The following is a 57,671-nucleotide window of genomic DNA, read 5'->3' on the forward strand; positions in this document are numbered from 1 at the left end:
TCATGGCGATTGGACCGATGGGACCATCACCCACCTTGGCCATGAATATGCGATAGTCGTCTGTCATCCTGACTACGTGAAAACGCATGGGGCTGCGTTCAATATTCAAACTGTCGCCCAAAAACAGGTCGTCGCGATCACAGGATCCGAAACTGATTGGGCCCGTCTTTCTGACCTTTATGACTTAGATCTAACGACCCCGTCTGAGGTCTATCGCGTGGATTCATCGTTGATCGCCCTAAATGCCGTAATCACTGGGAAAGGTGCGGTCATTGTGCTGGAAAGCTTCGCGCGTCTTTATTTAAACCAAGGATTGCTGGTATCACCATTTGCCTATCAATTGCCCATTCAATCTTCACATTTTTTAATACAGCGCGAAGGCACCGAACGGCGGGAAGAGGTGCAATTGTTTTCCCAATGGGTGCGCAAATTATACTTTGGATGACATCCAGCTTTGAACATGTGCAATAGCCAATCCGCAGGCCTGCTTTAGCTTTGCCCCTCGCGCCAAATGACAGGCGATCGCGGTCGCAACAGAACACCCCGTGCCCCGTTTGGTTTGCGGTAAACGAGGATTAGAAAAAGTATGACTGCGGCCATTTGAAAACAGGTAATCCGTGCAATTCACCCCGCCCCCATGACCACCTTTGATCAGGACGCTTTTGGCGCCTTGGCCTAATATGACCTTGGCTCGGGTCGCGATATCAACAGGGGCGTCGGAGAAAGGCCGGTTTGATAATTGCGCTGCCTCATCCAGATTTGGGGTGAGAACAGAGGTGATACTAATGAGCGGACTTAAATTTTCGCCGGACAATAACACCCCCCCCGAAGTCGATTTCAGAACGGGGTCAAAAACAATCGGTGGGGTTTTTGACCCAAGCACCCCACAGATCGCGTCAATCGTTGCTTGATCCCCCAACATTCCAATTTTGATGCAATCAAGTTCATCGGTTTCAAACGCAGCTTTGATTTGTGCTATGATGATATCCGGGGGAACCGGGTGAATGGTCCGCAGCTCCTGGTTAGTCTGGACTGTCACAGCTGTCACCACAGGGGCCACAGTGCAGCCAAGTTCCGTTGCCACCGCAATATCGCGACTAAGGCCAGCGCCACCGCTGCTGTCTGTCCCAGCTATGACCAAAATACGGCCCATTACGCCCCACCGGCAGCGCAGGCGGCCACGCAATGATGCCCGTTAGACATCAATTCTGAAGCGGCCCGCCATGCGCGCAAACCTGAACGACAACATAAAACCAACCGCCGGTCCGATGGGGTTAACTCCAATACATCCACTGCTGACCGTCGCTCAGCCGCAACATGGGCGGGTGTTAGGGCCTCTGTCAGATCCCGCAATTCTATGACGTGATCATTGGCACGGATATCGCTCAGCGCGACAAAAGGCACATGCGCCGCAGGTTCTTCCGCATGGCCAAAATCAAACCCACCAAAGCGCAAATTTTGCAAATCGACCGATACCAATTGACCAAGCGGTGATGGCGATTGCCCGATGATCACCTGCAAAGCCATTTGCGCCTGCATTGCACCGATCATCCCAACCACCGGCCCCATAACACCCGCAGTCGCGCAAGTAGCACCGTTGTTTGGGGGATCCGGAAACACTGCGCGCAGCGATGGCACTCCGGCACAAAAACCGCCAATGTAGCCGGATTGCCCCAACACGCTCGCGGAAATGAAAGGTGTTTGCGACACGAGGCAAAGATCCGATAAGGTATAAGACACCGCAAAACTATCGGCTGCGTCTATCACCAGATCAACCTGCGACACTGCATCAGGTGCATTTGCCGGGGTTAGTGTTTCAATATGCGTATGAAGGCGCAAATCTGGGTTCACCGCCAAAAGGTGATCGCGCACGGCTTCGGCCTTTGGGCGCGCAATATCCGCCGCTGTGAAAAGAGGCTGCCGATGTAGATTGCTCATGTCTACAACATCAGGGTCAAACAGCGTTATTTCACCAACACCTGCCCCAACAAGATATTGCAACACCGGGCACCCCAGCCCCCCTGCCCCGACAACCAAAATGCGGGCCTTTTGGATCAACACCTGCCCAGACCTGCCAATTTCGGGCAGCATCATTTGCCGGGCATAGCGGTTTAAATCGCACATGTTTCGATCCAGATATTGGTCTGGGCTTCGGGATCGCCGGCAAATTGGATATCACTTACCACCGCTGCGCTATCGGCACCTGCCGCAAATACGCCGGGAAGACGTTCAGGGGTCAAACCACCAATTGCGACCAAAGGCGTTTGCCCAACCAAACCTTTCCAACGGCGCACGCGATCCAAACCTTGCGGGGCCCATTTCATCTTTTTCAACGTTGTCTGGTACACAGGGCCAAGCGCAATATAGGCAGGGTCATGCCCCAATGCGCGTTCGAGTTCATCTTCGTCATGGGTCGAAAGACCATAGCGCACACCCGCACGACGAAGGGCGTCAAAATCGGCGGTATCCATATCCTCTTGGCCCAGATGAACAAAGTTACACTTCAGATCAAGCGCATCCTGCCAATAATCATTCACCACCAATTGCGCCCCATGCACCGCGCAAATATCACGCGCGCGGGCAATTTGGCGGCGGACCTCTTTGATCGGTTGATCTTTGACGCGCAATTGCACCAGTTTCACACCTTGGGGGACCAAAAGCTCAATCCGGCTGACATGATCCACAATCAGGTAAAATCGTTCCATTACATTAACTCCGCTAATCCAAGAATTGGGGTTGAAGGCACCGCCATATCGCGCCGTTCCATTGGGTCTGCGGCATAGGCCAATTGGCCAGCCTCAACCGCACCCGCCATCGCACGGGCCATCAAAACAGGATCACCTGCCTTGGCCACAGCAGTGTTCAGCAAAATTGCATCCATTCCCATTTCAAACACCTGCATTGCATCAGATGGGCGACCAATTCCGGCATCCACGATCAACGCAATATCTGGGAAATACGCCCGCATGGAACGCAGCGCATCAGGGTTTCGCAAACCCTGCCCTGACCCAATCGGCGCCCCCCAAGGCATCAGCACCTCACACCCTGCTTCAAGCAGTTTTTCACCAACGATCAGATCATCGGTGGTGTAGGGAAACACCTTAAACCCCTCTTCGCTTAGAACCCGCGCGGCCTCGATCAATCCGAAAACATCCGGTTGTAGCGTGTCAGAATGGCCAATAACTTCGAGCTTGATCCAGTTCGTGCCAAAGATTTCCCGCGCCATATGGGCGGTTGTGATGGCGTCTTTTGCACAATGGCACCCCGCAGTATTGGGCAAAATATGACATCCGCTTTGTTGCAGAATGTCCCAAAATTTTTCACCAGACCCATCCGCCGTTTCACGGCGCAAGGACACGGTTACAACCTCAGTTTTGCTGGCTTTTATCGCCTCGGCCAAAATGGCGGGGCTGGGGTATTGTGCCGTCCCCAACAACAGCGGAGTCGTTATTACGGTATCATATAATTTCATCGTCATCCCCCCTGCATAGGCGATAAGATTTCCAATTTATCCCCCTGGCTCAGCACCTGCGCAGCGCGGTTTGAGGCAGGTACAAAAACGCCATTCACAGCTGTTGCAATGGCCGGGTGGTCAAAACCCAGTTCAACCAATGCCGCCGCAAGCGTTGGCGTATTAATCTCACGCGGAATGTCGTTGACGAGAATATTCATGGGATGTCTCCGATGTCAGTTGATCGGCGGCTTTGGCCGCAAATGCAGGCACCAGCAAAAAGCCATGCCGATAAAATCCATTTAGGTAGAGCGTGTTATTGTGCTGGGTCAGGCGCGGTAAATTGTCAGGAAAGGCTGGGCGCAATCCAGCCCCAGTTTCCAAAACAGCCGCATCACCGAACCCCGGATGTAACGCATATGCCGCGCCCAAAAGTTCGCTCAGGGACCGCACCGAAATTTGGCGCTCTGAGCTGCTTTCGATCATGGTAGCCCCGATCATGAAAACGCCGTCACCGCGCGGAACCACATAAAGCGGGAACCGTGGGTGCAAAAGCCGCACTGTTCGGCTCAGCGAAATATCTGGGGCTGCAAGAATGGCCATTTCACCGCGCACAGGACGCAACTCCGGCAAATCGGCCGCCATTCCTGTACAGTCCAAATCCACATCACTGGGTGCTGGGGTGTCGTATAAAATTCGTACGCCGAGCGCCTCAGCCTTCTGCGCCAAATCCACAAGTGCGGCGCGAGGGTCAAGGTGTGCTTCATCCTGAAACAACAAGCCTTGGGAAAACCGATCTGCCAATGCAGGTTCCAAGGTTGCCACTTCGCTTTGCGAGACCATTTGATGACCTTCGGTGCGCCGCGCAAACCGCGAAAGCTCTGCCCGGTCCCGGTTTGGAGCAACAACCAAAGTACCCCGACGTGTGACGGGCGTGATATCCGCCCACCATTTCGCGGCGCCCAAACCAAGCGTTACGACCTCAAGCTCGGTGCTTTCGCCTTCGCAATAGGGCGCCAACATCCCGCCCGCAAACCGCGAACAGGCGTTGGCCCCTAATGAGGCCCCCTTTTCGTATACCGTGACGGCGCGACCCCGCTTTGCCACCTCAAAGGCAGTTGCGAGGCCGGCAAGACCGGCCCCCGCAATGGTGATCATTCCGCAGGCTCTGGCGCTGGAACATAAAGCTCCCCACCTTCGCGGAATTTGGCGGCCATAGCATCCATGCCTTCTTTTTGCGCTTCAGCGCGGATGTCATGGCTGATCCGCATGGAACAGAACTTTGGTCCGCACATAGAACAAAAATGCGCGACTTTGTGCGCCTCTTTTGGCAGGGTTTGGTCGTGAAAATCCCGTGCTGTATCTGGGTCCAACGACAAGTTGAACTGATCTTCCCAGCGGAATTCAAACCGCGCCCGGCTTAGCGCGTCATCGCGGCGCTGCGCCCCCGGTAAACCTTTGGCCAAATCCGCAGCGTGTGCTGCGATTTTATAGGTAATCACACCGGTTTTCACATCGTCCCGATCAGGCAGGCCAAGGTGTTCTTTCGGTGTCACATAACATAGCATCGCACAGCCGAACCAACCGATCATTGCCGCACCGATGCCGGAGGTGATGTGGTCATACCCCGGCGCAATATCCGTGGTCAGTGGCCCGAGTGTATAGAACGGGGCCTCATGGCAGCATTCTAGCTGCTTATCCATGTTTTCTTTGATCTTATGCATGGCAACGTGGCCTGGCCCTTCGATCATCACCTGACAATCTTTGGCCCACGCGATTTTAGTCAACTCACCCAAAGTTTCGAGTTCCGCAAACTGAGCTTCGTCATTCGCATCCGCAATGGACCCCGGACGCAAACCATCGCCCAGCGAAAAGCTCACGTCATATTTGCGGCAAATGTCACAGATTTCGTCGAAATGTTCATAGAGGAAGCTTTCCTTATGATGATGCAAACACCACTTGGCCATGATAGAGCCGCCGCGCGACACAATCCCCGTCACACGGTTTACTGTCATCGGCACCATGTGCAAACGAACGCCCGCGTGGATGGTGAAATAATCGACACCCTGCTCAGCCTGTTCGATCAGCGTATCGCGAAACACTTCCCAAGTCAGATCTTCGGCAATACCATTCACCTTTTCCAATGCCTGATACATCGGGACGGTCCCAATTGGCACCGGGCTGTTGCGAATGATCCATTCGCGGGTGTTATGAATGTTGCGCCCCGTCGAAAGATCCATCACGGTGTCAGCCCCCCAACGGATCGACCACACCATTTTATCGACTTCTTCTTCCATCGAAGAGGTCACCGCTGATGTTCCCATGTTTGCGTTAATCTTTACCAAGAAATTACGCCCGATAATCATCGGTTCAGATTCCGGGTGATTGATGTTGGCCGGAATGATCGCGCGGCCTGCGGCCACTTCGTCCCGCACAAATTCTGGGGTCACATAGTCGGGAATGTTCGCGCCAAAGTCATTGCCATCTCGTTCAGCAGCGGCGGTATCGCGTAACTGGTTTTCACGAATAGCGATGTATTCCATTTCTGCGGTGACAATCCCAGCACGGGCATAGGCCAACTGGGTTACCGCCTGTCCATCCTTAGCGCGAAGCGGTTTGGGTTTTACTGGAAATTCAGCCGTTAGACGTTCGCCCGACGCAAAACCGTTGTCGGCGTCTTGGATAGCGCGGCCTTCGTATTCTTCGACATCGCCACGTGCCAAAATCCAATTGCGACGCAATTGTGCGAGACCCTGTTTAATATCGGTCTGAACCGCCGGGTCGGTATAAGCGCCCGAGCTGTCATAAACCGGCAACGGGTCTTCGCCTGCGGTCGGGTGAACTGAAATCTCACGCATCGGAACGCGGATATCAGGAAACCGTTCGCCGCTTACGTAAATTTTACGCGAAGCAGGCAAGGCATCTGTAGTGATCTTAGGGGTAGGGACGTTCATTTGAGGCTCCTCAAGTGTTAACTCAAAAAGACACAGACGAAGTTTGGCTGGGAAACGGGGCATAGCCCTTTTCAGGTCAGACTCCCATTGCGGGCGGTGACCTTTGCTTCCTACGCCAGTATCAACTGGGTCAGGTTCAAAGGGTCGCGTCACCGTGCATAAATGCACTATCTGCCTCTCAGTCCCTTAGGCGGGACTCCCCTGCGTGGGCTTTGGGTAGTCCACCCTGCAAAATGGGTCAAGGGGGCATGTTATAAATTCATTGACTGAATTTCTTTCACCAAGATGTGCATTTAATGGAATTGAGCTAATCAACTTTCATTTCTAAGTTAGAAAAAATACGATGTTCCGAGAGGATTCAAATGCGCTCTAAAAGAACCAGACGCAGCGCGGCACCAGCCGTAGCACGCTTAACACCTCCGCCGATTGGTGGGCGATTTATGCCATTAACTGAAGAAAAACTGGCATATATCACCGACACTGCATTCGAGATACTCGAACGGATTGGGGTCTCTGGCGCCCCAAAAGAGATTCGCGATATCGCGTTGGCCAATGGGGCAACCGAACGTTCCGACGGGCGAATTGTTTTTTCGCGTAGCTTGTCTGAGGGCATGATTGCTAAGTCCTGTAAACGTGTAGAACTACCCGGTTTTATCCGTGATCGTGGAATCGAAGTGGGCGGTGGCAAAGTCCACATCGGTACCGGTGGTGCGGCGGTTCAGGTTTTAGAAGGTGACAGCGGCGTCTTTCGCGATAGCACCTTAAAAGACCTTTATGATCTCATGCGCATCGTTGATGCCTGCGACAATATCCATTATTCTCTGCGCCCCGTTGTGGCGCGTGATATCGAAGATCCGCTGACCCTAGATATCAACACAGCCTTCACCGCAATGAAGGCCACGTCAAAGCCCATTGGCACCAGCTTTTTCGAGCCTGAAAACGTCGCCCCAGTGGTTGAGATGCTGGATCACGCGCTTGGTGGCGAAGGTAAATTCCGCGCACAACCCTTCTGTTTCTCATCTATCTGTCACGTCGTGCCCCCGCTGACGTTGGCGGAAGAAGCCTGTGGCGTTATGCAAGAATGTGTGCGCCTGGGAATGCCGTTGCAGATTTGCTCGGCCGCGCAGGCTGGCGCGACCAGCCCGGCCGCACTTGCCGGCGCTTTGGCGCAGGGCTTGGCCGAAAGCCTCGTCGGCTTGATCCTCGTGAATATGATGCAGCCTGGCTTTCCTTGTATCCTGGCGTTTTTGCCGTTTATTTCCGATCTACGCACAGGCGCAATGACAGGCGGATCAGGCGAGGCGGCGGTTGCCAACGCCGCAGCCGCGCAATTGCTTCTGAACCTTGGTATTCCGTCCACAGTCTCTGCCGGGATGACAGACGCCAAAACCGCAGACGCACAGGCCGGGTATGAAAAAGGTTACACCATCGCGCTTGCCGCCCAAGGTGGCGCAGATATGATCAACCTTTCGGTTGGCATGCTTGGGTCAATCATGGCCGCCAGCAAAGAAACCTTAGTGATCGACAACGATATGTGCGGTGCGATTTTGCGTTCTGTGCGCGGGGTCGAAATGTTTGACGGCGCGATTGATCTCGACATGATTGAAGATGTCGTAACTGGCGAAGGACATTTCTTAGGCACACCGCAAACCCTGTCGTTGATGACCACTGAATATGTATATCCCAAACTCGGCGACCGCCAAAGTGTAAGCGATTGGCAAGAAAGCGGATCGCACACCATTTGGGACCGCGCCCAAACCCGCGTCGCTGAAATCGAAGCCATGCCCGCACCTGATCACCTCCCCGCTGATATTGAGGCGATGATCCGGGCCAAGCTCCCTATAAAACTTTAATCCGAAAGAACGTGCCATGAAAACGCAGGCCAAAGTTGTCATCATTGGGGGCGGTGCTGTAGGGGTTTCCACCCTTTACCACCTTGCCAAAGCGGGCGTAACAGACACGCTGTTGATCGAAAAAAACGAACTGACCAGCGGGTCAACGTGGCACGCAGCGGGGAACATCCCAACCTACGCCAACAGTTGGAGCGGAATGCGCGCTGGCAACTACGCATGGCGGCTCTACAAAGACCTCGCACAAGAGGTCGATTACCCGATCACCTACCGTCACACTGGCGCGTTTTGGCCAGCCCACACCATAGAGCGCATGGAATTTTTCCAACACCTGACCGGGATTTCCAAAGGTCTGGGGTATGACATGGCTATGCTATCGCCCAAAGAAATGGACGATATGCACCCCTATTTCACCTCCGGTGACAGCATCAAAGGTGGTATTTTTGACCCCTATGAAGGCGACGTCGACCCAAGCCAGCTCACCCAAGCACTTGCCAAAGGCTCGCGCGATTTGGGGGCTGAGATTACCCGCTTTACCCAAGTCACCGACATAAAACGCCGCGCCTCTGGCGAATGGCAGGTGATCACCGACAAAGGTGACGTGACCTGTGATATCGTCATCAATGCAGGCGGCTACTACGGTCGTGTTGTGGGTGAAATGGTCGGGCAGAAATTGCCGGTTGTAACGCTTGAACATCAGTATCTTGTGACCGAAGCTCTGCCGGAGCTAGAGGCAAATCCAGACAACTTCCCGCTCGTGCGTGACCCAGATATCATGTATTATCTGCGGCGTGAACGGAACGGTCTTCTGCTTGGGTCTTATGGTCATGCGGGGCGTCCGGCTTGGCTTGATGGGATGCCGGATTGCTTTGCCAATCAGCTTTACCCTGATAGCATTGACGACATCGCCGAAGTCCTTGACGCAGCACTCGCGCATGTTCCGATTTTGGGCGAAGCGGGCGTTGGCAAATTCGTCAATGGCCCTATCCCTTACAGCCCTGATGGCGCGCCCTTGTGTGGCCCGGCGTTTGATTTACCTAACTTCTATCACGCTTGTTGCTTTCCGGTGGGCATCACGCATTCTGCCGCCGCGGCCAAGACGCTCACGGAATGGATTACCGAAGGCGAAACAGAATGGGATATGTCAGCATGGGACCCACGCCGTTTCGGCGAAGAATGGGCCACGTTCGACTACACCGCGACCCGCGCCAGCGAGCTTTACGAAAACCAATATTCGATCCCCTATCCACATCGTCTATGGAAATCTGCGCGCCCGGTACAAACCACACCGCTTTATGACACGCTTAAATCCAAAGGCGCGGTCTTTGGCCAAGTTGCCGGGTGGGAGCGCGCATTTTGGTTTGAAACAGACACCATCAAAAACGATGATGAGCTGAGCTTCCACCACGAGTGCTGGCACGATGCAGTCGAGGCCGAATGCAAAGGCGTGCGCGACAATGTGGGCGTGATGGATCACGGCGGTTTCACCCGCTATGAGGTCTCAGGTCCCGGCGCGACAGATTTTCTGAACCATGTGTTCTGCGGCGCGATGCCATCCGTTGGGCGGGTGAAACTCAGCTATATGTTAACCCCAAAGGGCATGATCTGGTCAGAAGCCACAATCGCACGGTTGGACGAAGACAAATACCTGTTGTGCGGACCGACTTTGGCCGATCAGCGCGACTATGACTGGTTGATGAAATACCTCCCAGACTCTGGTGTTACGCTGACACGGGGCTCCTCTTTTGACGCGGCGCTGATGGTTATGGGCCCGAAATCCCGTGACGTTTTGCAACCGCTGACCTCCGACGATCTGTCAAAAGAAAACGCGCCTTGGATGTCTGTGCGCGAAATTACCATCGCAGGCGTTCCGGTCATCGCTTTGCGGGTGTCTTATGTGGGTGAACTCGGCTGGGAACTGCATTTAAAGTCTGCGGATCTGGTCACAGTATACAACGCGATCATCGCTGAGGGTGCCGATAAAGGCATGGTTGAATTTGGTTCCTACGCCCTGAACGCGATGCGTCTTGAAAAAGGTTATCACGGCTGGGGGTCTGATTTTGGGATCGAATACACAGCCTTTGACGCCGGGCTTGATCGCTTTGTCAGCAAAAAGAAAGAAAGCTTTGTCGGGCGGGACGCCTTTATGGCCCAAGCGGAGCAGCCCAAAGGCTACCACTTTGTCGGGTTTGAAATTGACGGCCACGGCGCTGACGCGTTGTCCTCCGACCCAATTTGCAAAGATGGCGCGCCCATTGGTTATGTCAGTTCAGGCGGAACCGGGTTTCGGATTGGTAAGCGCATTGCGCTTGGGTATCTGACCGTTGCGGCCCAGCCCGGTGATGTATTTGACATCGAAATACTTGGACAGCCGGTGAAGGCCACGGTCACCTCTACCCCGTTCTACGACCCAGACAACACCCAGTTGAGAGGATAAAGTCATGGCAAAACCTTTACCCTCAAACGTTCAGGTCGCGATTGTCGGCGGCGGGATTGTTGGCTGTTCCATCGCCTACCATCTGGCAAAATCCGGTTGGTCCGTTGCCCTACTGGAACGCAAAAAACTAACCAGCGGCACCACATGGCACGCCGCTGGTTTGGTGTCAGAAACCCAAGGTGTTCCGGTTATGTCGACCTTGGCCAAATACGGTCTCGACCTGATGGAAAGCCTTGAGGATGAAACCGGCCAAAACACCGGTTTCAAACGCAATGGCTCCCTGACGCTTGCGCTCACCGAACCCCGAATGGAAGAGCTGCGCCGCAAGCTTGATTACGCGCACGGCTGTGGCATTCGCGCCGAAGAAATTTCAACGCAAGCGGCCCAGGATCGTTGGCCATTGCTGTCAACACATGGGGCCAAGGGGGCGTTTTGGTTCCCCGGTGACGGGTCAACCAACCCGATTGATACCACGATGGCCATCGCCAAAGGCGCGCGGATGAATGGCGCGCAGATCTTTGAAGATACCAAAGTTGACCGCATCGTTATCGAAAATGGCCGCGCCGTTGGTGTTGAAACCGAACAGGGCCTAATCAGTGCGGATCATGTGGTGAATGCAACCGGTATGTGGGCACGCGAATTTGGCCTAAACCACGGCGCCAATATTCCGCTTCATTATACCAATCACTACTACGTCGTGACTGACCCGATCGACGGTGTGACAGGTGACTTGCCAATCCTTCGGGTGATGGACGAATACGCCTATTATAAAGAGGACGCTGGCAAACTGTTGATCGGCTGTTCTGAACCCAATGCAACCCCATGGCTGCCCAAAGATGGATTGCCTGAGCATTTCGAATTTGACGAACTGCCCTGCGATGAAGAACATCTTTTCCCAATTTTGGAAAGCGCGTCTGAACGGGTTCCTGCGCTGGCGTCGGCTGGTATTCGCAAGTTCTTTAACGGGCCTGAATGCTTTACTCCGGATGCCAAACATTACCTTGGTCCAATCACGGACATTCAGGGGCTTTGGGTTGCGACCGGGTTCAATTCAACGGGCATCCAAAACGGCCCCGGCGCCGGGAAAGCCCTAGCGGAATGGATCATGCAGGGCCAAATGACCATGGATCTGACAGATGTGGACAGCCGCCGGATTGTACCGGGTCTGAATGCCCGCAGCTACACCAGTGAAAAGGCCGCTGAAACACTGTCCCACGCCTATGCGATGCATTGGCCCTACCTGCGTAAAACAGAGGCCCGTGGCCTGCGACGTACCCCCTACTATGCTGCGATAAAAGACGCAGGCGCGCAGTTCGGCAGCGCCAATGGCTGGGAACGCCCGCTCTATTTTGGGCGTGAAATGACGGACGGGTTTGATCGCCAGCCGTGGTTTGACGACTGGCAGGCCGAACACAACGCATTGCGCAACAGCGTCGGTATGATCGACCTGACCTTTGGGCGGTTTATCGTCGATGGCACAAACGCCGAGTCGGAAATGCAGCGCCTTTGCGGGGGCAATATGGCGGTTCCAAGTGGCGCGCTCGTTTACACCCATATGTTCAACGAAAACGGTGGAATCGAAACAGACATCACCGCCGCGCGGCTGTCCGATACACGGTATATGGTAATGGCAAGCGCCGGCGCTGAACCTCAAACCGAAAGCTGGCTGAAAACCCAACTTGCGGGAACGGGTGTGAGCGTGGTCAATGTCACCCCGAGCGAAGCAACACTAGCGATTATGGGGCCAAACGCCCGTGATTTTCTAACCCAACTTACGGACACTGACCTGTCGAACGATGCCTTTCCCTTTGGCAGTTGGCAGCAATTGCATGTCGGCCACGCCCCAATGCGTGCCCAACGGATCACCTATGTCGGGGAGCTGGGATGGGAGCTGCATATTCCTGCGGAATTTGCCCAACAGGTTTATGAAACCATTATGGCGCATCCCGATGCACCGCGTTTGTGCGGTGGCTTGGCTGTGGACAGTTGCCGAATTGAAAAAGGCTTTCGTCACTGGGGTCATGACATCGGACCGTTTGACAGCCCTGTCGACAGTGGCCTGACGTTTGCCTGTGACTTTGACACAGAATTCACCGGGAAATCCGCCATTCTGGCACGGCGCGAAAACGGTGTTAAAAGCAGGTTGATCCAAATTCGACTTGAGGATCCTGACGCGCTGATCTTTGGCAAAGAACCGATCCTTAGAAACGGTGAAATCGTTGGACGGCTTACCTCAGCCAGTTACGGCTGGACAGCTGGCGGCGCTGTTGGGCTGGGTTATGTCACCCGCCCAGATGGTCAAACCTTGAAGGAGATGGTTGCAGAAGACTACACCGTAACCGTCGCCGGACAACAGATCAAAGCCACCGCAAGCCTACGTCCGTTTTACGACCCAACCAATGCCCGGATGCGCGGGTATCACGTAATGTGAAACCCGCAACCCGGCGTTGCGCACCATTCTGACAACAGTTCGGCGACCTCAAGAATGGGGTCGTCTTCTGCTGTGTCTTCGGTGCGCAACACGGCACACCACGGCACGGAAATACCTTCTTCGGTCACGCGTACCCCTTTGACGCGGCCCTCCGCCAATACCGACTGAAGCGCCCAGTTCGCCAAAACGCTGGTGCCCAGATCAGAAGCCACGAGTTCAACAATCGCCTCTGGCAATTCAACCGTCGCGGCCCATGTTGGATAGCTGTCGGTTGGTCGAAACAAGCGGGCAAATTCGCGGTCGGGCTCTGGAACTTTGGTGTAGGTGATGAATTGTTCGCCGACGATGTCCTGCCCTTCGACAAATTCGCGATCTGCCAACCTATGTTCAGGCGACATAATGTAAAGAAGAGGGTCTTCAAATAGCGGCATTCCAATCAGACCAGCCTGAGCCACCGTGCCAGACACAACCGCAATATCAATGTGCCGATTTAACACGCTGGTCAAAGGATCACTGCGTGCGCCCGCCATGATTTGGATATCAACGCCTGCCATCCGCGTCTTTAGAAATTTAATGAACGAGGGCAACCAACGATAGTTGCTGTAGGCCTCAACAGACAGGCGCACAACATGCTGAATCCCCGCATTCATGCGACGCACATCTTCCTCGGCGCGGCTGAGGTCTGACAGCACACGTTCGGCGACGACGGCCATATGTTCGGCAGCGGGTGTTTTGCGTAACCTCTTGTGCATACGGGTAAAAAGCGGAACATCAAGGCGCCGCTCGGCTTCGCGCAAACGGTGCGATAAGGCCGAAGGGGTCACCCCAAGTTTCTCCGCCGCATCCGTAATGCGCCCGGTTTCGATAATCGCCTGAATAAGCTGGAGATGCCGCAGGTCAAGAAGAGGTTTCATAGCGTTACCTGAATCAATTTCACGAAAGGGAAAAAACTTCGAGATTGAATTTCAGTCAAGAAGATTGTGAACTCGGGCAGAATTTTCCTTTGATTTGCCCCGGAGCACAAGAATGAACGTCGACGCGAAACGCACGATCGCCCAAGATATGGCACACCATGTTCACCCACAATCCAACTTGCGTCAGCATGCCGAAAACGGCCCGACCATGATCACCCATGGTGAAGGCGTTTATGTCTACGACGACCAAGGCAATCAGATCATGGATGGCTTTTCTGGGCTGGGCTGTATGTCACTTGGCTATCACAATGAACGTCTGGCCAACGCTGCTGTGCGCCAGATGAACACACTGCCATTTGCGCCTACATTTTATAACCGCTCCCACCCCCGCGTGGCGGAACTGTGCGAACGCCTGACCAAACTTGCTCCCGGCGATATGACCCGCGCGTTGATCCAGTGTTCTGGGTCTGAGGCCAACGATACAGCCATCAAACTGCTGTGGTACACAAACACCGCCAAAGGCACCCCAGAGCGCCGCAAGATCATCGGCCGTATTCGTGGCTATCACGGCAATACCGTTGCGACGGCGTCTCTATCGGGCCAGCCGCACATGCACGCGAAATTTGGCCTGCCGTTGCCAGAATTCAAGCACACAGACCTGCCAAACTATTACCGCTTCCACATCGATGGTGAATCTGAAGAAGAATTTTCAGCACGGATGGCGAAAAACTTTGAGGATCTGATCCTTACAGAAGGTCCAGATACAGTTGCTGCATTCTTTGCAGAACCAGCGATTTCTGGTGGCGGTGCCCTGATGCCGCCCAAAGGCTACTGGGACGAAATGCAGGCGGTGATCCGTAAATATAACCTTACGTTCCTCGTGGACGAAGTGGTGACAGGCTTTGGCCGGACTGGGAACCGCTGGGGGTCAGAAACATGGAACCTAAAACCTGACATGGTAACCTGCGCCAAGGCGCTGTCGGCTGCATTCTTCCCAGTGTCAGCACTGATGTTTGGCGAAGACTTCTACGCTGACATGATGAAGAATTCAGACGAAATGGGTACTTTCGGTCACGGCTATACATATGCTGGTCACCCTGTCGGTGCAGCAGTGTCATTGGAAGCCCTGAGCATCTATGACGAAATCGACCTTGTAGGCCACGTGCGCAAAGTTTCCAAACCATTCCTGGAAAAATGCTATGCAATGCAAGATCATCCGCTGGTCGCCGAAGTGCGCGGTGTTGGGCTGTTCTGTGGCTTTGAATTGATGAAAGACGCAAAAACACGTGAACCATTTGATCCAAGCTGGAAAGTTGGCGAACTGGTGCAAAACTTTGCCCATGACCGCGGCCTTTACTTGCGCGCTATTGGCGATCGGATGAGCTTTATGCCGCCGTTGATCATAAGCGAAGACGAGATTGAGATTGCCACCGAGCGGTTCAAAGGCGCGTTGGATGATGCTTGGGCTGTCGTTAAAGGCAGAGTGTAAGCGGGAGAGAGAACATGGCAGAATTGCTTGAACCAACACTCCCGGATGCGGGCCTCGCCGGGAGCTATATCAATGGCGCTTGGCATACACCTGAAAACGGTCAAACCTTAACCGTCGAAAACCCATCCCGCCGCTGCGCAATCTGCGAGGTCGGGCGCGGCACGGCAACGGAGGTCAACTTGGCCGTCGATGCCGCCCGTGCCGCGCTGCCAGCTTGGCGTGCGTTGCCAGCGGCCGAGCGTGGAAAGCTATTGACCGAACTCGGGCGTCGGCTTGAGGCCAATGCCGAAGAGGTGGCCCGCGTTTTGGCCGCCGAAAGCGGAAACGCCATCAAAACCCAATCGCGGGGCGAAGCGATGGGTGCGGCTGGTGTTTTGAAATACTACGGCGGTGTTGCTGTTGAACAAAAGGGCGAAACGCTGCCGCTTGGCCCTGGTATTCTCAGCTATTCAACGCGCGAGCCGCATGGTGTTGTCGGGTCTATCATTCCGTGGAATTCCCCGCTTCAGTTGGGGGCTGTCAAAATTTCAATGGCGTTGGCCACCGGCAACTGTTTGATCCTGAAACCTGCCGAAGACGCGCCATTGGCGATTCTAAAGCTGGCGGAACTCGCCGACGGTCTATTCCCGCCCGGCGTTTTCAATGTCATCACGGGTTTGGGTGAAGAAGCTGGCGCGGCAATCGCCAATCACCCCGGCATTTCAAAGGTGTCCTTCACGGGTTCCTCTGAAGTGGGCAAATTGATCGCCCATTCTGCTGCGGATCGCATTGCAAAGGTTACGTTGGAACTGGGCGGTAAATCCCCAACCATCGTTTTCCCCGATGCCATCGAAAACGGTCGGCTCGACGCCACCGCCCAGCAGGTCGCAAACGCCATGCGTTTCGCGCGCCAAGGTCAAAGTTGCACCGCCGGATCACGTCTGTTTGTGCACAAAGACATTTGGGATGTTCTCATGCCAAAGGTTGCAGAGAAATCTGCTGCGTTGAACGTCGGTGATGCGTTGGACCCTGATGTGGATATGGGGGCTGTGGTCAACGCCGAACGCTACGGTGAAATCCGTGCGTTTATCGCTGAGGCCGAGGCTGAAGGGGCGACCTTCCTGATCGGGGAAACCCCGGCAGAAGACCCGGCAGGCTTTACCCCGAACCCGACGATCATCACCGGTGTTGACAACACTTGGCGCATCGCCCGCGAAGAGGTGTTTGGCCCAGTTATGGTTGCTATCCCCTTTGAAACAGAGGCCGAAGTCACTGAAATGGCCAATGACACCCACTATGGATTGGCTGCGTTTATCTTCACCCATGACGCCAGTCGTATCATACGCATGACACGGGCGTTGGATGCTGGGTGGATTCAGGTCAACCAAGGCGGCGGGCAAATCCCCGGCATGTCATATGGCGGCACCAAACAATCCGGAATGGGCAGCGAGTACTCCATCGAAGGCGCGCTTGAGGCCTATACATATCGCAAATCCGTCACCATTAACGTGGAGCCCGACGCATGAGCCAAGACCGTTTTGGCAACATCATTGACCCAGCTGTCGGTTATGCACGAGGCGCGTTACTACAAAGCTCTGTGGATGAAGTGCGCCGTCTGCGTCAAGCAGGCAATACCGCCGCAGATTTTGTTGCCCGCGAAGGCGGCAACAAAATTGCGATCTGCACCGGAAACCTGCGCTACTATCCAGTATCGGCTGATGACCTACCCGTTCTATGCGAAGAATGGGTAGGGTCGGGCCTATTTGGCGAAGAACTACGCCAAACTGCGATTGCCCATATGGGCGGCGCTGGTCATGAACAGGCCGCTGTGATCAACCGCACAAGTGCTGGCATCGTTGCGACTGTTCTGGCCCATGCACAAGGCAATCCGGTTGTGTCGCTTGTGCCCGAAGGCGATCGGTCACACGCCTCGGTCACGCGTGGCGCTGCACTGGCCCAAGTGCCGGTCTATGACGCCTATGATCTGGATCAGCTGAAAACGCTTATTCTACAGCACAAACCGAGCCTGATGGTCGTCACCACCGTCACTTCAGAACTGGCGATGTTGCCGGATGCGCTGACCTCGGATGCGGTAAAATATGCTCAATCTGCGGGTTGCATCGTGTTGCTTGACGAAGCCTACGGCGCGCGGTTCCGCCCCGTCCTACATGGTGGTGCGCCTGCGCTGTCTTTCGGCGCGGATCTTGTGATCACCAACGCTGACAAAGCGGGACTTTCGGGCCCGCGCGCTGGGGTTCTATGTGGTGACGGTGCCGCGTTGGTTCCTGTGCAGGCCAAGGCCAGCGAATTAGGGATGGAAGCCCGCGCCCCCATCGCCGTTGGCGCGATGCGCTCTCTTCAGGGGTTCACCCCTGATCTGCTGATCGAAGAGGCCAAAGACGGTCACGACCTCGCTGATGCGCTGGAGGCCGAACTGCAAAGTACGGCTGTGCAACGCTCTGCCCTTGGCCCAAAACTGGATGAACAAGACGTGTTCGCGATGGTTCTGGACATGGCCAATGCAACAAGCAGCCCACATGTTCCTGCCGAAGTGACCGCCGCAATTGGCATGCTCATGCTGCGCACCAAAGGGATCGTAACCGTAAACACCCACGGTCAACCCGGCGGGCGGGTGTCGTTGCGCCTAAAACCAACCTCAGGTGCTGTGGCACGTGCTGGCGGCGCGCAGGCTGTGGCCCAATGCGTCAAATCTGCCATGCAGGAAACAGCGGCCCACCTTGATGATAAAACATGGTTTTCGAACCTGTTGTTTGGAGAAGATTGATGACCGATCAAGCCTTGATCACCCGATTGGACAATCGTTTAGACCAACTGGTGAATATCGACATGGGCGAACGCGGTGTTGAACATCTGTTTGATGCCGCCCGTGAATTGCAGGGTGGATCATTGGTTGGTGCGGCAGCAGATGCGCTGATGGCAGTGCCGCGTGATGGTACCGTTATCCTGACCACCGGTTCTGTTTCACGGGCCTGGATCACACCGCAGCTTGGTGAAAATGATGGTCCTTCGGGCGCAGCTGCGATTGCACGCGCTTTGGTTTTGGGGCGCAATACAACCTGTATCATGATGTGCGAAGACACATTACTGCCTGCTATTCAGGCGGTGATGGTGGCCTCTGGCCTGTTTCCTGTCACCTTGGAACAGGCGCATATCGCCCGCGCGGACAAAAGCCTCGCGACGATTGTCATGCTCCCCTACCCCACAGAAGACGCAGCCGGAGAAGCCGCCGCAACTGAAATGTTGGATGATCTGAAACCTGATTTGTTGTTTTCCACCGAACGTGTCGGACGCAACGATAAAGGCATTTATCATTCGATGCGCGGGATTGACTACGGCATGGGCCGCGCCCGCATTGACCACCTGTTCGACAAAGCGTTGGAGCGCGGCATTCCCGTCGTTGCTGTTGGCGATGGCGGCAATGAAATCGGTATGGGCAAAGTGGCTGATCACGTAAAGGCCCATGTGCCTTATGGCGATCAATGCCAATGTGGATGTGGCGGCGGTATCGGCGCTGTCACCAGCTGCGATGTGTTGGTCACTGCGGCCTGTTCCAATTGGGGTTGCACCGCCATTGCGGCTGCGATGGCTGTTCGGGCGCAAGATGCACGTCTGCTGCACACCCCCAAACGCGAAGCGCTGTTGCTTGATACAATGGTGGCAAATGGTTTGATCAATTCAACCCATGGCCTAGTTGATGACAGTGTGGATGGGTTTGAACGTGATAGCCACATCGCCATTGCGGAACTCTGCCGTACGATCGTGTCACGCGCACTTCAATGATCGTTTAAGTTTAACGCGGGATCGGGCAAAACCACATAAAATTCAACGATCGTTGACATTGGCCATTTCAAACGCCATATTCTCTGAAATATCAACGATCATTGAAGTGAAAACATGCTCGATCCCGCGCGAACCAAAATCAGAGATGCCGCATCGCTGGGCAACGCGATCCGCGAACGCCGGGTCGCACTTGGCATGTTGCAAAGTGATGTCGCGATGCAAAGCGGTGTTTCGGTGCAAACCGTCAGCGCCATTGAAAACGGCAAAGACACAGCCCGCATCGGAATTGTCCTGCAAATCTGCCGCGATCTTGGCCTGCCTCTGACCGCAGGGGGCTGACCATGACACCTTTGGTGCTTGATGTATTTCTTGAGGCAGTTCAAACGCCCGTTGGTCAGCTGATGCGCCATGATGATGGCAGTTTGGCGTTTCGGTATGTTACCGATGAATTGCCACATCCGATTTCGCTGTCCCTGCCCCTGCGCACCGCCCCTTATGGCGACGCAGAAACCCGCGGTTTTTTCAGCAACTTGTTGTTTGAAAATGCGCAGCGGGATCAGATCATGCAGCGCTACGGCATCGACTTTTCGGATATTGTTGGGCTGCTCTATCATCTTGGTGCAGATTGCCCCGGTGCGATTTCCTGCGTGCCACAGGGCGCGGGGCCGGCAAAACAACCCGGTGACCTGACCACGGATTATGACGTGCTGGATGACGCAGCATTGCACGCGCTCATGACTTCACTGCGCAATCATCAACGGGTGCCAGACGGCACGCCCGATCCGTCGCCTGTGGCCGGGGTGCAGGGAAAAGTCGCCGTGACCCAGCTCCCCGATGGGCGGCTCACGCGGCCAAAGCCAGGTTTAAACGTCCCAACAACCCACATTCTAAAAGTCCCCCGCCGCACTGAAATGCGCACCGTCGCCCATGAACACATGTTGATGACAATCATGACACAGGTGCAAAACCACCCCGTCGCCGCGACCGAAATTATAGGAACCGGAAATTTGCAGGGGTTACTGATCACCCGTTTTGATCGCACGATCACGGGCACCCAAATCACGCGCCTGCATCAAGAAGATTTTTGTCAGGCGCTTGGGCTCGGGCCCAGCCTAAAATACCAACGCGGTGGCACGCCCGACCGTGCCTTTAGCGCCAAAGCCGTCGGTGCATTGTTAGAAAACACCGAAAGTCCCGGCCGTGCACGCCAAGCGTTTTTGGAAATCACGTTGGCCAATCTGATGCTGGGGAACACCGACAACCACGCTAAAAATCACGCACTTCTCTATACGGGCGCACACCCTATTCTCGCCCCCGTTTATGATGTTGTGCCAACCGTGATCGACAGCACCGTCATTCACCAACTGTCGTTTGATATCGGCACTGCGAACATGACCGATGATATCACCGAAAACGACATCACCGCCTTTGCCCAAGCGCTTGGGTTTCCACGGATCGCCCCGGCGCTGCGCAGGCGGCTTTCTAAACTCATGCAAGATATCGTGGCGCAAATCGACCAACACCAAGGCCCCGAAAGAAAACGCATTGGCGACGCAATTGCAGAACAAAGCAAATGGATTGTTGCCGCCATGGGGGCTGATATTTCGGTCCCTGAACGCGATCTGGTCGTGATCAACCGCGCCCAGTGATCATATTTTTGCGCCTCGCAGAAATATCGGAACAGCAAAGGTCAGAAAAACCAACCGGAACACATGATGCGCCGCGACAAAGGTTGGGTCCAACCCCGCCTGCACCGCAATGGCGGCCATGGCTTCGACCCCGCCGGGCGCAAAAGCAACAAACAATAGCCCCGGCGACAGACCCAGCATAAACATCACCCCAACCACGCCCAAACCTGCGGCGGTCACCGTCACCAGCGTCACCCAAACACCGGCCCAAACCGCGCCCAGCAAAACCGGCAGTGTCACACCGCGAAAACGTGTCCCGATCAGCGCCCCCATCACAAGGTAGGCTGCAAAGGCCAGCCAATCGGGTATCCGCCCCGGCGTGGCCCCCATCAAATGCCCAACCGCCGATACAAACATCCCCGCCAATAAAAACGCCGCAGGAATTTGAAACCGCTTAAACAAAAACCCAACAGCCCCCGCGGCGATCCCTAGCCCGATGCCTGATGTCAACGACATCACAAAGGGCGGTAAAAACGTTTCACCTGTGACGCCAAAAATCCCAAATATGATTGGCGGTACGCAGATCGTCAGGAATAAAACGCGCGTGCTTTGCACAACGCTAATGCGGGTGAGTTCACGCCCATCTTCGGCAGCGATACCCAAAATGTAACTCAGATGCCCCGGGGCCGAGGCCAAAGTGGCGTTGAACCCGCTGAACCCAAAAAACCGCCGCAGCAAAAATCGGTTGGTAAACATGCTCAGCAACAACGCCAACGACAACATGACAAAGCTCAGCGGCCACGTCGCAGCAGCGCGTAAAACTTCGGGTGTGACAGAGGCACCGATCCCAACCCCAAGTGCGACAAAACACACATCCCGCACATGGGTTGGCATAATCACCGGCGCGCCGAAAATGCCGCCCAAGGTCACCGCGACAGCAGACCCTGTCAGCACCGCCGCCGGAAATCCGATCAGCGAAAACACAATGGCCCCGACCCCCGCCAAAGCGAGGGTCAAAGCCAGTTCATAAATCGTTTTCAATTGCACAATTCGAGGTCCTAAAGATCAGTCACCATCCGCAACACCTGCCGCGCGCAATCGGGCCCGGCGGGCGCGGTAGCTTGGCAAAATCACCAGAAGCGCGGCCAATACCAATAGACCCATCGCCATTGGACGTTCCCAGATAAATCCGATCCCATCATACAGCTGCATAGAGCGGGAAAAGTTATCTTCCAACATCGACCCAAGGATAAAGCCAATCAACAGAGGCGCCAGCGGATAATCCGCAAACCGCAGGATCGTTGCACAAACCCCAAAGCCCACCAGCAACAACAATTCTGTAGCGTTGTTTTGCCCGATATAGGCCCCCATCATCGTAAAGAACAAAATGAACGGGATCAGATAATTGCGCGGCACCGCCAGCACTTTGGCGATATACGGGATCAGCGGTAAATTCAGGATCAACAGGATCACATTACCGATATACATTGATATGATCACCGCCCAGAAAATTTCTGGCTGATCCACCATCAGACGCGGACCCGGTGACACATTCAGTGCAATCAACGCACCCAGCAAAATCGCCGTGGTGCCCGACCCCGGAATGCCCAGTGTCAGCAATGGCACGAATGATCCAGTACAGGCCGCGTTATTCGCGCTTTCTGGCGCGGCGAGACCCTTAACCGATCCTTTGCCGAATTGATCCTGTTCCTCTTTCGGTGCGATATTGCGTTCAACGGCGTAGCCTAGGAATGACGCAATTGTTGCCCCGGCCCCCGGCAGAACACCGATCAAAAACCCCTGAATAGACTGGCGACCAATCACCGGGGCAATTTGGCGGGCTTCGTCGCGTGTGATCCGCAGATCTTTGATTTCACTGCTCGCATCGCCCGAATTTGACCGACTGGGATCCAGCACAAGATACATCGCCTCAGGCAGGGCAAACATCGCCATTGCAAGGGTGATAAACCCGAACCCGGACTGCAAATCCAATATCCCCATGGTAAAGCGCGGCAAGTTGAACAATGCCCCTTCCCCCACGGTTGCCATGATCAGGCCAAGCACTGTCATCAGCATGGCTTTGGCCACTTGCCCGGTTCCGGCAAACGCCGCAATTGCAGACAGACCCACCACCATCAGCGCGAAATATTCGGCTGAGTGAAACAGCAACGCAACGCTGGCCAAAGCCGGCGCAAAGATCATCAACAAGATCGCGCCAATGGTACCCCCGCAAAATGATGCAATGGCGGCCACGGTCAATGCTTTGCCCGCTTTGCCTTGGCGCGCTAAGGGGTATCCGTCAAAACTGGTTGCAACAGTGGATGCCACCCCCGGCGCATTGATCAGGATCGAAGACGTCGAGCCGCCAAAAATTGCGCCGTAATACACCCCTGCCAGCAAGATCAGCGCCGTGGACGGATCGCCAATTGAAATCGCCACCGGGATCATAATCGCGATGATCGACATCGGACCAAGCCCCGGCAGCATTCCGATGAATGTCCCGATTAAGCATCCGCCAATCACCATCAACAGATTGGTGACCGAAAACGCCGTGCTGAGACCAATTAAAATGCCTTCTAACATCTTTGCCCCCTACCCTAAAAAGAACGGTAATGGACGCAAGAAAATGCCAAGCACACCCTGCACCAAATACCAGATGATACCCGCCGCCAGCAGCGAAATTGGCACCAAATACAGAAACCGCCGTTCGCCCAACAACACCGCAGAACAGGTCAAAAACGCGACCGTCGAAATAACGAACCCAGCCGGGCGCAACAACAACGCATAGGCCACCATGAACAGCAGCAGCGCAATCGCCTGTCCGATCTTGTAGTCCCCCAATCGACGGTAATCGATGGCACCCTCAGCCGGGCCCGCGTCAGATTTTTCAAACCCCAGCAAAATCACCAATGATGCAACGATCGCCAGCACCGACAGAACCTTGGGAAAGGTGCTTGGCCATATCGGATTGCGCCGCATGAACGGGGCCAATCCTTCGTCCATCGTGAAAAAGGCTGTATACCCATAGACAAGGCACACCCCCAAAATGAGCAATGCGATCCAACGATCCAGTGCCATGACTCTCTCCCAAAAATTGTGAAATGCGCTAACGCGGGGAACGCACCCCGCATGGGGGGTGCGTTCTATGTGTGTTGGTTTAAAGGAAACCCAGCTCGCGCATCAGATCACCGATGACTTGCTCTTGTTCCTGAAGAAACGCGTCAAAATCAGCGCCAGAATTGTGGATATTCACCCAACCATTACGCGCGCGGACTTCTTCCCATTCTGGGGTTGCATACATCGCAGTCAGCGCCGCCTGATATGCCGCCAGCTCTGCCTCTGGCAAATCTGGGGCTGCAAAGAAACCGCGCCAATTGACGAAAGTTGTATCAATGCCTTGCTCCATCATGGTTTGCGCATCTTCATATGCACCAACGCGTTCAGATGCAGTCACACCGATGATTTTAACTTCGCCTGCATTGGCCAGATCAACCGCTTCGGAAAACCCGGTAGACAGGGCCGCGATTTCACCTGACAGCAGCGCCGCCATGGCCTGACCACCCGCGTCATACGGAATGTAGCGCACTTCGTTGGGGTCTTCGCCCGCCGCCTGCATTACCATCGCCGCAACAAGGTGATCCATGCCACCCGGAACCGAACCGCCACCAATCGCCGTGCTTCCCGGATCAGCCCGATACGCCGCCAACAGGTCGTCCATGGAATTCAGCGCACTATCTTTGCCAACAACGATCGCGGCATAGTCACCGATGGTGCCCGCAACCAAAGTCAGATCGCGGAAGTTATACGGGAACACGCCCGTCAGTGACCGGATCACAATCGGCGTAGAATTCACCATCAAGGTGCCGTGCTGGCTTTCGGCGTTTTCGATCAGGTACCCGATCGCTTTGCCGCCGCCGCCACCAGACATATTTTCGTAGCTGGCCGTGCCAACCAAACCGGCCGCGGTCAGCGCTTCGCCCGTGCCGCGCGCGGTGCCATCCCAGCCGCCGCCAGCGCCCCCCGGAATCAGAAAGTGGATGCTATCCAAATCTTGGGCTTGCGTCACCGCAGGTGCCCCAAACGCGAAGGCCGCAGTTGCCGCCGCAAGCATGACCCGCCGGGTCAAATTCAGTTTTGTCATAATGTCCTCCCATTTGACAAAGCAGCGCAAAGCCGCCCATGACTGAAAGAAAACATGTTAACCTGACATAAACCTGTCACGTCCGCCAAAGGCCAAAATCCGATGCGATATCTGTTGATCGAAGATAACGAAAAACTGGCCGGGGCCATTGTGGAACGGCTGGTGCTTGAGGGGCATGTTGTGGATCATGCCGCGCAGATTTCCATGGCACATGAATTTGCCGCGCTGGCAGATTACGATTTGATTTTATTGGATATTATGTTGCCAGATGGCGATGGCCGTACATTTTTAAACCACCAACGCGAAAAACAGGATGACACCCCGGTCATTGTTTTAACCGCACGATCAGAAGTGTCAGATCGGGTCAGTGTTTTGGATCTTGGCGCGGATGATTACATCACCAAACCGTTTGATTTTTCCGAACTCGAAGCCCGCTGCCGCGCGGTACTGCGCCGTCGTCGTGGGGACGGAACCAACACAAAAAGAATCGGTGATGTGACCTTTGATCCGATGTCTGGCCTTCTGCGCGTTGGTCAAACTGAGGTCTCCCTGCGCAATAAAGAAATGCGCCTGATCGAAATTTTTCTCAACGCCCCTGACATCATTTTTGCGAAATCCAAACTGGTGGATCGGCTGTTTTCCTATGACGAAGACGTGTCCGAAAATGCCATCGAAGTGTACGTCGGACGCCTGCGCAAACACCTGAACGGATCAAACGTCCAAATCACCACCGTGCGCGGCATGGGGTATCGGTTGTCTGTCCAATGACCCGTGTTTTGCACATCACCGGTTCTGTTCGGCGCAAACTCATGCTGCAACTTGTGGGCAGCGCCGCGATATTGGCGTTTGGGCTTTATCTACTCGTGCAGAACTTTGCCCAGAATGTCGCCGAAGAAACCCAAGACAACACCCTGATCGCCTCTGTCACCTCGGTTTTGGATTCGGTTGCGGTGCAATCCGGGGCGATTGTGGTCGATATTCCCTATTCGGCCTTTTCCATGCTGGGCAACACCAGCAACGACCGCGTGTTTTATAAGATCGAGGCCAACGGCGCATTTCTTACCGGGTATGATGATTTGCCAAGCGCGCAAAGCGATGGCCGCAGCACCGGCGTTTTGACAACCCCCTACCGCGGTGAATCCGTGCGCATCGCAACAGCGCAGCGTCACCTCGCACTTGCTGATGGTCCGACGCTTGTGACAGTGTCCATCGCACAGACCCGCAATGGGTTGACCCAAATTCTGGCCCGTATTTCAAAGGCTGCTTTGATCTTTGGCTCTGGCTTTTTCGTTGTTGCGACGTTGCTCGCGGTTTTGACCGCACGTTCAACCGTAAAACCCTTGCAGCAACTCGCGACGTCTGTGTCGCGGCGCGGGCCAAAAGATTTACGGCCCGTGAACGCACCCGTTCCGACCGAAATGGCGCCGCTTGTCGGCTCGCTTAATCAATTCATCAAACGGCTAAAGGTATCGCTGACCCGCTCTGAGGATTTTATCGCTGAGGCCGCGCATAGGGTGCGCACCCCTTTGGCCACCGTGCGCGCGCAGGCGGATGTGGTGTTGCAACGGGTGGAAAAGCCCGAAAACCGCAAATCCCTGCGCGATATGATACGCGCCATTGATGAAAGTTCGCGCGCCGCAGGCCAATTGTTGGATCACGCCATGGTCACCTTTCGCACCGATCATTTGGCAAGCGAAGAAATCAACCTCACCGAACTCACCGCTGAGTTGGTCAATCAACTGCGCCCCGTCGCGGGGTTAAAGGACATTCAGTTCATCGTAACCCACAGCCCCCTGCCTCCGATCAAAGGGGATGCGATTTTACTACAAAACGCCGTGCGCAATATCCTCGACAATGCGATCAAATATTCAGGTGCGGACAGCGACATCGAAATTTCGTTTTCCCACACGGATCAAAATTGCGTCCTGCAGGTCAAAGACAGCGGCGTAGGCCTGCCCACCGATAAGATCGAAACGCTCACCGGGCGGTTTGTGCGGGGGGCCAATGTGTCGGAAACAGTGGGGTCTGGCCTTGGCCTGACCATCGCAAACGAAGTCATGCGCGCCCACGGCGGGGCGCTCCAAATTCGCAATAACGAAAAAGGATCAGGCGCATGCGTTTCTTTGCACTTTCCGCATTCCTAATCGGGTTCTTTACGACTGCCCCGCTGGGCGCATTTGAAATCGAAACCGAAACGCTGTTTGAGGTGGACCAACCCACCGCAACATTGCGGGTGATATCGACCTCTGATCAGGATTTATTCACCCCGATGGTTTTGGCGTTTCAGGCCGAAAACCCCACCGTTTCCGTTGCCTATACGTCGGTCAGCAGCACCGAATTGATGCAAGCGGTATACAGCGAAAACGTGCCCTTTGACGTGGCGATTTCATCCGCGATGGATTTACAGGTCAAACTGGCCAATGACGGGTTCACCCAACCTTATCAGTCGGCCCAGACGAACTTGCTGCCCGATTGGGGGAATTGGCGCGGGCATGTGTTTGCCTTTACCCAAGAACCCGCATCAATCGTGATTTCACCGTCGGCCTTTGCCGGGCTTTCGCTGCCTGAAACCCGTCAGGAATTGATCCAGACTTTGCGCGAAAACCCAGACCGGTTTCGCAATCGCATCGGCACCTATGACGTGCGCACCAGCGGACTTGGGTATCTTTTCGCCACCCAAGACGCGCGCACCTCAGAAACCTATTGGCGCCTTATGGAGGTCATGGGTGGTCTTGGCACGCAGCTTTATTGTTGCTCAAACGCGATGATTGATGACGTGCAATCCGGCACCTTGGCCGTGGGGTATAACGTCCTCGGCAGCTATGCCGACGCGCGCAAAGCACAGGGCGACGACATCCACGTTATAGCGCCTCGCGACTTTACCACTGTGATGCTGCGATCCGCCGTTATTCCGGTCAATGCCCCCTCCCCTACTTTGGCGCAGGGGTTTGTGGATCACCTGCTATTGGCCGCGTGGGGGTCTGAAGTGCCGGATTATTACCCTTTTCCCCCTATCGCGAACCAAAACCAAAATGCACAGACGTCCCCCCGTCCTATTCGCTTGGGGCCGGGGCTATTGGTGTTTTTGGATCAGCTCAAACGCCGCCTTTTTCTAGAGGCTTGGACAAATGCCGTTGTGCAGCCGTGATTCGAGAATGGGCCGGACCACGCTATGGGCAGCAAAATCACCCATTTCCGCACCTATAAGGCGATGTTGGCACAATTTTCAAATAAATATATATTTAACAATGACTTATTTCATGCTTTGTATCTGATACATCAAGTTCCGCTATATTTTGAGAAGCGCCCAATGTTCAATTCTCTAGGAATCTGTTGCCAAACCGTGTTTATCTTGCTTAAAGAAACGGTAAACAATGCGATGACGCAAAACAGCGTTACTAAGACAGAGGGCCGCAGTGGCACATTCGATCCATATCAATCAACGCATTCGTGAGAATGCGCAGAACATCAGTGCGGCTCTAGAAAGCCATATGATGACGATCTTTGCCCCTGATGCACGCAAAGAACTTCGTCTGTTTAGCGCAGGTGAAGCGGCGGAATTGCTCGGCATTTCCACAAGCTTCCTGCGTAAGCTGCATTTTGACGGTAAAATCCCAGATGTCCACACAACACCTGGGGGGCGTCGGCATTATTCTGCAGCGGATATGATCGAAATTCGCAAAATTCTGGAAACCACCGCCAAAACCTCCGGTGCCTACCTTCGGGGGCGTCGCGAAGGTGATAAAGTTCAGGTGCTTTCGTTCCTGAATTTCAAAGGCGGATCAGGTAAAACCACCAGTTCCGTGCACGCAGCGCAGCGCCTCGCGTTAAAAGGCTACCGCGTTCTCTGCGTGGATGTGGACCCGCAGGCGTCATTGACCACCTTGTTTGGCTACCGCCCTGAATATGATTTCCTGCAATCGGGCACCATCTATGATGCCATCCGATACGAAGACCCCCTGCCCCTGTCGCAGATCATTCAGCAGACCTATTTCACCGGCATTGATCTCGCCCCCGGCGGGTTGATGTTGCAGGAATTTGAACATGAAACGCCCCAAGCGTTGATGGGCAATATCCAACCGCCGTTTTTCGCCCGTATGGCTGCCGCCCTCCAAGAGGTTGAGGCAAATTACGACGTCATCATCTTTGATTGCCCGCCGCAGCTTGGCTATCTGACCATGTCCGCGTTGTGTGCATCGACCGGAGTCTTGATCACCGTTGTTCCCAACATGCTTGATATCGCGTCCATGTCGCAGTTTCTGCAAATGAGCGCAGATCTGTTAGACGTTGTATCAAACGCAGGCGCGAATATGGAATTTGATTTCCTACGGTTCCTGATCAATCGCTATGAACCCAACGATGGCCCCCAACAGCAGGTCGTCGCGTTTATGCGGCAACTGTTCGGCGAAGAAGTCATGGTTTCGCCCATGCTTAAAACCACAGCGATTTCTGACGCTGGCCTCACTCAGCAAACCGTTTACGAAGTGGAACGTTCTCAATTTCACCGCACAACCTATGACCGTGCGGTTGATTCACTCAATCTGGTGAACGACGAAATAGAGTCCCTGCTTCAACAAGCATGGGGGCGTTAATGGCACGCAAAGGCATCTTATCATCCAGTATTCCACCGGCATCTGAACGCAAAGATCCGCAACCCCGCCCGGCCATCATGCCGCGCGGCGCGGTTGGGGCGTTGCAATCGTCACTGTCAAAGTTGCAGGAAAACGCCGTCCAAGACATCGACGCGACCCTAATTGACGACGCCGGGGTCGAAGACCGGCTTGGCTTTGACAGTCAGGCCCAAACGCAACTGCGCGAAAGCCTAGAGGCCTACGGCCAACAGGTGCCCGTTTTGCTGCGCCCCCATCCGAAAACCCACGGGCGCTATGAAATCGTCTATGGACGGCGGCGGCTAAAGGCGCTCAAAGATTTAGGTCTGCCTGTAAAGTCCATGGTGCGCCAGCTGGACGATCATGCGTTGATCATGGCGCAGGGGCAGGAAAACACCGCCCGTCAGGATCTTTCGTTTATTGAAAAGGCTAGCTTTGCCGCGCAATTGCAAAGTGGCGATTATGAACGGCAGACAATTGCGGATGCCTTATCAATCGATCTGCCGATGGTCAGCCGGTTGTTAAAGGTCGGCAATGCGTTCGATCTGCCCTTTCTGCGGAAAATCGGATCGGCCCCTGCGATTGGCCGGGATCGGTGGATGCAACTTGTCCGTTTGTTTGAGGACAACGCCGCCAAGGCGCGCGCCGACGCATTTATGAACCGGCCCGAATTTGCACAGTTGGATTCCGATGGCCGGTTTGAGGCAATCTACGCCCGTGCCAGCCATAAACCCGACCCAGAGGCCACCACTGCGGCCCCTACCCCATCCAAACCGCGCACCCTGCGCGCCCCGGACGGCAAAGCTATCGCAGACATTCGCAGCACCAAACGCGGAGTCACCCTAAACATCCCGGCCCGCACCGCTGATGGGTTTGATCAGTGGTTCGAAGGGCATGCAGATGACGTCATAAAAGAGCTTCACGCGCGTTGGTTATCGGCCAGTGCAAACGATGAAGAAAACAGAGGTTAACAACAGGAGGCACACTTAAAGAGCGGCAAAAGAAAAGCCCCCCAAGACAAATCCCGGAAGGCCATTCTCGATGTTAGCACCTCAGAGATAACGCCAGCAGCCGGACGCTGTCAACTCTGTGCACGCGCACAGGGGGTGTATTTTGTTGTCTTTCGTGAAAAATAATGCAGCACGCGTCCCAAATTCAATTTGGGCGGCCGAAATCGGCTACTCAAATGACATCTGAAAATGCCCTTGATAAATGGGCGCTCTTGTCGGCGTTAACACAGGCCGCCGATGTGTACGATATTTCGCATCGCACGCTGGGGGTTCTTAAAATTCTCATGACGTTTTTACCTGAGCGCACCATTCCCACTGCCCCCGGTGCGGCGATTGTGTTTCCCGCAAATCGCACCTTATCCGAGCGCCTGAATGGAATGCCCGAAAGCACCCTACGTCGGCATCTGTCGCGATTGGTCGCCTTGGGTATTGTCAGCCGTCATGACAGCCCAAACCGCAAACGCTATGCGCGACGCTGTGGCGGTGAAATCGGCATTGCCTTTGGGTTTGACCTGAGCCCTCTCGTCTATAATGCCGACACCATCCACGCCAACGCCCACGCCGCTATCGCCAAAGCCGAAGAGCTGCGCCTGCTGCGTGACCGCGTTCTTGTCCTGCGACACGAGCTGTCAGAGCGGCCCACAGAACACCCAGAGCTGTTTGAGCATGTTGCACGCATCCTACGCCGCAAACCGGCTGAGGATCTCCTGCTGGATGTGTTAGAGCGTCTCAAAGCTGCGCTCAACGCCGCCCCGAAACCTGTGGATAACCAAACACCCGTTGCATTGCCATCATCCGAAATGAGCACCACTGACAACCAAAATGGGCGGCACATACAATATTCAGATAAAACATATTTTGACTCTGAAGAAACCCGTTCAGCAGATCAGCAAACCACAGCGCCTCACATTGCTCAGAAATCCAAAGAGGTGCCCTTAGCGGTTCTTCTAGAGGCTTGCCCAGAATACAGATCCTTTTTCCCAACGGGGCATTTCAAATGGTCAGACCTGATCAAGAATGCAGATCAGATTGCACCGATGTTGGGTATAACCCCACCTGTCCTATTCGAGGCAAAGCGCGCAATCGGCGTAGAACATACGGCGATTACCCTCATGTGTATTCTCGAACGTATGAAAGAAATCCGTAGCCCCGGCGCCTATCTGCGCAGTTTGATTAAACAGGGCAGATCAGGGTGTTTTTCCATCATGCCAATGATCAAAGCACAGATAAATCGGGCGGAAATGGCGTAATTGTCAGCTGACAATATAATTAATCCATATAAAACAATGAGGTAAAATTTGCATGCCCGACAATAATCCCAAAGGGGCAGCGCGCCTGTATTATTGCCAGCCGTACACAAACCATCTGCGCATTCACAGTCAGTGAAATCAAACGCTAAAGATCAATCATGTGAGGTGTCTAAGAAAGATCCAGATAGATAACAATTTGGATCGCTGTTTGTCGCAGTGTTAAATGCAAAAGGGCCAGGCGCTACAGGCCTGACCCTTAGAAGGTTTAATCGGTTTACTTCGCCATGGAGAAGGCCCGGTCAAGTCCCTCCGCCACGTTGTCGACATCGTCCAACGACAAACACATGGGCGGCACCATGCGCAAGCTTGACTGATAGGGGCCTGATTTGGACAGAATCAAACCACTGTCGCGGCAGGCTTCAAATACGGCAGACGTGGTTTCGGTGTCTGGTTCTTTGGTGTTTCGGTCTTTGACCATCTCAATCGCCAACATCAATCCGCGCCCCCGAACATCGCCAATGGCGTCATGACGGGATTTTAGATCGTGCAATCGGTCTAGCAATGCAGCGCCCACCACACGGGCGTTTTCCTGAACCTTATCTTCGCGAATAACCTCAAGCACGGCGCGTCCTGCGGCGCATGCCGTCGGATTGGCCCCATAGGTATGGAACATAAACTTTTCCGCCATCGGCGCTGCGATTTCTTTACGCGCGACCACGGCACCAAGCGGGAAGCCATTACCGATACCCTTGGCCATCACAACGATATCAGGGATAACGCCGTCGGCCTCAAACCCCCACATGTGATCACCCGTGCGCCCAAAGCCAGACTGCACCTCATCCGCGATATAAAGCCCGCCTGCGGCGCGCACACGCTCGGCGGCCCCAGACATATATCCGGCTGGCATTTCAATAATACCGCCGTAGCCCTGAACGCTTTCGACGAAAATACCGGCGACTTGCCCGGTTGTGGCGCTGCCAATGGTGCGGTCAATTTCATCTAAGTATGGCGCGGCCCCCGCCTGTTCGCCAAATATCCCGCGGTATTGATTGGGTTCAGCCACAAAGGCGACATTGCCCGGCATACCTGCGTGACGCCATCCGCTGATCCCAGTTAGCGATTGCGCCGCAGCGGTCGGGCCATGATAGGCCGTGCGCAATGCCAAAAGATCAAGGTTGCCTGTGTAGCCCCGCGCCATGGTCATGGCGAGGTCAACCGCCTCTGACCCTGAGTTGGTGAAATGCACAACCCATTCAATATCACCATTTGGGCCTTTGGGCATTGTTTGGGTTAGCTCCTCGGCGAAATGGGCGGGGACGGGATGGTAAAACATCGTGGTGCAATGGGTCAGGGTCTGGGCCTGTTCCATGGCGGCGGCGACCACTTTGGGGTGGGAATGCCCAACAGAGATGCAAACGTTCATACCCAAAAGGTCGGTATATTTGCGGCCCTCTACATCCCACAGATATTGCATGGACCCTTTTTGAAACACCATGGGATCGCGGAAGGGGACAAATTTCGTTTGGCTGGCCGCAAAGTATTGATCGCGGCGCGCAGCGGTTTGGGCAAGATCCCAATTGGTTGTTTGTGTCATTATGCGTTTCCTTCGATTTCGCGGGTGCGGCGCGCGACGTAATCATCCAATGCGTCACGCGTCGCGATATCCATTGCGGGCGGGGTGTATTCGGTCAGAAGCTGTTTGACGCGGGCAGTGGCACGATCCTGTTGCCAGCTTGCGCCTTCGGCGGCCCATTGTTCATAGGTGCCGTTGTCAGACATTTCGCCCATCCAAAAGGCCGATTCAAAATTGTCTTGCGTGTGCTGGGCCCCTAGGAAATGCCCGCCCGGTTCAACCTCAAAAAATGCGTCCATCGCTTGGGCGGCTTCGGAAAAATCCACACCCTGCACAAACTGCGACATGGCAGAGCAACGGTCCGCGTCCATGACGATTTTTTCATATCCGGTTGTCAGCAGTCCTTCGAGGCAGCCAGTGGCGTGAATGATGAAATTCACCCCCGCCAAAGCAGCCCCCATAAGCTGTGCCTGACTTTCATAGCCGGCTTGGGCGTCGGGGACTTTCGATGCGGTTAACCCACCAACAGAGTGAAATGGCAGGCCCAATCGATCGGCCAGTGTTTTTGCGCACATCTGAAATTGCGTGCCCTCAGGCGTGCCAAAGGTCGGCGCGCCGGTCTTTAGCGAAATCGGGGAAAAGAAGGTGCCAAAAGCCGCAGGCGCACCGGGGCGGATCAACTGGATCAAGGCAACACTTGCCATGACTTCGGCCAAGACCTGCGCCAAGGTTGCGGCGACGGTCACCGGACTCATGGCGCCGCCCAGCACAAAGGGGGAAACCACGGTGCATTGCCCGGCCGATGCGTATTCCTTCAACGCCCAAAGCATGGTTTCGTCCATGACCAATGGCGCGTTGGTGTTCACAACAGAATAGAGCACGCAGTTTTCATCGACAAAATCAGCCCCCATCGCCAGTTTCGCCATTTCAATCGTGTCGCGCGCCCGGTCGGGTGCGGTGACCGCCCCCATAAAGGGTTTATCGTTCATCGTGAGATGCGTGTGCGCCATATGGAGGTGCCGCAGCGGAACCGCGACATCAACGGGTTCAACCACCACGCCGCCAGAGTGGTTCACCGCACCCAATTGGTGATGCAGTTTGGTGATGTTTTTGAAATCTTCCAGCGTGGCATAGCGACGGCCTTGTTCCATATCGTGCACAAAGGGGGGACCAAAACTGGGCGCGTAGACCTGCGCGTTGCCACCGATCTGAACCGAGCGGGCAGGGTTGCGGGCGTGTTGCGTGAAAACGCGGGGTGCGGTTTTGATTTTATCGCGACACCAACCGGGATCAAAACGCACACGCTCCCCATCAACCCGCGCGCCATGTTTTTCAAACAACTCTAGCGTGTCTGGATCGCCGCGAAAATCCATGCCGATTTCATCTAAGATACGGTCTGCGTTCCGCTCGATGATCGCGATCGCCTCATCATCAATCAGGCTCACCAGCCCGATGTTGCGGGTGGTATAGGGGGCGGCAAGCGCGTTTTTGGCTGCCCTTGCTTGCATGCGCGATGTGCGCCCGGATCTGCGGCTCATGACTGGTCCTTTGGCGAGAGGCCCGATTGGGCGGTGCCACAGTGTAATCAGCATTCCGCCGGATCGCCCAGCGAATGTACACAGTATCAAAAATACTAATGTTAGAGATTAGCCAAGGTCGGAATAGGTGATTTGATCCGCGATTTCAGCAAATCGCATATTGAGATTGCGCCGCATGATGTCACTGCATTCTTGGGCGATGCGATAGGGAAAATCCCCAAGATCCCCCCGGCGCGCAATCAATTGTATCTGACGTTTAAACCCGGCAAAGGGGACAGGCGCCAAACGCAGTTTCATGCCTTCGGCGATACCGTCAATCAGTAGGCTAGGGGTGAGAATGGCAAAGCATTTTCCGGTGACAACCCCGGCAACAACCATAGAAGACCGGTCAGCCTCAATGGCGCGGGGCAGGTTCAGGCGGCAGCGCTGAAGGTGTTGATCTGTACGCCTGCCGACAGGTGTGGACACACCAAATCGCACCAGCGAGAGCCGTTGTGAAATCGCATCCATATCGTCGATTGGCCCATCGTATTCTTCGGGAAGAACCAGAAGAAAAGGTTCTTCTAATATAGGGAAAACGTCATATTCGGCGCTGGTTAAGATCAGGTCTGATGTGATGGCGAGATCAATCTGGCGAGCGTTGAGCAACGTCTGGTGATCGCTCGAAAGACCCGCGGATAAAATGAGTTCGGGCACCTTCAGTTGGTTTTCGACAAAATCAAATAAACCCGGTGTCAGCGTTGTTGCGATTGACGCCAAAAGCCCCATACGCAGAACAGGCAATGCCGCTGATTTCAGGTGACGCAGGTTTGATTTCATATCCTCGATTTCATTCAGCAGCCGATATCCGTGGCGCTGCATGACCTCGCCGGAATGTGTCACACCGATGGGGCGTTGACTGCGATCCAGAAGCGTGACGCCAAAAGCTTTTTCCAGGTTTCGCAAGTGTTGTGACGCAGCGGATTGCGTCATGCCAAGTGCGGTGGCCGCAGCCGTGACTTGGCGCATCTCTGCCACGGCCATAAAGACTTCGATCGCGCGAAATAGGTTTATATCGGTCTCTTTGGCCAATTGAGCCTCCGTTTTGCGGGGTTACATGCCGTCGTATGATATGCAGCATTAGTTATCCTAATGGTGTTTGCCAATACTTGATTGCTGCCCGTGCACCGGGTTTTCTGCAGCGGACACAAAAGGGCGTTTCGATAAATGACACATACTCTGATCATTGGGGGTGGCGCGATTGGGCTGAGCTTGGCCTATCATTTGACGCGGCAATCGGGCGAAACCGTTACATTGCTGGAGCGGAACCAATTGACCTCAGGGACCAGTTGGCACGCTGCTGGGATCGTTGGGCCATTACGTGCAACGCCGAATATGACCAGATTGGCGATGTATGCCGGGGAATTGTTTCCGCAACTTGAAACCGAAAGCGGTCTATCGACGGGGTATCGCCAAACGGGCGGGTATTGGTTGGCGCGTGACCCTGCGCGCATGGATGAGCTGCACCGGATTGCGTCGCTCGGGCGGCAGTTTGGGTTAACCCCGCAGATTGTTTCACCAGCAGAGATCAATGTTCCGGGGATAGACACCGCTGGCATCATCGGCGGGCTAAGCGTCAAAGAAGACGCCAATGTAAACCCGGTAGATCTGTGTATGGCCTATGCAAAATGCGCCCGTGCACAAGGCGCGGATATTCGGGAAAACACATCGGTTGATTGTTTGTTGGTCGAAGGCGGGCAGGCCAAAGGCGTGCGCCTGGCTGATGGAACCGAAATATTGGCAGATCGCGTTGCGCTTTGCGCTGGGGCGTGGTCGAAAAAACTGGCGGATCGGGCAGGGGTGGCTTTGCCGCTTCAGGCGGTGGAACATATGTATGTGGTGACCGAACCAATGCAGGGGTTGCCCAACCCGTACCCGGTTTTGCGTGATTTGGATCGCGGGATTTATGTCAAAGGGGATGCGGGCAAACTGGTCTTTGGGGGGTTTGAACCCAACGCGAAATGCTGGGATGCTTACGGGCCCGAAGGGGACCGCGCCTTTTTGGAAATGCCGCAAGACTGGGATCAATTCGGCCCGTTTCTAGAGGCGGCGCTGGCGCTTATTCCTGCGCTTGGGTCTGTGGGGATTCAGCATTTCATGAATGGTCCCGAAAGCTTCACCACAGATACGCGCCCTTTGATTGGGGAAACGCCTGAGGTGGATGGCCTGTTCGTGGCGGCAGGCATGAATTCGGTTGGGGTGATGTCCTCGGCCGGGATTGGCCGCGTTTTGGCGGACTGGATGATCGAAGGGGCGGCCCCCATGGACATGTGGGAGGTGGATATCGCCAGAGTTGATCCCCTGACCGCAGCGGAGTCCCACGTACAAACCCGCATGGAAGAAGCGGTTTCAGATGCCTTTGCGCTTCACTGGCCGTTTAAACAGCCAAAGGCCGGGCGCGGGCTGCGCAAATCGGCGTTACATGATCATTGGGCGCGGGTTGGTGCGCAGTTTGGGGTGACCGCAGGATGGGAACGGGGGCTATGGTATGCCGCCACGGATGCAGAAAAAAACCTCCCCTATAGTGTTGGCGAACAGGCTTGGCAGGACATCGTTCACCGAGAGGCGGCTGTTTTGGAAACCGGAGCTGCGCTGATTGACCTGTCGCCTTTTGGAAAATTTGATGTGCGCGGGGCAGGGGCCTTGGATCTGTTGCAATATCTCGCGGCAGGTCAGGTTGATTGTGTGGTTGGGCAGGCGGTCTATACCCCGTTTTTGAACACCAAAGGTGGCATTGAAGCAGATGTCACGATCTTAAGGTTGGGGCAGGATCATTTCCGCGTCACCAGTGGTGCCGCGACCCGGCGCAAAGACTTTGCTTGGTTGCGACGTCACGGGGTGGGGCGCGATGTGGTGATCACGGATGTGACCGACGATGAGGCCGTTATCGGGGTGATGGGCGGCGGATCGCGCGGGGTGTTGGCGGGGCTGTCGGCAGATGATTGGCATGACTTTGCGTTCGCCACCGTGCGCCGAGTTACGGTGGCGGGCGTCACATGTCTGGCGACACGCGTCAGTTTTGTCGGGGAATTGGGGTGGGAGTTGAATATTCCAGTGGCCAAAGCGGGGGCCGTGTTTGACGCGCTGCACGGGGCCGGGGCGCAGCCCTTGGGCCACTTTGCCGTTGATGGGTGTCGGATCGAAAAGGGTTTCAAACACTGGGGGCACGATTTGGGCCCTGATGTAACACCGCTTGAGGCTGGGCTTGGTTTTACCATTGCATGGGATACCGCGTTTTTGGGCAAAGCGGCGCTCGCTGCGCAAAAAGAAAACGGTCTGATGCGCCGCATTGTGATGTTTGAACTGCCGGGGCAGCCGTTGATTTTGCACGATGAACCGATATGGGAAAATGATCGCGTGGTTGGGATGACCACATCGGGCGCACGCGGAGCGCGCACGAAAAAAACGCTGGCGTTTGGGATGGTAGAAATTGCGGTGGGGGAAACCTTATCGCAGACCAGCGCCCGCGCCTTTGAAATTGAAATCGCGGGGCAGATGTATCAGGCAAATGTGCTGATGCGCCCGCCATATGATCCTAAAAATGAACGGATGAAATCATGACCACTACCGCAAACGTATTGATCATCGGCGGCGGCGCGATGGGCGTGTCATTGATGTATCACTTGACTAAGGCCGGGTGGTCAGACGTCGTGCTGACCGAGAAAAATGACCTCACCCATGGGTCAACGTGGCACGCGGCCGGGCTTTGCACCCATTTTGCGCATAACCCCACGATTCAGGAATTGCGGGCGACGTCTGTGCGGCTTTATCGTGATATTCTGCCCGAAGAAACCGGCGATACCTGTGGATTTCACCGCTCGGGCGCGATGCGCATTACGTCAAACCCGGACCGGATGGATGAATTTGCCCATGTTGCGGGTCTTTCAAAATTCACGGGGTATGATTTGCAAATGTTGACCCGCGATGATGTGGAGCGTCTGCATCCATTGGCGCGCACTGAAGGGTTGCTTGGCGGGATATATGAACCGGATGATGGGCATGTTGACCCGACGCTTGCGACCAATGCGATGGCGAAGGTTGCACGCCAAAACGGTGCAACGGTTCTGCGGTATAATCCCGTCACGGCCATTCGGCGTGAAGGTGATATCTGGGTCGTTGAAACGGAAAAAACCACCATTCACGCCCGGCATTTGGTGAATGCGGCGGGAACATGGGGTTGGGAAATTGGGCACATGATGGGGTTGAATATTCCGTCAGTTCCAGTGCTGCATCAGTATTTGGTCACCGATACCGTTAGGGCGGTTGCCGATCGGATCGCGGCGGGGTTGCCTGAACTACCGATGATCCGCGATCCAGAGGAAAGCTGGTACGTAAGGCAGGAGCGTGATGGGTTGATCCTTGGGCCTTATGAGAAGGACGCGCAGCCATGGTCGATTGATGGGTGCCCGCCTGATTTTGGGGCTGATCTGATGCCGCCTGATTTGGACCGGGTTGAGGATATTATTCTGGCCGCGATGGCACGTATTCCAGCACTTGAAACCGGTGGGGTGAAATCCGTGGTGAATGGGCCGATCACCTTTACCCCTGATGCGAATCCTTTGATCGGGCCCGCGCACGGGTTGCAAAACGCGTGGCTCCTAACCGGGTCAAGTATGGGCGTGATGGAAGGCGGCGGGGCAGGGTGGTTTTTAGCCCATTGGATGACCCACGGCGCGCCGCCCATGGATGCGCTGGCGGTGGACAGCAGACGCTTTGGCGCTTGGGCGGATCGGGACTACCGCGTCGAAAAGGCGATTGAGTGTTTTGGCCTGCAATTCGGGGTGCATTACCCGCACGAAGAACGCCCCGCTGCACGCAATAAACGGGTGTCTCCGATTGATGCCCAAATGCGCGAACGTGGCGCTGTGATGGGCGCGGCCTATGGCTGGGAGCGCCCAAATTGGTTTAGCGAAGTTGCCAGTGATGAGGCTGTAGCGTCGTTTCGTCGATCAAACTGGTTTGATGCGGTCGCGCGCGAATGTGGCGTGGTGACAAACGCCGTCGGGCTGGCGGATATGTCAGTGTTTTCCAAATTCGATATCACAGGGCCAGACACGCAGGCCTTTCTGGACGGTTTGGGGGCGAATACCCCACCCAAAGTTGGGCGCGTGGGTTTAACCCATGCTTTGACCCCAGCAGGTGGAACACAATCTGAATTTACAGTCAGCCGATTGGCTGAGGATCATGCATATCTGACGTCGGCTGCTGCGGCTGAGGAAATGGATGATGATCTATTGCGCGCCCATGTTGTGGGGTATGATGTTCAGGTCAAACGCGTGACCGAAGAGTTTGGCATTCTTGGCCTGATGGGGCCAAAATCGCGCGATGTGCTGGCCGGGTTGACGGATGCTGATTTAACAGGCGGTTTTCCGTGGTTTTCTGTGCGCAACATAACGGTGGCAGGGATAAATGTGCGCGCCTTGCGGGTGTCTTATGTGGGCGAACTGGGGTGGGAACTGCATGTAAATGCCACCGATATGCCGGCCGTGTTTGATGCGATTGTCGCCGCTGGTGCTGCGTTTGGCATGGGATTTTTCGGGGCCTATGCGATGAACGCGATGCGGCTAGAAAAAGGCTATCGCGCGTGGGGCGGTGATTTCACGACGGAACGCACGCCTTCGGAATCGGGTGCCGGTTTTTTGGTTAAACCTGAAGGACGTGATTTCACCGGCAAAGCGGCCTTGATCAAACGCATGGCGTCAGAGGACCGTTGGGAAATGGTGTTGCTTGAGGTGGAAACAGATGAGGTTGATCCGTTTTACAGCCACGGTGTTTTGCATAACGATGCGGTCGTTGGCATCGTAACATCAGCCGCGTGGGGGCATCGCACCGGGCGCGCTTTGGCACTGGCCTATCTGCGAAAACGTGGGGTTCGCGAAGGGCTAAGCGTTGAAATCTTAGGTAAACCATACGCGGCAAAGGTTTTAGATAAACCACCGTTTGATCCCACAAACAGTCGGTTGAAATCCTAAGGTGCGCCTCTGGCCCGAGTGATGGGCCAGAGGGCTGTTTCTTTAGGCAGGTTCAGAGTCTTTTGCCTCGGCGTCGATCAGTTTTTGCAAACGCCGACGATACAAAAGCGGACCCGCATCAATCGCAATATCGATGTTGCGGGTGGTTTTTTCTTCCATACCTTTTTGCACTTCGATCAGGATGTCGCGGTCTTCATTGAAGGCGAATTCGACAGAGTCGCTCATGTATTTTGAGACTTCGGCATCATCAGGGTGAACGTTGCGCATCTGGAACCAGAAATAACGCGTTGTGCGTTCATCAACCGGGGTCATGAAGTTGTAGCTGTCCATCTGGAAGTACTGACCTTCGGGCAGGTTGGAGGCATCGCCACCTGTGCCTTTCGGGGTAAAGATCGCCTTAATGTACGCAAGGGATGGATAGCGGACCTCATAGTGTTGTTCGCGGTCGCAGTTGCCCTCAAATGGCACCAGTTTTTTGTAGAATGGCGCGACTTCGACGTCATACATCCAGCGTGACACAATCACGCCAGTGTCTGTGCCCGTTACGGTCAGGGGTTCTTCTTCGCAGGCGGAGTTCCCGAATGAGCTTTGGTGGACCCAGGCAACGTGGCTTGGATCGAGCAGGTTATCCGTGATGTAAAGGTAGTTGCACGGAAACGGGATTGCGTCGCCGCGATTGATACCCCAAGTGGGGTCGTCAAAATGTTCAACGACAAAGATTTTGTCAGGGTCGGCAAGCGCTGGATCGCCCATCCAGATCCAGACCAGCCCATAGCGGCTGACCACTGGATAAGAATGCACGTTGGCAGCGGGCGGAATGCGATCCTGGCCCGGAACACGCACGCAGCTGCCAGAGCAATCAAATGTCAGGCCGTGATAGCCGCATTCAATTTGGTCACCTTTGATCCGGCCTTTGGACAGGGGCAATTTGCGGTGCGCGCAAGCATCAATCAAAGCGACCGGATCACCTGCGAGTGTGCGATAGGTGACGATCTTTTCGCCCAAAACCTTGATCTGACGAGGTTCACGGGTGACTTCGCTGTCCCAAGCAGCGACATACCAAGTGTTGCGGAGATACATGTTTAGCCTCTTCTGTCTGGTGCGCCGGGGGCTACCGGGCGCGGGGTTTTTGATGGATCGGCAGGGTCGTGGCGCAACGCAAGGCTGCGTAAGTGGTTACAAAAAGACTGCGCAAGTGAACGATCCACGACGATATGAACATCGCGCGTGTTGGTCCACCACAAAACACAGTCAAAGTGATTTAGGCGCGTGCGCAGCGCTTTGGTTTGACGCCGGGATTCATCCAGTGGGTCTGCATAGGTATAGTTTGCGATGAAATGCAGCGCCTCAACCCCACGCAGACGCAGATGTGTGTGGCCGTGCGAAATATCAACAGTGGGTATTTCCGCCACCAAAGCGTTGCCAATCGCCCATGCCATGGTGGGCCAAAGCCGCAATACGGCACCGTCTGGGGTAGGTTGATGTGACCCCAAGGGGGCCAAATCGTCTAGCCTATCGGCGCGCGCGTTCACAGCCCGTACAGAAATCTGTTCTTCGTCCAAGCGTAGACCCAAAGGGCCGGGTAAAAATCCCGCGGCGTCAGTCGCGCGGCTGGGGGTCAGGAGTTCAGTCATGTAAACGCTCCCCTTTCGGATCATAAGCACAGGCAGATGTCACGCGCACGCGCACGGATTTTCCAGCAATCGGTGAATGCGCCCAGAGGGTTTCGCCCATACGCTCTTGCCCATTTTCCAAAAAGCCAAGCGCGATGGAATGTCCCAAAATCGGGCTTTCTATGGCGGCTGTCAGGTGACCACACAGGGGGGCCTGGCCTTTGCTATCCAGTTCGGATTGGCTGAGATGGGCCGCGTATGGAATGGATGTTTCGCCATCTTCGGGCTGCAGGCCAACCAATTGTTCGCGGTCTGTCTGCTGTAGGGCAGGGCGGTTTAGCAATGCGCCACCGACGAAGGATTTTTTGCGCGCGACCATACCGCCAAGGTTCAAATCTGCGGGTGTGCGGCGGCCATCAATTTCGGTGCCGATGGATAGGTGTCCCTTTTCGATCCGCAACACATCTAGCGTTTCCAGACCATATGGGGTGATGTCCCATTCAGCGCCTAGATCCATAACGCGCGTCAGCAACGCATCGGCATATCCCGCAGGTGTGTTGATTTCAAAGCTCAACTCGCCCGAAAAGCTGACCGAAAACACGCGAACCGGCAGATCACCGCCAAGCAACCCTTCGCGCACAGAGGCAAACGGGAAGGCTTCAGAAGAGTGGTCAAAATCAGGGGCCAAAGCCGTTAGTAATTTCCGTGCATTTGGCCCGGCAATCGCCAATGACGCCCAATGGTCACTAACTGATGTCAAAGTCACGTCTAATTCGGGCCAATCCACCTGCGCCATTTTTTGCATGTGACGCCAGACAGAGCCGGAATTGGCAGTGGTTGCGGTGACCAGATAGTGATTTTCAGCTAGGCGCGCGATGGTGCCATCGTCAAAAACATAACCGTCTTCGCGCAGCATCAAAGCATACCGCAATCGCCCCGGTTGGATTTTAGCAAAGGCGTTGCAGTACAGCCGCGACAGAAATTCCAATGCGTCGGGGCCTTGGACATCTATTTTGCCAAGAGTCGACATATCCACACAGCCAAGTGAGTTGCGCGTCGCCAAACATTCACGCTTGATCGCTTGCATCATGGTTTCGCCTGCTGTTGGGAAATACCGTGAATAGAGCCAATCGCCTGAGGTCTGAAACACACAGCCCAGCCGTTCAAACCCGTCGTGAAATGGGGTGCGGCGCGTTGGGACCATTTCGTTGCCGACCTCAGCCCCAATCAATGCGCCAATAGACACCGGTGAATAGGGTGGGCGGTAGGTGGTGTGGCCGATTGTTTCAGGGTTTGCGCCTGTGATGTCGGCGATTTCCAAAACGCCATTGGTCCAGCTGGTTTTGCCTTGATCCGTGCCCATGCCAAGTGTGGTGTAGCGTTTGGTCAATTCGATATCGCAGTAGCCCTCGCGCTGTGCCAGTGCCACATCAGATCGGGTAACATCGTTTTGCAGATCAACAAAGGCTTTGCCCGGTCCGGTTTGAAATCCTTGGGCCGGGGCTGGTGTGGCCTCTGGTTGATTAAGGTTGAGATGTTTGTGCATCTCAAGTTCTGCCAAAACCTGATGTGCGGTGGTTTTGCCGTCCGCCAGACAATCAGCCGTTGTCAAAACGCCGCGCGCGCCGCCTGTTGGGCGCATTGGCCCGTCGCTTTGCGGTGGACGTAAACTTTGGGTTTCTGAGGCAAAGCTTAACCGAACGCCCTTTTGTGCAAAGAGATGCGCGGTGGGCATCCAACCGGCCGACATGCAGATCAGATCACAGCGCGCGCTGTGCCGTTTGCCGTTTGCCCCGCGCCAGCTGATGCCAGACACATGCAATCGCCCTGTGGTTTTGGTGATTTTATCACCCGGTTGCAGGGCGGCGACAACGTCGATGCCCGCCTCTTGCAAGGCGGCCATTGTATCGCGGCGTTCTGTTTCATCAGCGACAGCAACCACGGCGCGTCGTCCGGGCGCAACGGCAAAGCGGCGGATATAAGTGCGCACGGCATTTGCCAGCATAATGCCGGGGCGATCATTGCTGGGAAACACCACCGGGCGTTCAATTGCGCCTGCGGCCAAAATCACCCTTTGGGCGCGGATTTTCCACAGTATTGATGTGCTGGCCGAACCGGATTGGGGTGTTTCGACGGCTTGGACCAGCCCGTGATCATATTGACCAAAGGCCAAAGTGCGGGGCATGACGATCACATTGGAAAGCGTGCGTAGCGCATCAGCAGCGTCTTTGGCCCATTCGCGGGCGGGCATTTCATCTATGGTGTCGGCACTTTGCAACAATGACCCGCCAAGGTCTGAATCCTGTTCAACCAAGACAACGGTTGCGCCTGCTTGGGCTGCGGTGATCGCGGCGGATAACCCGGTTGGACCACTGCCAATGACTAATACATCACATTTGCGGTGACGTTTGTCATAAAGGGCAGGATTTGTGCTTGGGTCGACCTGTCCATGACCTGCGGCGCGGCGAATGATTTTTGAATAGGTTTTATGCCACGCATCGCGCGGCCATTTGAAGGTTTTATAATAAAACCCGGCACTGATGGTTTTGCCACCCAACGCGAGCAAAGCCCCGGCGTCGCGATCCAACGCAGGCCAGTTGTTTTGACTGGTGATCTGCAGCCCATCCCGCAGGGTGATTTCGGGTGCCTTTAGGTTTGGCGTGCTGCCTGTGGCATCGGTGACGGTTAGCAGGGCAGAGGGTTCTTCTAACCCTGCAGATACTATCCCGCGTGGGCGGTGGTATTTGATTGAACGCGCAACCAAGTGGCGCCCGTTGGCCAGCAAAGCAGAAGCCACGGTATCGCCGGGATGACCAGACATCTGTTCGCCATCAAAGGTAAAATGCAAGGTTTGGGTCCGGTCAATCAGACCGCCCTGGGGTAAACGTGTCATGGGGTGTCAACCTTTGACTGGGGCGTGTTTGAGTTCAGAATATCGTGGGTGGCTGTGTCGCGTGTGACCTCAATCCAGCTTTCGCAACCGCTGGTGTGGTACCAAAGTTCGGTCATCGGGCCGGGAGGCTTTTGGCCCGCAAAGAATGCGTCACGCCAAACCTGTGTATCCTGATCTAAAGCTGGCAGTGTGCGAGCGGGTCCACCGTAGGTGAATTCGCCTTCGTCGCGGAGGCCACAGTGGGGGCAGGGGATCAATAACATTACCTGGTCTCCTTAATGTAGCCATGGATAGGGGCCGATGCCGCCGTCGTCTTGTTCTGCCCCGGTTTCAAATCGCTCAAGCGCAAAGGGGGCGATCAGGTCGGGTGTTTTGCCGGTGGCCAGAAGCTCCGCCATGCACCAACCGACGGCAGGGGTTGCCTTGAACCCCGCATAACCCCACCCGGCATTGATCATCAGACCTTCGATCGGGGTGCGTCCCACAATTGCGTTGCCATCCATCGGAATATCGGCGGTGCCCGACCAATGCCGCATCAGGCGCAGGCGCGTCAGAAATGGAAACATCTGAACGGCGCGCGCCAGCACATCTTCGATCCGTTCAAAACTGCCGCGCCGGGCGAATGAACTATAGCCATCCGTCGCGCCGCCCAGCACAAATTCGCCTTTGTCGGTTTGGCTGATATAGCTAAGCCCGGCGTTGTAATTGACCACAGCATCGAGCGCAGGTTTTACCGGTTCGGTTACAAAGGCCTGCACGTTGATCGAATTCAGAGGTAGATTGATACCTGCCATACCCGCAACTGCGCTGCTGGCCCCCGCGACAGAAATAAAGGCCTGTTTGCACGCAATCCGTCCTTGGGGCGTTTGAACAGCAGTGATTTTGCCACCTTCTGTTTCAAACCCTGTTGCTGGGCAGTTTTGAAAAATATGTACCCCCGCGGTTGAGGCCTTGCGCGCAAAGCCCCAAGCCACGGCATCATGGCGCACAACGCCACCGGATTCTTGGACCAATGCCCCTGAGATCTCAAAGCGTTTATCACCGGAAAAATCGAGTTCCGGGACCCGTTCCTGTAGGGCCTGACCTGTGAGGATGTCCGCATCGCCACCGCGCAGGCGCATTGCGTTGGCGCGCAGTGTGAAATGTTCGAGTTCCCCATCGGAGTGGGCCAGATCGACATACCCCCGAGGTTCATACATCAGGTTAAAGTTTAGATCTTGCGTTAGGTCCGACCAAAGTTTCAGCGCAAAGTTTTTCAGGCCAAAGCTTGAGTTCAGCAGATAGTCTGAGCGCACAATTGTTGTGTTACGCGCGGTGTTGCCCCCGCCGATCCAGCCGGATTCGATCACTGCGATATTGGTTATGCCATGGTTGGCTGCCAAATAGTGCGCAGTCGCCAATCCGTGGCCACCGGCCCCTATGATGACAATGTCATATGAACTGCGCATGTCGGGTGTGGACAGGATCGCTGGCCAACGTTTGTTCCCGGTAAGGGCATGTGACAGAAGGGATAACCCAGAGTACGCCATTAGGTGAGTCCGCAAAGTTTCAATCTGTGATCACAGTTAGCGAATGTTATGCGAGCTGGCAAGTGGCAGTTTTCTGTTGATCTGTGATCACAGAAGAGTCATAGCTGAGTCGAAATGATGAATTTGGCGGAGGCACCGGGATGGCACAGGTCGCATTAGATCGTATCGAACAAGGCGCGCAAAACCTGCTGTTGAACTGTGCAGGCGCACAGGCAGGTGATCGGGTTTTGTTGGTGGGTGAGGTTGGCGAGAACCTATATTTTGAAACAGAGCTTTGTGATGCCGTGGCGGAAGTGGCTGCAAACCTTGGAATGAAGCCCGAAGTGGTTTTGGCAAAGCCGGTTTCGGATGCGACGGAATTCCCTGAGACTGTCAATAGCGCGATGCAGCGGGCCGACCGAACCATCTTTTTCTCACGTTTAGGGGATCAGGTGCGGTTTTCTTTGCCAGAAGGCAAAGCAAAGGCGGTTATGACTTATACGCTTGGGCGACAGTATTTGGCTGCACCCTTTGCGTCGGCGGATTTCAACGTGATGAAGCAGATGCACGATGCCCTGCTTGATCTGATTTTGAACGCCAAAGAGTACAGTATCACGGGGGCCTGCGGGACAAATTTGCAGAGCCGCATTAAACCGGGTCGTGCGGATGCCGTTGCTGATTTTGCGCTTGAACTGTTTCCGGTGATGATCTTTCCGCCGGTGAATTGCTTTGAAATGAACGGTACTTTGGCGATCAAGCATTTTGTCACCTCTTCCTCTACGCGGGCCTATGAGGATAGCACATTGGTGTTGGATCAACCCATTTTGGCGCGTGTAGAAAATTCGCGGATGGTTGATTTTGATGGCCCGGCCGAATTGGTTGCGCGGCTGAAATCGCAACTCGAACGGGCGGCGGCGTTGACCGGGGGTGATCCGTATTTGATCAATTCATGGCATACTGGGATCAACCCCAATACGTTTTTCGAAGGTGACCCTTATGATGACCTCGAACTGTGGGGCACCGTTGCCTACGGATCACCACGTTACACCCATCTGCACGCCGCTGGCATTGATCCGGGGGATATCGCGTTTCACATGATGGATGCGACAATTTCATTTGATGGGCAGGTTGTGTGGGACGAAGGACGGTTTGTTTTTCTGGACAGGCCGGAAATTCAGGCCATGATGACAGAGGAGCAGCGCGGCTTGCTGAATTCTTCGGTGTTGCACGATATCGGACTTTAAAGGACCAAATGATGCCATCTGCCAATGCGAAAATTGCGTATGTTGATGTGATCCCCCAAGCAGAGGCAACGGGCGATCTGGCGGCAGCATATGACGCGGTAAAAGGGGCGGATGGTACGGTTGAAAACCTGTATCTTGCGATGTCGCAAACCCCAAATGCGATAAAACCTGCCGATGATCATTACCTTGCGCTTTTGCATAATGATGACAGCCCGCTAAAGCCGTGGTTGGCCGAACTGGTTTCGACCTATGTTGCGATCTTGTGTGGCAGTGCATATGCGACGGCCAATCATGGCGAAAACTTCTGCATGTATTACGGCAACCGCGAAGAGGCCGAACAAATTCTGGCGGCACTGCAGGCGGAAACTTGGGAAAGTTTGATCAAAGTCCCAGAAACCCGTGCGGCACTGTTCTACACCAGAAAGCTTTCATTGACTCCTGATCAGATATCGGTGGAAGATGTGAATGCGCTGCGAGAGGCCGGATATTGCGATAAGGGGATTTCCTATATCGTTCAATTGGTCGCCTCATTCGCCTATTGGGCGCGAATGATAAATGGATTGGGAACACAATTGGGCGCTACCGTTGGTTTGAGTAACGCGCAGAGTTCCGTAAACGAAAAGGTGTAGTCATGGGGTTTGTGAAACAATTTCAAAACACAATGTTTCACCGCATGACAAGCCGTTCGCCTTGGCCTTCTTTTGTTGTTGATTGCCGTAGCTCACCTGTTTTGCACTGACTGATACGCCCCTGCATGCGCAGAGAATAAGACATTGCAACGGGCCTTGGCCCGACAGAAAGAGCACTCAAATGACAAATTTGACCAAAGACGTAAAAGACCTACAAGACGAATACAAAGAAAACGGTGTGGTGGTGGTGCGGCGTGCGCTCACCGAACATTGGATTGGGCAACTTCAAGACGCTGTAGAAGAAGAGCTAAAGCGGGGCGACCGGTATTTTGCCTATCGCAATATGCGCAAAAATCCGGGGATATTTCAGGATTTCTGCCTGAATTCCGGGATTGGCCGTGTGGTCGCAGATATTGGCGGGGCTGATTGGTCTTCGTTGGTGTTTGACCAGATGTTCGTCAAAGAACCCGGCACAAAGACCCAAACGGGGTGGCATACAGATCAGCCGTATTGGCCGATCTCAGGGCCGATCATGACAACTTGGATCGCGCTTGATCCGGTGGACAGCAACAATGGCGCGCTCGAATTTATTCCGCGCAGTCACGCGTCGGGTAAGAAATACCGCCCGTTTACCACTGATAAACTTGGCGGGTTTGTGGACTATATGGCCAAAGACGATCCGCAGTATATTGACATGCCCGATTTCGAAGCAGAACGCGAACAGCACGAAATGGTTCATTGGGATCTGGAGCCGGGCGATTTGTTGGCCTTTGACGGATACATTGTGCATTCAGCAATGGGCAACCGGACAACGACCCGCCGGCGCCGGGGCTATGCCGTGCGTTTTGCCCTAGAAGGCGCGCAATATACCCCGAGCCAAGGCGTCGCTGATTGGCTTGAGGATGACACGATTGCCCCGGGCGCGCCTTACAAAAGTGACGCTTTCCCGGAGATTTTTCGCCGTTAAGTTATGATTTGCGCCGGGCCGCTTCGGCCCGGTGCTGTTCCTGCATACGTTGCACTGATGGGCGTGCGCAGACTGCATCCCGGTGGCGGGCGATGTTTGGATAGGCCGTGATGTCGCCATTTGGAAAAATCACATCCCACACAGACTGCATGGCAAGGATGAAGTCCGGCACAGTGATCTGATCCCCAAAGAAGTAGGGGCCGTTTTCCAACGCTGCTTCTAACGTATCCAATACCCCGGCCAGACGTTTCATTGACGCGGCTTTCAGCGCCGCCTGACGGTCGGGTTCTGTGTGATAGAACTCCGGATGGTATTGGATGATCACATCCGGCTGTAGTGTGGACGCCAGATAGTGGAACCATTGCAAAAATGCGCCGCGCCGTGCGTCGCCTGGTTCGATAACCAAATTGGCCTCTGGGTGACGCTCTGCCAAATAAAGCGCGACGGCACCCGTTTCAAACACAGTGCCATCAGGGGATGCCAAAGCGGGTGTTCTGCAATGGGGGCTGGCGGCCAAAAAGGCCGGATCAGGGTTATCGGAGAAGATGTTGATCCAATGCACATCGTAGTCAGCGCCGATTTCCTCAAGCACGGCATGCGCGCTCATGGCGTAGGTGTCAGGGGCGCAAAATAGGGTATAATCTGCCATTTATACGGTGTCCAATATGGCTAGTGTTTTTTCTTTTAGGCGGGCGCGAAGGTCACCTGTGTCTGAGATTTGCCAGTTTTCGATGCCTTCGCGTTGAAATAGGGATGGTATCCACATTTCTGTTTCATAGCGTTCCAGCGTGTGTGGGTCGGTCAAAAAACTATTGTCCTCTGATGCACGTGCAATGACTTCGGTTGCGATCGTGTCTTTGTTGACGATGATCCCGCCGCCAAACGCAGAGGCCATCGCCGCCATTTCATCACAGGCCACTAGCATTTCCATAGATCCGGTGCGGCCGCTGGATAAAACGCCAAGGTTGTGCGTCAATGCGGTGCGCGCAACACTGGTGCCGTGCAACGTGGCGCTGGCTTCGGCAAAGGCTTGGGGGCCTATGTCATGGGCATCGGTGCAGCCTGATCCAACCCAACTGGGAATGCCGAGGTGGCGAAAGACATCTGCGGCACCCAATCCGGCCAAGGTATATTCGGGTGACCCAATCGCCATATCTGCGCGGCGCATATCCATTGGCATCACGGATGATCCTGACATCACGGGTGCGCCGGGTGCCGCAAGTTGGCTAATCACAATCCCGGCGATGGATTCCGCCGTCGCCTGCGTAATCGCCCCCGCAAGGGTCAGCGGACACGCCATGCCGGGGAAGATGGCCGGGTAACACACAACAGGAAGGTTGAGGCGCGCCGCCATGATCAAGCGCTGACAGGTTTCCCCGCCGAGTTTTAGCGGTGAAACTGGTCCAACCAGATCGAGCCCAATAGGCTTATCGGCCAAATTGCCCATCCCACCGACACGCCTGCCCATTTCTTTCCAGATCTTACGCACGCCATGTTCGTCATGGCCGGTGAAAAAGATTGGCTTCTTTGTGGTATCCAAAAGCGCACGCGCACTGGCGAGGGCCTCTTCTTCGGCGTTCATGTCGCTGGGATACCCAAGGGCGGCAGCGATATCGATATGCGTCAAGGCCTCTTGAACGCGGCCATGGTCGGAAATGTCGGACAGCACGCAAGGGCGATATTCATCGGTGCGCGCATCCAAAACCTGTACGCAGTTCACGGCTGTTCCAAAGCGCGCGATTTCATCATCGGTCGCAAAGGCGAAATCACCGTTTTGGTTGTAAAACCGAATTGCGCGCGGCACCGTTTCTAAGGCCCGCCGGATCACGTCTTCGGTGTAGTAAATGCGATCTGCATCTTCGCGACATCCCGCAGCAACGAGCATTGCTCGGGATTCGACGTCTTCGACTAACATTCCAACGGTGTTTAAAACCTCAACAACACCTTTGAAAATTTCCTCTGCACCTGCAGCGTTTATTGTTTCAAGAGCATTGCGTCGTGGTGGTCGAACAGCTGCTGCACGGGTTGCGGTACGGCGGCGGCTACGAGAGCGGACTGTCATTATTGATTCCTATATTGTGAAAAAAAAGGGCCAGCAAATTGTGCTGGCCCAGTCAGAGAGAGGTATAATTACTCGTCGATCCAAGCTGTCCTTGCACCTTGGTAGAACCCAAGTGGTCCGGCGCCGCTTGGTGTGATGCCCTGAACCTCAGAGCGCGCAGCATCTACAAAGTTCCGGAAGCCTAGCGTTGCGTGGCCGCCGTCATCTTGCAGCATAACCTGCATTTCACCGTACATTTCCTTGCGTCTGTCGAAGTCATTTTCGGAGCGTGCTTCGATCAGGAGGCGCTGGAAGTTTTCATTGTCCCACTTCGTTTCGTTCCACCCTGAGGTGTTGGAAAACGCGATTGAGAAAATTAAATCTGGGATAGGACGTGGATCCCAGCCGGATGTAATAATGGGTTTTTGAATCCATACGGCAGACCAAAAACTATCAGCAGGCGGATTGATCACACTGAGATTGATGCCTGCGGCCTGAGCACTTTGTTCAAGGTGCTGTGCCGCAGCCAACGCACCCGTTCCGGCAACATCAGAGCCATAGATTTCAATCGGTGTATTTTCGAGACCAGCCTGACGAATGTGGAATCTCGCCCGTTCTGGATCATACTCGCGCTGCGGAATGTCCGCATTGTAGTATGGGTCAATTGGTGAAAGCGGATGGTCGTTGCCGACACTGCCCAAACCCTTAAGGACGTTGTCAACGACCCCCTGACGATCAATCGCATATTTCAGCGCAAGGCGAACGTCGTTGCTTTCGGTTGGGGCGCGATCCATCATCATCGCAAGGTTGATAAACGCACCACTTGGGGCATTAATCGGATAAGTGACACCAGAGTTTTCAATCAGTCGGTAAGCTTTTTGATCCAATTGAATCATGGCGTTAATGTCACCAGCGATCAGTGCGTTGATGCGGGCGGTGTTGTCACCGATTCCGATGACTTCCAATTCATCGACATAAGGTCCGTCATCACCCCAATAGTCATCATTACGTGCGAAAACGTAGCGATTGCCCGGTGTGAATTCGACAACTTTGAAGGGCCCTGTGCCTACGGGAGTACCGGTGAAGTCTTCGACGCCATCTTTGGTGACGTGGACACGGGTGTCTGACAGCAACATCGGGAAATCTGAGTGCGGCGCATTGAGGTTAAAGCGAACCTGTAGCGGGCCCAGTTTGTCGATACTGGCGATTTGGCTCATGAATGATTTTGACGGCGCTTCACTTCCTTCGCGGAAGTGACGTGTCATGGAATAAATAACATCATCTGCGCCAAAGTCGGACCCGTCGTGGAACGTCACACCTTCGCGTAGGTTAAATACCCACTGAGAAGAATCCGCATTTGGTTCCCAGCTTGTTGCCAGCCATGGTTTTGCTAGTAGGTTTTCATCGCGGTTGACCAGATTATCGTAAACCGCGTAGCCCATCAGAATATTGGATGTGCTGAAGTATTTTGTGGGATCAAGGCTGTCTTGAGCCTGGGATGCTTCGGCACCAATAACGAGGCGCCCGCCGCGTTTGGGCTGACTTGCTTTGGCTTTTCCGGCTGCTAAACCGCTGATGACAGTGGCCGATGCACCGGCCGCTGCCAATGTACCCATAAACCGCCGTCGCGAGATTTTATTGGCTACATATTGCTTGAAGAGATAATCGTTGAACTTGTCGTCGGACATTCGCGCTTCTCCGCTGTTGGACGGTCTGATTTGTGGCCGCCATTGGCTTTTTGCGGGCTGTTTTCAGCCCTGCTTCATTCATTGTGCTTAAACTGTGATCACAGAATCACTCATAAATCAAGCATCTTTGATCACAGATTGCGAAGGGGGCGTTATCGGTGCAAACGCTGGATTCCGATTCTTTTTCAGGCTAACAATCAGATAACCTGATGTGAGAAATTAACGATGGACAAAGCGATAAACCCGGAAAAAGATGGCTCAGAGAACCTGAGCGCTCAGATTTACGCTGATCTGAGATTGAAGTTAATCGTCGGAGAGCTCAGGCCGGCTGAGAGCCTTTCGATTCGAACGCTTGCTGAGAAATATAACGTTTCAGCGATGCCCGTTCGGGAGGCTTTGCGCCAATTGGCGTCAGAAAATGCGCTAATCGGCGTCGCGAAAAAAGCATACCGCGTGCCAGACCTGACGTCGGATGAAGCTGCAAACCTATTTTTTCTACGCGCTGTTTTAGAGGGTGCGGCCGCCGAAGTCGCTGTGGCCAATATCAAAGAAGCAGATTTTACGCTGCTGTCACGTTTTGTTGATGACATGGAAAAAACGTGGGCAAAGCGGGATTGCTCGGCCTTTTTACTTTCGAATTTTCATTTCCACCGCCACGTCTATTCGCTTACCGGAAACGGTGCGCTTCAGGATATGATTGAGGCGCTTTATGTGCGCACCGGGCCTTGGTTGGCCCTTGGGATTGTTAATCTAGAAAACCCGGACCATTGGATGGGTGAGCATCCAGAAATCATCGCAGCATTACGTGCTGGCGATGCAGCCGAGGCGCGGCGTTTGACCGAAGAAGACGCGCGCTGGGGGATGCAGTTGTATCGCGAATTGGGATAAAAAATCTTCCGACGTTAAAATAATCTCTTGCAATGAATTCAAACTGTGATCACAGTTAGCCTCATTCTCCGGCCAGGTTGGCCTAGCGCGAAGGGGGAGTGGGATGAGTCTGTGGGAAATAGTGCGGCACCGATTGGTGCTTGGGGTGGGCACATTGTTGTTCGTCTCTGTCTTGGTCTTTGTTGGGACCGAGATTTTACCGGGCGACGTCGCCCACGCCATTTTAGGGCAAAATGCTACGCCAGAGCTACTGGACCAAGTGCGCGAACGCTTGGGATTGAATGAGCCTTTACATGTTCGCTACTTTGTTTGGCTGACGAATTTTGTATCGGGTGATTTTGGGGCTTCCTTGGCCAATGGTGCTGATATTGGCACTGAGGTCGGACGCCGTGCCAGCAATACGCTTTTGTTGGCGCTTAGTACTGCGGTGATCGCTGTGCCTTTGGCGATTGCATTAGGTCTGGCTGCTGCAGTTAAACCGGGTGGGTTGGTGGACCGGGCGATCACTTCAACATCTTTGATGCTGATTTCGTTCCCTGATTTTCTGGTTGCTGTGGTTCTGGTCACGATATTTGCGATCAAACTACGCTGGCTACCAGCAATTGCGTCAATCCGCCCAAGCTATGACGTGTTCGATTGGATACGCGTTTTAATCCTGCCGGTGACGGCGCTGACCTTTACAATTTTGGCCCATATGGTGCGCATGACACGCTCGGCTGTTTTGAATGTGCTGAGCAGCCCAGCGATTGAAATGGCAATCTTAAAAGGAGTGCCACGTCGTCGGTTGTTGTTGCGTCACGCGCTGCCCAATGCGTTGGGTCCGATTGTGAACGTAGTGGCGTTGAACCTAGCGTATTTGATCAGCGGCGTTGTCGTCATTGAAACCCTGTTCAACTTCCCCGGATTGGGGCGCTACATGGTTGAGGCTGTCACGAACAGGGATGTGCCGATCGTACAGACCTGCGCGATGATCTTTTGTTCTTTCTATGTCTTGTTGAATATGACGGCCGACATCTTGTCGATCATGGCCAATCCGCGTGTGAGGTATAAGAAATGATCGTTGAAAACCGAACTTGGACAGGTGAACTGCGCGAAGCCGTTTCTGACCTGACGCCGGGTGTGGCACTGTGTGTTGTCTTTTTGATCACGATGTTTTTCGTGGCGATGTTTGCACCGTGGATTGCCCCCTATAATGAGGCTGCCATTCTGACCAACGAAAGCTTTAGCCCCCCGAATGCCGAAATGTGGCTCGGAAGTGATTATCTGGGGCGAGATGTTCTATCGCGTTTGATCTACGGGGTGCGTGTGACGTTGTCTCTGTCGCTGATCATCACGCTGCTTTCATTCTTTTCAGGTGTTGGGCTTGGCTTTTTGGCGGCTGCGTTCGGGGGCCGCACTGACATGTGGATGAGTCGCATCAACGACGCGATGCTGAGTTTTCCATCGTTGATGTTGGCGCTGATTGTGATCAACTCGCTTGGGTCATCTTTTGTAGTGCTGGTGTTTACGCTTGCCTTTATTGACATGACGCGGGTGTTTCGTGTCGCGCGGGCTTTGGCCGTGAATATCATGGTGATGGATTATGTCGAAGCCGCTGTTGTGCGAGGCGAGGGCAAGGGTTGGATCGTTTGGCACGAAGTTCTGCCCAATACGCTGACACCGCTGGCCGCTGAATTTGGTATCCGATTTACCTACGCGATTTTGTTTATCTCTGCGCTGTCGTTCCTTGGGCTTGGTGTGCAACCACCACAATCCGATCTGGGCGTGATGGTCAAAGAGAACATGCAGGCGCTTTTGTATGGGGAATACACAACCCTTTATCCCGCCTTTGGGATCGCATTCATCGCTATTTCCATGAACGTTTTTGTTGATTGGCTGCTGCAGCGGTCCAACGCAAAACTGCCAGATGAGATTTGATATGTCAGAACCGCTTTTGAAAGTCCGTAATCTTGACGTGTCGGTCTACGATAAAAAGGGTAAACCTTTTAAGATCGTTGATGGCATTTCCTTTGATGTGCAACCGGGCGAAGTGATCGCTTTGATCGGGGAATCCGGGTCAGGTAAAACAACGATTTCGCTGGGGTGTATGGGATACACACGACCCGGCTGTCACATCACCAACGGGACCGTCGATCTGGGCGGCACGCAGGTGCTGGATCAGTCGTTGCCAAAACTTCAGGAATTGCGCGGAAAGGACATCACCTATGTCGCGCAGTCCGCCGCGGCATCGTTTAACGGTGCCATGACCATTGATGCACAGGTTACGGAAATTCCGGTGATCACCGGGGCGATGTCACGCGAAGATGCCTTGGCCAAGGCGGCGCGCCTTTACAATGATTTGGAACTTCCTGATCCTGACAATATCGGAAAACGCTATCCGCATCAGGTGTCAGGGGGGCAGTTGCAACGCCTTATGGCGGCGATGGCCATGATTAGCGGTCCGCGTCTGTTGATCTTGGATGAACCCACCACCGCGCTTGATGTAACAACACAGATCGAAGTGCTGGCGAGTTTCAAAAAACTGATCAAAGACAACGACACCGCAGCGATCTATGTGACGCATGATTTGTCACTTGTCGCGCAGGTGGCAGATCATATTCTTGTGCTCAAAGATGGTCAGATGGTTGAATACGGCACGACGGATCAGATTATTTCCGACCCTCAGCATGATTACACAAAGGCCCTGATGGCGGCGGCGCATTTGATGCCCGACGAAATTCACGCACCGCCTATAACCACCACTGAAGAAACGCCATTGTTACAGGTGAAAAACGTGACAGCAGGTTACGGGGCGAAGCAAGAAATTATCGCGTTACGCGACATTGATCTGACCATTCACGCAGGGGAGACTGTGGGTGTGATTGGTGAATCCGGGTCAGGTAAAACCACTTTGGGCCGATTGATTTCTGGGCTTATGGGGGCCAAAAACGGCAGCGTGCATCTGAATGGTCAGCAGTTGGCGCAAAGCGTTGGGCAGCGGTCCCGTGATGAATTGCGGCAGATTCAGTTCGCGTTTCAGATGGCGGATGTCGCGCTGAACCCTCGTCAAAAGCTAAACAAAATTTTAAGCCGCCCGATGATGTTTTATCGCGGCCTGTCCCAGTCAGAGGCAACCAAAGAAGTTGCGCGCCTG

48 protein-coding genes (1 of these 48 running past the window's edge) are annotated in these 57,671 nt (G+C 54.6%); 25 read left to right on the forward strand and 23 right to left on the reverse strand.

All coding sequences use genetic code 11. The annotated features are described in order from the left end of the window. A partial coding sequence (locus G9C99_RS14550; protein ID WP_231704088.1) for a LysR substrate-binding domain-containing protein occupies positions 1-445 on the forward strand: 445 nt, incomplete at its 5' end. Here G9C99_RS14550 and thiD read toward each other — a convergent pair. From thiD to thiC, 7 genes are read right to left on the reverse strand one after another with little or no spacing between them, the layout of a single operon-like run. Further along, complete coding sequence (gene thiD / locus G9C99_RS14555; protein ID WP_166418252.1) at positions 431-1,153, reverse strand: bifunctional hydroxymethylpyrimidine kinase/phosphomethylpyrimidine kinase; 723 nt, start codon at positions 1,151-1,153, stop codon at positions 431-433. The genes G9C99_RS14550 and thiD overlap by 15 nt on opposite strands. Then, positions 1,153-2,124 carry a HesA/MoeB/ThiF family protein gene (locus G9C99_RS14560; protein ID WP_166418253.1) on the reverse strand — a complete coding sequence of 324 codons (972 nt, stop codon included), beginning with the start codon at positions 2,122-2,124 and terminating at the stop codon, positions 1,153-1,155. Before G9C99_RS14560 ends, thiD begins: the two co-directional genes overlap by 1 nt. Next, positions 2,112-2,705, reverse strand: a complete 594-nt coding sequence (locus G9C99_RS14565) for a thiamine phosphate synthase (RefSeq protein ID WP_166418254.1) — start codon at positions 2,703-2,705, stop codon at positions 2,112-2,114. The genes G9C99_RS14560 and G9C99_RS14565 overlap by 13 nt, the downstream gene beginning before the upstream one ends. Next, positions 2,705-3,472 carry a thiazole synthase gene (locus G9C99_RS14570; RefSeq protein WP_166418255.1) on the reverse strand — a complete coding sequence of 256 codons (768 nt, stop codon included), beginning with the start codon at positions 3,470-3,472 and terminating at the stop codon, positions 2,705-2,707. Before G9C99_RS14570 ends, G9C99_RS14565 begins: the two co-directional genes overlap by 1 nt. A 2-nt stretch (positions 3,473-3,474) precedes the next feature. Further along, complete coding sequence (gene thiS, locus G9C99_RS14575; protein ID WP_166418256.1) at positions 3,475-3,672, reverse strand: sulfur carrier protein ThiS; 198 nt, start codon at positions 3,670-3,672, stop codon at positions 3,475-3,477. Next, on the reverse strand, positions 3,641-4,609 hold the full coding sequence (locus G9C99_RS14580) for an FAD-dependent oxidoreductase (RefSeq protein WP_166418257.1): 969 nt from the start codon (positions 4,607-4,609) through the stop codon (positions 3,641-3,643). Before G9C99_RS14580 ends, thiS begins: the two co-directional genes overlap by 32 nt. After that, on the reverse strand, positions 4,606-6,405 hold the full coding sequence (thiC, locus tag G9C99_RS14585; protein WP_166418258.1) for a phosphomethylpyrimidine synthase ThiC: 1,800 nt from the start codon (positions 6,403-6,405) through the stop codon (positions 4,606-4,608). The genes G9C99_RS14580 and thiC overlap by 4 nt, the downstream gene beginning before the upstream one ends. Positions 6,406-6,767: 362 nt before the next feature. Between thiC and G9C99_RS14590 the strand changes: the two genes are divergently transcribed. From G9C99_RS14590 to G9C99_RS14600, 3 genes are read left to right on the forward strand one after another with little or no spacing between them, the layout of a single operon-like run. Continuing rightward, entirely contained in the window at positions 6,768-8,258 is a 1,491-nt protein-coding gene (locus G9C99_RS14590) for a trimethylamine methyltransferase family protein (protein ID WP_166418259.1), read from the forward strand. Between the two features lie 16 nt (positions 8,259-8,274). Further along, positions 8,275-10,692 carry a GcvT family protein gene (locus tag G9C99_RS14595; protein ID WP_166418260.1) on the forward strand — a complete coding sequence of 806 codons (2,418 nt, stop codon included), beginning with the start codon at positions 8,275-8,277 and terminating at the stop codon, positions 10,690-10,692. 4 nt (positions 10,693-10,696) lie between these two features. Then, complete coding sequence (locus tag G9C99_RS14600) at positions 10,697-13,123, forward strand: GcvT family protein (RefSeq protein ID WP_166418261.1); 2,427 nt, start codon at positions 10,697-10,699, stop codon at positions 13,121-13,123. On the opposite strand, the gene G9C99_RS14605 is transcribed toward G9C99_RS14600, so the two are convergent. Further along, positions 13,111-14,037: a LysR family transcriptional regulator gene (locus tag G9C99_RS14605; protein ID WP_166418262.1), complete on the reverse strand. Its 927-nt coding sequence runs from the start codon at positions 14,035-14,037 to the stop codon at positions 13,111-13,113. The genes G9C99_RS14600 and G9C99_RS14605 overlap by 13 nt on opposite strands. Positions 14,038-14,149: 112 nt before the next feature. Between G9C99_RS14605 and G9C99_RS14610 the strand changes: the two genes are divergently transcribed. The 6 genes from G9C99_RS14610 (at position 14,150) to G9C99_RS14635 (ending at position 20,955) form a co-directional block, all read left to right on the forward strand. Next, positions 14,150-15,526: an aminotransferase gene (locus G9C99_RS14610; protein WP_166418263.1), complete on the forward strand. Its 1,377-nt coding sequence runs from the start codon at positions 14,150-14,152 to the stop codon at positions 15,524-15,526. A 14-nt stretch (positions 15,527-15,540) separates the two neighbouring features. Beyond that, positions 15,541-17,031, forward strand: a complete 1,491-nt coding sequence (locus G9C99_RS14615; RefSeq protein WP_166418264.1) for an aldehyde dehydrogenase family protein — start codon at positions 15,541-15,543, stop codon at positions 17,029-17,031. Further along, on the forward strand, positions 17,028-18,290 hold the full coding sequence (locus G9C99_RS14620; RefSeq protein ID WP_166418265.1) for a PLP-dependent aminotransferase family protein: 1,263 nt from the start codon (positions 17,028-17,030) through the stop codon (positions 18,288-18,290). Before G9C99_RS14615 ends, G9C99_RS14620 begins: the two co-directional genes overlap by 4 nt. Further along, complete coding sequence (locus tag G9C99_RS14625; RefSeq protein ID WP_166418266.1) at positions 18,290-19,306, forward strand: glutamate cyclase domain-containing protein; 1,017 nt, start codon at positions 18,290-18,292, stop codon at positions 19,304-19,306. The genes G9C99_RS14620 and G9C99_RS14625 overlap by 1 nt, the downstream gene beginning before the upstream one ends. A gap of 114 nt (positions 19,307-19,420) precedes the next feature. Beyond that, positions 19,421-19,645: a helix-turn-helix transcriptional regulator gene (locus G9C99_RS14630; RefSeq protein WP_166418267.1), complete on the forward strand. Its 225-nt coding sequence runs from the start codon at positions 19,421-19,423 to the stop codon at positions 19,643-19,645. 2 nt (positions 19,646-19,647) lie between these two features. Then, positions 19,648-20,955 carry a type II toxin-antitoxin system HipA family toxin gene (locus G9C99_RS14635; RefSeq protein ID WP_166418268.1) on the forward strand — a complete coding sequence of 436 codons (1,308 nt, stop codon included), beginning with the start codon at positions 19,648-19,650 and terminating at the stop codon, positions 20,953-20,955. Here the strand turns inward: G9C99_RS14635 and G9C99_RS14640 are convergent, their stop codons facing one another. From G9C99_RS14640 to G9C99_RS14655, 4 genes are all read right to left on the reverse strand, one after another. Then, positions 20,956-21,981 carry an AbrB family transcriptional regulator gene (locus G9C99_RS14640; protein WP_331460014.1) on the reverse strand — a complete coding sequence of 342 codons (1,026 nt, stop codon included), beginning with the start codon at positions 21,979-21,981 and terminating at the stop codon, positions 20,956-20,958. An 18-nt stretch (positions 21,982-21,999) separates the two neighbouring features. Beyond that, positions 22,000-23,517: a tripartite tricarboxylate transporter permease gene (locus tag G9C99_RS14645; RefSeq protein ID WP_166418269.1), complete on the reverse strand. Its 1,518-nt coding sequence runs from the start codon at positions 23,515-23,517 to the stop codon at positions 22,000-22,002. 9 nt (positions 23,518-23,526) lie between these two features. Further along, positions 23,527-24,012: a tripartite tricarboxylate transporter TctB family protein gene (locus tag G9C99_RS14650; RefSeq protein ID WP_166418270.1), complete on the reverse strand. Its 486-nt coding sequence runs from the start codon at positions 24,010-24,012 to the stop codon at positions 23,527-23,529. 79 nt (positions 24,013-24,091) lie between these two features. Next, positions 24,092-25,075 carry a tripartite tricarboxylate transporter substrate binding protein gene (locus tag G9C99_RS14655; protein WP_166418271.1) on the reverse strand — a complete coding sequence of 328 codons (984 nt, stop codon included), beginning with the start codon at positions 25,073-25,075 and terminating at the stop codon, positions 24,092-24,094. Between the two features lie 102 nt (positions 25,076-25,177). Between G9C99_RS14655 and G9C99_RS14660 the strand changes: the two genes are divergently transcribed. From G9C99_RS14660 to repC, 6 genes are all read left to right on the forward strand, one after another. After that, positions 25,178-25,843, forward strand: a complete 666-nt coding sequence (locus G9C99_RS14660) for a response regulator transcription factor (RefSeq protein ID WP_166418272.1) — start codon at positions 25,178-25,180, stop codon at positions 25,841-25,843. Next, on the forward strand, positions 25,840-27,219 hold the full coding sequence (locus G9C99_RS14665; protein ID WP_166418273.1) for a sensor histidine kinase: 1,380 nt from the start codon (positions 25,840-25,842) through the stop codon (positions 27,217-27,219). The genes G9C99_RS14660 and G9C99_RS14665 overlap by 4 nt, the downstream gene beginning before the upstream one ends. Beyond that, positions 27,189-28,223: an ABC transporter substrate-binding protein gene (locus G9C99_RS14670; RefSeq protein WP_166418274.1), complete on the forward strand. Its 1,035-nt coding sequence runs from the start codon at positions 27,189-27,191 to the stop codon at positions 28,221-28,223. Before G9C99_RS14665 ends, G9C99_RS14670 begins: the two co-directional genes overlap by 31 nt. A 268-nt stretch (positions 28,224-28,491) precedes the next feature. Continuing rightward, positions 28,492-29,667 carry a plasmid partitioning protein RepA gene (gene repA / locus G9C99_RS14675; protein WP_166418275.1) on the forward strand — a complete coding sequence of 392 codons (1,176 nt, stop codon included), beginning with the start codon at positions 28,492-28,494 and terminating at the stop codon, positions 29,665-29,667. Then, the gene (gene repB, locus G9C99_RS14680; RefSeq protein ID WP_166418276.1) at positions 29,667-30,656 is read left to right on the forward strand and encodes a plasmid partitioning protein RepB; all 990 of its coding nucleotides are present in this window, start codon (positions 29,667-29,669) and stop codon (positions 30,654-30,656) included. The genes repA and repB overlap by 1 nt, the downstream gene beginning before the upstream one ends. A 215-nt stretch (positions 30,657-30,871) precedes the next feature. Continuing rightward, entirely contained in the window at positions 30,872-31,945 is a 1,074-nt protein-coding gene (gene repC / locus G9C99_RS14685; protein ID WP_166418277.1) for a plasmid replication protein RepC, read from the forward strand. 274 nt (positions 31,946-32,219) lie between these two features. Here repC and G9C99_RS14690 read toward each other — a convergent pair whose 3' ends face one another. From G9C99_RS14690 to G9C99_RS14700, 3 genes are all read right to left on the reverse strand, one after another. Next, the gene (locus G9C99_RS14690) at positions 32,220-33,539 is read right to left on the reverse strand and encodes an aspartate aminotransferase family protein (RefSeq protein ID WP_166418278.1); all 1,320 of its coding nucleotides are present in this window, start codon (positions 33,537-33,539) and stop codon (positions 32,220-32,222) included. Beyond that, positions 33,539-35,056, reverse strand: a complete 1,518-nt coding sequence (locus G9C99_RS14695) for a trimethylamine methyltransferase family protein (RefSeq protein WP_166418279.1) — start codon at positions 35,054-35,056, stop codon at positions 33,539-33,541. Before G9C99_RS14695 ends, G9C99_RS14690 begins: the two co-directional genes overlap by 1 nt. A 108-nt stretch (positions 35,057-35,164) precedes the next feature. After that, positions 35,165-36,127 carry a LysR family transcriptional regulator gene (locus tag G9C99_RS14700; protein WP_166418280.1) on the reverse strand — a complete coding sequence of 321 codons (963 nt, stop codon included), beginning with the start codon at positions 36,125-36,127 and terminating at the stop codon, positions 35,165-35,167. A 135-nt stretch (positions 36,128-36,262) separates the two neighbouring features. On the opposite strand from G9C99_RS14700, the gene G9C99_RS14705 reads away from it, so the two are divergent. Then, positions 36,263-38,656, forward strand: a complete 2,394-nt coding sequence (locus tag G9C99_RS14705) for a GcvT family protein (RefSeq protein ID WP_166418281.1) — start codon at positions 36,263-36,265, stop codon at positions 38,654-38,656. After that, complete coding sequence (locus G9C99_RS14710) at positions 38,653-41,067, forward strand: GcvT family protein (protein ID WP_166418282.1); 2,415 nt, start codon at positions 38,653-38,655, stop codon at positions 41,065-41,067. Before G9C99_RS14705 ends, G9C99_RS14710 begins: the two co-directional genes overlap by 4 nt. Before the next feature lie 42 nt (positions 41,068-41,109). Here G9C99_RS14710 and G9C99_RS14715 read toward each other — a convergent pair whose 3' ends face one another. Genes G9C99_RS14715 through G9C99_RS14735 form a run of 5 tightly spaced genes read right to left on the reverse strand, consistent with a single transcriptional unit; the run spans position 41,110 to position 47,102 of the window. After that, a complete protein-coding gene (locus G9C99_RS14715; RefSeq protein ID WP_166418283.1) occupies positions 41,110-42,147 on the reverse strand; it encodes an aromatic ring-hydroxylating dioxygenase subunit alpha in 1,038 nt (345 codons plus the stop codon). 2 nt (positions 42,148-42,149) lie between these two features. Continuing rightward, positions 42,150-42,701 (reverse strand): hypothetical protein, encoded by a 552-nt coding sequence (locus tag G9C99_RS14720; RefSeq protein WP_166418284.1) that lies wholly within the window; start codon positions 42,699-42,701, stop codon positions 42,150-42,152. Continuing rightward, the gene (locus tag G9C99_RS14725; protein ID WP_166418285.1) at positions 42,694-45,573 is read right to left on the reverse strand and encodes a 2Fe-2S iron-sulfur cluster-binding protein; all 2,880 of its coding nucleotides are present in this window, start codon (positions 45,571-45,573) and stop codon (positions 42,694-42,696) included. The genes G9C99_RS14720 and G9C99_RS14725 overlap by 8 nt, the downstream gene beginning before the upstream one ends. Then, positions 45,570-45,836: a sarcosine oxidase subunit delta gene (locus tag G9C99_RS14730; protein WP_166418286.1), complete on the reverse strand. Its 267-nt coding sequence runs from the start codon at positions 45,834-45,836 to the stop codon at positions 45,570-45,572. Before G9C99_RS14730 ends, G9C99_RS14725 begins: the two co-directional genes overlap by 4 nt. A gap of 12 nt (positions 45,837-45,848) precedes the next feature. Then, positions 45,849-47,102: a sarcosine oxidase subunit beta family protein gene (locus G9C99_RS14735; RefSeq protein WP_166418287.1), complete on the reverse strand. Its 1,254-nt coding sequence runs from the start codon at positions 47,100-47,102 to the stop codon at positions 45,849-45,851. 140 nt (positions 47,103-47,242) lie between these two features. On the opposite strand from G9C99_RS14735, the gene G9C99_RS14740 reads away from it, so the two are divergent. From G9C99_RS14740 to G9C99_RS14750, 3 genes are all read left to right on the forward strand, one after another. Continuing rightward, positions 47,243-48,325 carry a hypothetical protein gene (locus G9C99_RS14740; RefSeq protein ID WP_166418288.1) on the forward strand — a complete coding sequence of 361 codons (1,083 nt, stop codon included), beginning with the start codon at positions 47,243-47,245 and terminating at the stop codon, positions 48,323-48,325. An 11-nt stretch (positions 48,326-48,336) separates the two neighbouring features. Continuing rightward, positions 48,337-48,954: a carboxymuconolactone decarboxylase family protein gene (locus tag G9C99_RS14745; protein WP_166418289.1), complete on the forward strand. Its 618-nt coding sequence runs from the start codon at positions 48,337-48,339 to the stop codon at positions 48,952-48,954. A gap of 181 nt (positions 48,955-49,135) precedes the next feature. Further along, positions 49,136-49,921, forward strand: coding sequence for a phytanoyl-CoA dioxygenase family protein (locus G9C99_RS14750; protein WP_166418290.1), 786 nt, complete (start codon positions 49,136-49,138; stop codon positions 49,919-49,921). Between the two features lies 1 nt (position 49,922). Here the strand turns inward: G9C99_RS14750 and G9C99_RS14755 are convergent, their stop codons facing one another. From G9C99_RS14755 to G9C99_RS14765, 3 genes are all read right to left on the reverse strand, one after another. Next, positions 49,923-50,570: a glutathione S-transferase family protein gene (locus G9C99_RS14755; protein ID WP_166418291.1), complete on the reverse strand. Its 648-nt coding sequence runs from the start codon at positions 50,568-50,570 to the stop codon at positions 49,923-49,925. Next, positions 50,571-51,983: a trimethylamine methyltransferase family protein gene (locus G9C99_RS14760; RefSeq protein WP_166418292.1), complete on the reverse strand. Its 1,413-nt coding sequence runs from the start codon at positions 51,981-51,983 to the stop codon at positions 50,571-50,573. 68 nt (positions 51,984-52,051) lie between these two features. After that, positions 52,052-53,650 (reverse strand): ABC transporter substrate-binding protein, encoded by a 1,599-nt coding sequence (locus tag G9C99_RS14765; protein WP_166418293.1) that lies wholly within the window; start codon positions 53,648-53,650, stop codon positions 52,052-52,054. A 225-nt stretch (positions 53,651-53,875) separates the two neighbouring features. Here G9C99_RS14765 and G9C99_RS14770 point away from each other — a divergent pair, with 225 nt between their 5' ends. From G9C99_RS14770 to G9C99_RS14785, 4 genes are all read left to right on the forward strand, one after another. Continuing rightward, complete coding sequence (locus G9C99_RS14770) at positions 53,876-54,538, forward strand: GntR family transcriptional regulator (protein ID WP_166418294.1); 663 nt, start codon at positions 53,876-53,878, stop codon at positions 54,536-54,538. A gap of 103 nt (positions 54,539-54,641) precedes the next feature. Then, a complete protein-coding gene (locus tag G9C99_RS14775; RefSeq protein ID WP_166418295.1) occupies positions 54,642-55,595 on the forward strand; it encodes an ABC transporter permease in 954 nt (317 codons plus the stop codon). Then, complete coding sequence (locus tag G9C99_RS14780; protein WP_166418296.1) at positions 55,592-56,455, forward strand: ABC transporter permease; 864 nt, start codon at positions 55,592-55,594, stop codon at positions 56,453-56,455. Before G9C99_RS14775 ends, G9C99_RS14780 begins: the two co-directional genes overlap by 4 nt. A gap of 1 nt (position 56,456) precedes the next feature. Next, positions 56,457-57,671: the 5' portion of an ABC transporter ATP-binding protein gene (locus tag G9C99_RS14785; RefSeq protein WP_166418297.1), read on the forward strand. The gene runs 441 nt beyond the window's last position; only the first 1,215 of its 1,656 coding nucleotides appear in the window; it begins with the start codon at positions 56,457-56,459; its stop codon lies off the right edge, out of view.

Source organism: Cochlodiniinecator piscidefendens, from assembly GCF_011326755.1.
Classification (GTDB): domain Bacteria; phylum Pseudomonadota; class Alphaproteobacteria; order Rhodobacterales; family Rhodobacteraceae; genus Cochlodiniinecator; species Cochlodiniinecator piscidefendens.

Excerpts from the sequence above, each read along its gene's own strand:
- thiD (WP_166418252.1), bottom strand. The coding sequence starts at position 1,153 with ATGGGCCGTATTTTGGTCATAGCTGGGACAGACAGCAGCGGTGGCGCT.
- G9C99_RS14560 (WP_166418253.1), bottom strand. The coding sequence starts at position 2,124 with ATGTGCGATTTAAACCGCTATGCCCGGCAAATGATGCTGCCCGAAATT.
- G9C99_RS14565 (WP_166418254.1), bottom strand. The coding sequence starts at position 2,705 with ATGGAACGATTTTACCTGATTGTGGATCATGTCAGCCGGATTGAGCTT.
- G9C99_RS14570 (WP_166418255.1), bottom strand. The coding sequence starts at position 3,472 with ATGAAATTATATGATACCGTAATAACGACTCCGCTGTTGTTGGGGACG.
- thiS (WP_166418256.1), bottom strand. The coding sequence starts at position 3,672 with ATGAATATTCTCGTCAACGACATTCCGCGTGAGATTAATACGCCAACG.
- G9C99_RS14580 (WP_166418257.1), bottom strand. The coding sequence starts at position 4,609 with ATGATCACCATTGCGGGGGCCGGTCTTGCCGGCCTCGCAACTGCCTTT.
- thiC (WP_166418258.1), bottom strand. The coding sequence starts at position 6,405 with ATGAACGTCCCTACCCCTAAGATCACTACAGATGCCTTGCCTGCTTCG.
- G9C99_RS14590 (WP_166418259.1), top strand. The coding sequence starts at position 6,768 with ATGCGCTCTAAAAGAACCAGACGCAGCGCGGCACCAGCCGTAGCACGC.
- G9C99_RS14595 (WP_166418260.1), top strand. The coding sequence starts at position 8,275 with ATGAAAACGCAGGCCAAAGTTGTCATCATTGGGGGCGGTGCTGTAGGG.
- G9C99_RS14600 (WP_166418261.1), top strand. The coding sequence starts at position 10,697 with ATGGCAAAACCTTTACCCTCAAACGTTCAGGTCGCGATTGTCGGCGGC.
- G9C99_RS14605 (WP_166418262.1), bottom strand. The coding sequence starts at position 14,037 with ATGAAACCTCTTCTTGACCTGCGGCATCTCCAGCTTATTCAGGCGATT.
- G9C99_RS14610 (WP_166418263.1), top strand. The coding sequence starts at position 14,150 with ATGAACGTCGACGCGAAACGCACGATCGCCCAAGATATGGCACACCAT.
- G9C99_RS14615 (WP_166418264.1), top strand. The coding sequence starts at position 15,541 with ATGGCAGAATTGCTTGAACCAACACTCCCGGATGCGGGCCTCGCCGGG.
- G9C99_RS14620 (WP_166418265.1), top strand. The coding sequence starts at position 17,028 with ATGAGCCAAGACCGTTTTGGCAACATCATTGACCCAGCTGTCGGTTAT.
- G9C99_RS14625 (WP_166418266.1), top strand. The coding sequence starts at position 18,290 with ATGACCGATCAAGCCTTGATCACCCGATTGGACAATCGTTTAGACCAA.
- G9C99_RS14630 (WP_166418267.1), top strand. The coding sequence starts at position 19,421 with ATGCTCGATCCCGCGCGAACCAAAATCAGAGATGCCGCATCGCTGGGC.
- G9C99_RS14635 (WP_166418268.1), top strand. The coding sequence starts at position 19,648 with ATGACACCTTTGGTGCTTGATGTATTTCTTGAGGCAGTTCAAACGCCC.
- G9C99_RS14645 (WP_166418269.1), bottom strand. The coding sequence starts at position 23,517 with ATGTTAGAAGGCATTTTAATTGGTCTCAGCACGGCGTTTTCGGTCACC.
- G9C99_RS14650 (WP_166418270.1), bottom strand. The coding sequence starts at position 24,012 with ATGGCACTGGATCGTTGGATCGCATTGCTCATTTTGGGGGTGTGCCTT.
- G9C99_RS14655 (WP_166418271.1), bottom strand. The coding sequence starts at position 25,075 with ATGACAAAACTGAATTTGACCCGGCGGGTCATGCTTGCGGCGGCAACT.
- G9C99_RS14660 (WP_166418272.1), top strand. The coding sequence starts at position 25,178 with ATGCGATATCTGTTGATCGAAGATAACGAAAAACTGGCCGGGGCCATT.
- G9C99_RS14665 (WP_166418273.1), top strand. The coding sequence starts at position 25,840 with ATGACCCGTGTTTTGCACATCACCGGTTCTGTTCGGCGCAAACTCATG.
- G9C99_RS14670 (WP_166418274.1), top strand. The coding sequence starts at position 27,189 with ATGCGTTTCTTTGCACTTTCCGCATTCCTAATCGGGTTCTTTACGACT.
- repB (WP_166418276.1), top strand. The coding sequence starts at position 29,667 with ATGGCACGCAAAGGCATCTTATCATCCAGTATTCCACCGGCATCTGAA.
- repC (WP_166418277.1), top strand. The coding sequence starts at position 30,872 with ATGACATCTGAAAATGCCCTTGATAAATGGGCGCTCTTGTCGGCGTTA.
- G9C99_RS14690 (WP_166418278.1), bottom strand. The coding sequence starts at position 33,539 with ATGACACAAACAACCAATTGGGATCTTGCCCAAACCGCTGCGCGCCGC.
- G9C99_RS14695 (WP_166418279.1), bottom strand. The coding sequence starts at position 35,056 with ATGAGCCGCAGATCCGGGCGCACATCGCGCATGCAAGCAAGGGCAGCC.
- G9C99_RS14705 (WP_166418281.1), top strand. The coding sequence starts at position 36,263 with ATGACACATACTCTGATCATTGGGGGTGGCGCGATTGGGCTGAGCTTG.
- G9C99_RS14710 (WP_166418282.1), top strand. The coding sequence starts at position 38,653 with ATGACCACTACCGCAAACGTATTGATCATCGGCGGCGGCGCGATGGGC.
- G9C99_RS14715 (WP_166418283.1), bottom strand. The coding sequence starts at position 42,147 with ATGTATCTCCGCAACACTTGGTATGTCGCTGCTTGGGACAGCGAAGTC.
- G9C99_RS14720 (WP_166418284.1), bottom strand. The coding sequence starts at position 42,701 with ATGACTGAACTCCTGACCCCCAGCCGCGCGACTGACGCCGCGGGATTT.
- G9C99_RS14725 (WP_166418285.1), bottom strand. The coding sequence starts at position 45,573 with ATGACACGTTTACCCCAGGGCGGTCTGATTGACCGGACCCAAACCTTG.
- G9C99_RS14730 (WP_166418286.1), bottom strand. The coding sequence starts at position 45,836 with ATGTTATTGATCCCCTGCCCCCACTGTGGCCTCCGCGACGAAGGCGAA.
- G9C99_RS14735 (WP_166418287.1), bottom strand. The coding sequence starts at position 47,102 with ATGGCGTACTCTGGGTTATCCCTTCTGTCACATGCCCTTACCGGGAAC.
- G9C99_RS14740 (WP_166418288.1), top strand. The coding sequence starts at position 47,243 with ATGGCACAGGTCGCATTAGATCGTATCGAACAAGGCGCGCAAAACCTG.
- G9C99_RS14745 (WP_166418289.1), top strand. The coding sequence starts at position 48,337 with ATGCCATCTGCCAATGCGAAAATTGCGTATGTTGATGTGATCCCCCAA.
- G9C99_RS14750 (WP_166418290.1), top strand. The coding sequence starts at position 49,136 with ATGACAAATTTGACCAAAGACGTAAAAGACCTACAAGACGAATACAAA.
- G9C99_RS14755 (WP_166418291.1), bottom strand. The coding sequence starts at position 50,570 with ATGGCAGATTATACCCTATTTTGCGCCCCTGACACCTACGCCATGAGC.
- G9C99_RS14760 (WP_166418292.1), bottom strand. The coding sequence starts at position 51,983 with ATGACAGTCCGCTCTCGTAGCCGCCGCCGTACCGCAACCCGTGCAGCA.
- G9C99_RS14765 (WP_166418293.1), bottom strand. The coding sequence starts at position 53,650 with ATGTCCGACGACAAGTTCAACGATTATCTCTTCAAGCAATATGTAGCC.
- G9C99_RS14770 (WP_166418294.1), top strand. The coding sequence starts at position 53,876 with ATGGACAAAGCGATAAACCCGGAAAAAGATGGCTCAGAGAACCTGAGC.
- G9C99_RS14775 (WP_166418295.1), top strand. The coding sequence starts at position 54,642 with ATGAGTCTGTGGGAAATAGTGCGGCACCGATTGGTGCTTGGGGTGGGC.
- G9C99_RS14780 (WP_166418296.1), top strand. The coding sequence starts at position 55,592 with ATGATCGTTGAAAACCGAACTTGGACAGGTGAACTGCGCGAAGCCGTT.